Annotated in this window: 45 protein-coding genes (1 of these 45 running past the window's edge); 28 read left to right on the forward strand and 17 right to left on the reverse strand. The window is 38.3% G+C overall.

What is annotated here, in order from left to right; translation table 11 throughout:
* The first annotated feature begins 268 nt into the window (after positions 1 to 268).
* Positions 269 to 2,578, forward strand: coding sequence for a GH92 family glycosyl hydrolase (locus tag JIV24_RS10315; RefSeq protein ID WP_200464954.1), 2,310 nt, complete (start codon positions 269 to 271; stop codon positions 2,576 to 2,578).
* Between the two features lie 43 nt (positions 2,579 to 2,621).
* Here JIV24_RS10315 and JIV24_RS10320 read toward each other — a convergent pair whose 3' ends face one another.
* Complete coding sequence (locus JIV24_RS10320; RefSeq protein ID WP_200464955.1) at positions 2,622 to 3,251, reverse strand: NAD(P)H-dependent oxidoreductase; 630 nt, start codon at positions 3,249 to 3,251, stop codon at positions 2,622 to 2,624.
* 142 nt (positions 3,252 to 3,393) lie between these two features.
* Here JIV24_RS10320 and JIV24_RS10325 point away from each other — a divergent pair, with 142 nt between their 5' ends.
* Positions 3,394 to 6,735, forward strand: coding sequence for a ligand-binding sensor domain-containing protein (locus tag JIV24_RS10325; protein ID WP_200464956.1), 3,342 nt, complete (start codon positions 3,394 to 3,396; stop codon positions 6,733 to 6,735).
* Here JIV24_RS10325 and JIV24_RS10330 read toward each other — a convergent pair.
* On the reverse strand, positions 6,732 to 7,220 hold the full coding sequence (locus JIV24_RS10330; RefSeq protein WP_200464957.1) for an Lrp/AsnC family transcriptional regulator: 489 nt from the start codon (positions 7,218 to 7,220) through the stop codon (positions 6,732 to 6,734). The two genes, JIV24_RS10325 and JIV24_RS10330, sit on opposite strands and share 4 nt — an antisense overlap.
* Before the next feature lie 124 nt (positions 7,221 to 7,344).
* Here JIV24_RS10330 and JIV24_RS10335 point away from each other — a divergent pair, with 124 nt between their 5' ends.
* From JIV24_RS10335 to JIV24_RS10385, 11 genes are all read left to right on the forward strand, one after another.
* Complete coding sequence (locus tag JIV24_RS10335; RefSeq protein ID WP_200464958.1) at positions 7,345 to 8,622, forward strand: cystathionine gamma-synthase family protein; 1,278 nt, start codon at positions 7,345 to 7,347, stop codon at positions 8,620 to 8,622.
* Between the two features lie 486 nt (positions 8,623 to 9,108).
* Complete coding sequence (locus JIV24_RS10340) at positions 9,109 to 10,884, forward strand: V-type ATP synthase subunit A (RefSeq protein WP_200464959.1); 1,776 nt, start codon at positions 9,109 to 9,111, stop codon at positions 10,882 to 10,884.
* Positions 10,881 to 12,191, forward strand: coding sequence for a V-type ATP synthase subunit B (locus tag JIV24_RS10345; RefSeq protein WP_200464960.1), 1,311 nt, complete (start codon positions 10,881 to 10,883; stop codon positions 12,189 to 12,191). The genes JIV24_RS10340 and JIV24_RS10345 overlap by 4 nt, the downstream gene beginning before the upstream one ends.
* A gap of 12 nt (positions 12,192 to 12,203) precedes the next feature.
* On the forward strand, positions 12,204 to 12,809 hold the full coding sequence (locus JIV24_RS10350) for a hypothetical protein (protein ID WP_200464961.1): 606 nt from the start codon (positions 12,204 to 12,206) through the stop codon (positions 12,807 to 12,809).
* Positions 12,809 to 13,315, forward strand: a complete 507-nt coding sequence (locus JIV24_RS10355; RefSeq protein WP_200464962.1) for a DUF2764 family protein — start codon at positions 12,809 to 12,811, stop codon at positions 13,313 to 13,315. Before JIV24_RS10350 ends, JIV24_RS10355 begins: the two co-directional genes overlap by 1 nt.
* The gene (locus JIV24_RS10360) at positions 13,315 to 13,923 is read left to right on the forward strand and encodes a V-type ATP synthase subunit D (RefSeq protein ID WP_200464963.1); all 609 of its coding nucleotides are present in this window, start codon (positions 13,315 to 13,317) and stop codon (positions 13,921 to 13,923) included. The genes JIV24_RS10355 and JIV24_RS10360 overlap by 1 nt, the downstream gene beginning before the upstream one ends.
* Before the next feature lie 8 nt (positions 13,924 to 13,931).
* Positions 13,932 to 15,740: a V-type ATP synthase subunit I gene (locus JIV24_RS10365; RefSeq protein WP_234445785.1), complete on the forward strand. Its 1,809-nt coding sequence runs from the start codon at positions 13,932 to 13,934 to the stop codon at positions 15,738 to 15,740.
* Positions 15,741 to 15,762: 22 nt separating this feature from the next.
* Positions 15,763 to 16,221, forward strand: a complete 459-nt coding sequence (locus JIV24_RS10370) for a hypothetical protein (RefSeq protein WP_200464965.1) — start codon at positions 15,763 to 15,765, stop codon at positions 16,219 to 16,221.
* Positions 16,222 to 16,350: 129 nt separating this feature from the next.
* The gene (locus JIV24_RS10375; RefSeq protein WP_200464966.1) at positions 16,351 to 16,710 is read left to right on the forward strand and encodes a hypothetical protein; all 360 of its coding nucleotides are present in this window, start codon (positions 16,351 to 16,353) and stop codon (positions 16,708 to 16,710) included.
* Between the two features lie 283 nt (positions 16,711 to 16,993).
* Positions 16,994 to 17,806, forward strand: coding sequence for a universal stress protein (locus JIV24_RS10380; protein ID WP_200464967.1), 813 nt, complete (start codon positions 16,994 to 16,996; stop codon positions 17,804 to 17,806).
* A 113-nt stretch (positions 17,807 to 17,919) separates the two neighbouring features.
* A complete protein-coding gene (locus tag JIV24_RS10385; protein ID WP_200464968.1) occupies positions 17,920 to 18,123 on the forward strand; it encodes a hypothetical protein in 204 nt (67 codons plus the stop codon).
* A 174-nt stretch (positions 18,124 to 18,297) separates the two neighbouring features.
* Here the strand turns inward: JIV24_RS10385 and JIV24_RS10390 are convergent, their stop codons facing one another.
* Positions 18,298 to 19,818: a peptide MFS transporter gene (locus tag JIV24_RS10390; protein ID WP_200464969.1), complete on the reverse strand. Its 1,521-nt coding sequence runs from the start codon at positions 19,816 to 19,818 to the stop codon at positions 18,298 to 18,300.
* Between the two features lie 254 nt (positions 19,819 to 20,072).
* On the opposite strand from JIV24_RS10390, the gene JIV24_RS10395 reads away from it, so the two are divergent.
* The 4 genes from JIV24_RS10395 (at position 20,073) to JIV24_RS10410 (ending at position 26,042) form a co-directional block, all read left to right on the forward strand.
* The gene (locus JIV24_RS10395) at positions 20,073 to 21,581 is read left to right on the forward strand and encodes an NAD(P)H-hydrate dehydratase (RefSeq protein WP_200464970.1); all 1,509 of its coding nucleotides are present in this window, start codon (positions 20,073 to 20,075) and stop codon (positions 21,579 to 21,581) included.
* A gap of 152 nt (positions 21,582 to 21,733) precedes the next feature.
* On the forward strand, positions 21,734 to 22,837 hold the full coding sequence (locus tag JIV24_RS10400; RefSeq protein ID WP_200464971.1) for a DUF4831 family protein: 1,104 nt from the start codon (positions 21,734 to 21,736) through the stop codon (positions 22,835 to 22,837).
* A 33-nt stretch (positions 22,838 to 22,870) separates the two neighbouring features.
* Positions 22,871 to 24,334 (forward strand): aminoacyl-histidine dipeptidase, encoded by a 1,464-nt coding sequence (locus tag JIV24_RS10405; protein ID WP_200464972.1) that lies wholly within the window; start codon positions 22,871 to 22,873, stop codon positions 24,332 to 24,334.
* A 76-nt stretch (positions 24,335 to 24,410) separates the two neighbouring features.
* Entirely contained in the window at positions 24,411 to 26,042 is a 1,632-nt protein-coding gene (locus JIV24_RS10410; protein ID WP_200464973.1) for an MFS transporter, read from the forward strand.
* A 474-nt stretch (positions 26,043 to 26,516) separates the two neighbouring features.
* Here the strand turns inward: JIV24_RS10410 and JIV24_RS10415 are convergent, their stop codons facing one another.
* The 8 genes from JIV24_RS10415 to JIV24_RS10450 all read right to left on the reverse strand — a co-directional run bounded on the left by JIV24_RS10415 (position 26,517) and on the right by JIV24_RS10450 (position 37,153).
* Positions 26,517 to 27,782: an adenylosuccinate synthase gene (locus JIV24_RS10415; RefSeq protein WP_200464974.1), complete on the reverse strand. Its 1,266-nt coding sequence runs from the start codon at positions 27,780 to 27,782 to the stop codon at positions 26,517 to 26,519.
* Positions 27,783 to 27,992: 210 nt separating this feature from the next.
* A complete protein-coding gene (locus tag JIV24_RS10420) occupies positions 27,993 to 28,454 on the reverse strand; it encodes a Fur family transcriptional regulator (protein WP_200464975.1) in 462 nt (153 codons plus the stop codon).
* Between the two features lie 72 nt (positions 28,455 to 28,526).
* Positions 28,527 to 30,755, reverse strand: a complete 2,229-nt coding sequence (locus JIV24_RS10425; RefSeq protein ID WP_200464976.1) for a RelA/SpoT family protein — start codon at positions 30,753 to 30,755, stop codon at positions 28,527 to 28,529.
* Between the two features lie 143 nt (positions 30,756 to 30,898).
* Complete coding sequence (locus JIV24_RS10430) at positions 30,899 to 32,176, reverse strand: M16 family metallopeptidase (protein WP_200464977.1); 1,278 nt, start codon at positions 32,174 to 32,176, stop codon at positions 30,899 to 30,901.
* Between the two features lie 3 nt (positions 32,177 to 32,179).
* Positions 32,180 to 33,418 (reverse strand): M16 family metallopeptidase, encoded by a 1,239-nt coding sequence (locus JIV24_RS10435; RefSeq protein WP_200464978.1) that lies wholly within the window; start codon positions 33,416 to 33,418, stop codon positions 32,180 to 32,182.
* Positions 33,418 to 34,374 (reverse strand): NAD(P)H-dependent flavin oxidoreductase, encoded by a 957-nt coding sequence (locus JIV24_RS10440; RefSeq protein ID WP_200464979.1) that lies wholly within the window; start codon positions 34,372 to 34,374, stop codon positions 33,418 to 33,420. The genes JIV24_RS10435 and JIV24_RS10440 overlap by 1 nt, the downstream gene beginning before the upstream one ends.
* A gap of 175 nt (positions 34,375 to 34,549) precedes the next feature.
* A complete protein-coding gene (locus JIV24_RS10445; RefSeq protein WP_200464980.1) occupies positions 34,550 to 35,725 on the reverse strand; it encodes a THUMP domain-containing class I SAM-dependent RNA methyltransferase in 1,176 nt (391 codons plus the stop codon).
* 189 nt (positions 35,726 to 35,914) lie between these two features.
* Positions 35,915 to 37,153 carry a threonine/serine exporter family protein gene (locus JIV24_RS10450; protein WP_200464981.1) on the reverse strand — a complete coding sequence of 413 codons (1,239 nt, stop codon included), beginning with the start codon at positions 37,151 to 37,153 and terminating at the stop codon, positions 35,915 to 35,917.
* A gap of 139 nt (positions 37,154 to 37,292) precedes the next feature.
* On the opposite strand from JIV24_RS10450, the gene JIV24_RS10455 reads away from it, so the two are divergent.
* The 8 genes from JIV24_RS10455 to JIV24_RS10490 all read left to right on the forward strand — a co-directional run bounded on the left by JIV24_RS10455 (position 37,293) and on the right by JIV24_RS10490 (position 47,208).
* The gene (locus tag JIV24_RS10455; RefSeq protein ID WP_200464982.1) at positions 37,293 to 37,970 is read left to right on the forward strand and encodes a hypothetical protein; all 678 of its coding nucleotides are present in this window, start codon (positions 37,293 to 37,295) and stop codon (positions 37,968 to 37,970) included.
* A 97-nt stretch (positions 37,971 to 38,067) separates the two neighbouring features.
* On the forward strand, positions 38,068 to 38,967 hold the full coding sequence (locus JIV24_RS10460; RefSeq protein ID WP_200464983.1) for an SdiA-regulated domain-containing protein: 900 nt from the start codon (positions 38,068 to 38,070) through the stop codon (positions 38,965 to 38,967).
* On the forward strand, positions 38,968 to 42,672 hold the full coding sequence (locus JIV24_RS10465) for a metallophosphoesterase (RefSeq protein WP_200464984.1): 3,705 nt from the start codon (positions 38,968 to 38,970) through the stop codon (positions 42,670 to 42,672).
* A gap of 71 nt (positions 42,673 to 42,743) precedes the next feature.
* Positions 42,744 to 43,886, forward strand: coding sequence for a DEAD/DEAH box helicase (locus tag JIV24_RS10470; protein ID WP_200464985.1), 1,143 nt, complete (start codon positions 42,744 to 42,746; stop codon positions 43,884 to 43,886).
* A 71-nt stretch (positions 43,887 to 43,957) separates the two neighbouring features.
* Positions 43,958 to 44,590 (forward strand): Crp/Fnr family transcriptional regulator, encoded by a 633-nt coding sequence (locus JIV24_RS10475; RefSeq protein ID WP_200464986.1) that lies wholly within the window; start codon positions 43,958 to 43,960, stop codon positions 44,588 to 44,590.
* 277 nt (positions 44,591 to 44,867) lie between these two features.
* Positions 44,868 to 45,131 (forward strand): rhodanese-like domain-containing protein, encoded by a 264-nt coding sequence (locus tag JIV24_RS10480; protein ID WP_200464987.1) that lies wholly within the window; start codon positions 44,868 to 44,870, stop codon positions 45,129 to 45,131.
* 41 nt (positions 45,132 to 45,172) lie between these two features.
* Positions 45,173 to 45,490 carry a rhodanese-like domain-containing protein gene (locus JIV24_RS10485; protein ID WP_200464988.1) on the forward strand — a complete coding sequence of 106 codons (318 nt, stop codon included), beginning with the start codon at positions 45,173 to 45,175 and terminating at the stop codon, positions 45,488 to 45,490.
* Positions 45,491 to 45,558: 68 nt separating this feature from the next.
* Entirely contained in the window at positions 45,559 to 47,208 is a 1,650-nt protein-coding gene (locus JIV24_RS10490; protein ID WP_200464989.1) for an FAD-dependent oxidoreductase, read from the forward strand.
* A gap of 80 nt (positions 47,209 to 47,288) precedes the next feature.
* Here the strand turns inward: JIV24_RS10490 and JIV24_RS10495 are convergent, their stop codons facing one another.
* From JIV24_RS10495 to JIV24_RS10505, 3 genes are all read right to left on the reverse strand, one after another.
* Complete coding sequence (locus JIV24_RS10495; RefSeq protein WP_200464990.1) at positions 47,289 to 48,920, reverse strand: dipeptidyl-peptidase 3 family protein; 1,632 nt, start codon at positions 48,918 to 48,920, stop codon at positions 47,289 to 47,291.
* Between the two features lie 328 nt (positions 48,921 to 49,248).
* Positions 49,249 to 49,914: a tRNA (5-methylaminomethyl-2-thiouridine)(34)-methyltransferase MnmD gene (gene mnmD, locus JIV24_RS10500; protein WP_200464991.1), complete on the reverse strand. Its 666-nt coding sequence runs from the start codon at positions 49,912 to 49,914 to the stop codon at positions 49,249 to 49,251.
* Between the two features lie 74 nt (positions 49,915 to 49,988).
* Complete coding sequence (locus JIV24_RS10505; RefSeq protein WP_200464992.1) at positions 49,989 to 51,419, reverse strand: MATE family efflux transporter; 1,431 nt, start codon at positions 51,417 to 51,419, stop codon at positions 49,989 to 49,991.
* Positions 51,420 to 51,864: 445 nt separating this feature from the next.
* On the opposite strand from JIV24_RS10505, the gene dinB reads away from it, so the two are divergent.
* Positions 51,865 to 52,947: a DNA polymerase IV gene (gene dinB / locus JIV24_RS10510; RefSeq protein ID WP_200464993.1), complete on the forward strand. Its 1,083-nt coding sequence runs from the start codon at positions 51,865 to 51,867 to the stop codon at positions 52,945 to 52,947.
* Here the strand turns inward: dinB and JIV24_RS10515 are convergent.
* The 3 genes from JIV24_RS10515 to JIV24_RS10525 form a co-directional block, all read right to left on the reverse strand.
* Positions 52,929 to 53,495: an FMN-binding protein gene (locus tag JIV24_RS10515; RefSeq protein ID WP_200464994.1), complete on the reverse strand. Its 567-nt coding sequence runs from the start codon at positions 53,493 to 53,495 to the stop codon at positions 52,929 to 52,931. The two genes, dinB and JIV24_RS10515, sit on opposite strands and share 19 nt — an antisense overlap.
* A gap of 17 nt (positions 53,496 to 53,512) precedes the next feature.
* Positions 53,513 to 54,700 carry a porin family protein gene (locus tag JIV24_RS10520; protein WP_200464995.1) on the reverse strand — a complete coding sequence of 396 codons (1,188 nt, stop codon included), beginning with the start codon at positions 54,698 to 54,700 and terminating at the stop codon, positions 53,513 to 53,515.
* A gap of 299 nt (positions 54,701 to 54,999) precedes the next feature.
* Positions 55,000 to 55,278, reverse strand: coding sequence for a hypothetical protein (locus JIV24_RS10525; RefSeq protein WP_200464996.1), 279 nt, complete (start codon positions 55,276 to 55,278; stop codon positions 55,000 to 55,002).
* Between the two features lie 172 nt (positions 55,279 to 55,450).
* On the opposite strand from JIV24_RS10525, the gene JIV24_RS10530 reads away from it, so the two are divergent.
* Together JIV24_RS10530 and JIV24_RS10535 are read left to right on the forward strand one after the other, a co-directional pair.
* Complete coding sequence (locus tag JIV24_RS10530) at positions 55,451 to 57,496, forward strand: PP2C family protein-serine/threonine phosphatase (protein ID WP_200464997.1); 2,046 nt, start codon at positions 55,451 to 55,453, stop codon at positions 57,494 to 57,496.
* Positions 57,497 to 57,565: 69 nt separating this feature from the next.
* Positions 57,566 to 57,671 carry the 5' end (the start) of an HAD family hydrolase gene (locus tag JIV24_RS10535; RefSeq protein ID WP_200464998.1) on the forward strand. 866 nt of this gene lie beyond the right edge of the window, so only the first 106 of its 972 coding nucleotides appear in the window; its start codon is at positions 57,566 to 57,568; its stop codon lies beyond the right edge, outside the window.

Genomic DNA, 57,671 nt, shown 5'->3' on the forward strand with positions numbered 1-57,671 from the left:
ACTGCGTAGAAGTGGGAGAGTAGGTCGCCGCCTTTTTTTAGAGAAATCCGATATTCATTATGAGTATCGGATTTTTTGCGTTTATATGATTTAGTGTATAGGGAGGACTAATATGGTTGATGTATTAGTCTTAGCATAAAGTAAGCCACGGTGGTTAAATGTTTTTACTCCGGTCACATTTGTTCTTTTGCTTAATATTGTGGTTGTTATACTTGTTAGTGACAAAAAAAGCTCGGTATTTTGCAATAAAATTGTGAATAAGATTCGTATGAAGAGACTATTAAAACACACAACATTTTTGTTTATTAGCTTACTGCTATTCGTTGCATGTTCAGAACCAAAAACAAATTGTTTAGTTGTAGAAGAGCCTGTAGAGTATGTTAATACTTTAATGGGTACAGATTCAGAGTTTGCCTTATCAAATGGAAATACTTATCCGGCTATTGCTACTCCCTGGGGTATGAATTTTTGGACTCCTCAGACGAATAAGATGGGAGATGGATGGGGCTACCAATATGATGCTCATAAAATTCGTGGTATCAAACAAACTCACCAACCTAGCCCTTGGATAAATGACTATGCTGCATTTAGCTTGATGGCAGTTACTGGCGAGCTTAAGTTTAAGGAGGAAGAACGAGCCAGTTGGTTTTCGCATAAGGCTGAAACTGCTGCACCACATTACTATCAGGTTTATTTAGCCGATTATGATGTAAACGTAGAGGTAAGCCCTACTGAAAGGGCGGCCCATTTTCGATTTACTTTTCCAGAGAGCGAATCAAGTTATGTATTGGTTGATGGTTTTCACCAAGGCTCATATGTAAAAGTTATTCCTGAGGAAAGAAAAGTTATTGGATATTGTCGAAATAATTCTGGCGGTGTTCCCGAAAACTTTCATAACTATTTCGTCATTGAATTCGACAAAGATATTAGTGGAATTAAAACCTGGAATAAAGATGTTCTTAGTGATGGAATAGAAGAAGAGGGTTATCATGTTGGAGCTGTGCTGCAATTTAATACGGACAAAGGTGAGAAAGTGCACGCACGTGTAGCGTCTTCGTTTATTAGTTATGAACAGGCTCAATTGAATCTAGATCGAGAAATTGGTAATGACTCTTTTGAGGTAACTAAGGAAAAGGCTTATTCTGACTGGCATAGTGAGTTAAGTAAAATAAAAGTGGAAGGCGGAACAATTGACCAGCAACTTATTTTCTACTCGACCTTGTATCGCGTGTTGCTATTTCCACGTAAGTTCTTTGAATATGATGTTAATAATGAAGTAGTGCACTATAGCCCATATAATGGCGAAGTTTTACCTGGTTATATGTTTACCGATAACGGCTTTTGGGATACATTTAGAGCCGTATTTCCGTTTTTCACTGTTATGTATCCCGAATTGAATAACCAGATGATGGAAGGTCTTGTAAATACTTACAAAGAAAGTGGTTGGTTACCAGAGTGGGCAAGCCCTGGTCATAGAGGTTGTATGATTGGTTCCAATTCGGCTGTTAACATTGCTGATGCCTATTTAAAGGGTATGCATGATTATGATATTGAAACGCTTTATGAGGCTATTATTAAAAATACTAATGGGTATTTGGAAGATATAACTTCTGTAGGTCGATATGGAGCTTCTTATTATAACGAATTGGGCTATGTGCCATATGACGTTGGTATTCATGAAAATGCGGCACGTACCTTGGAATATGCTTACGCCGATTATAATATTTATAAGCTGGCAAAAGCATTAGGTAAGCCGCAGGAAGAAATAGATTTGTTTGCTAAGCGTGCACAAAATTATAGAAATCTATTTTGCCCTGATAATAATCTGATGCGCGGGAAGAATGAAGACGGAAGTTTCCAGGAGCCTTTTAGTGAATTCAAATGGGGCGGGGCATTTACAGAGGGTAATAGCTGGCATTATACGTGGTCAGTTTTTCATGATATCGAAGGATTGAAGCAATTGATGGGTGGTAACAAATCTTTTGTTACGCAGTTAGATAAAGTTTTCGAATTGCCTCCGGTATTTGACGATTCATACTATGGTTTCCCAATTCATGAAATACGTGAAATGCAAATTATGAATATGGGACAATATGCCCATGGTAATCAGCCAATACAGCATATGACTTATTTATACAATTATGCCGGTGAACCTTGGAAGACGCAGTATTGGGTGCGTAAAGTGATGGATAAACTATATACGCCAAATCCTGATGGTTATTGTGGTGATGAAGATAACGGGCAAACTTCGGTATGGTACGTTTTTAGTGCCATGGGATTCTATCCTGTTTGCCCAGGGCAAGATATGTATGTTTTTGGCAGCCCGATTTTTGATAAGGTGACAGTAAGTTTACCAAATGGAAACACGCTGACTGTTTCAAGTGAAAATAATGGCAAGGAGAATGTTTATGTGGATGAGCTGAAAGTAAATGGTAAAGTATGGGATAAGACCTATGTTGACCATGATGAACTTCTTAAAGGTGGAACTTTTAGTTTTAAAATGAGTTCTGAACCAAATAAGAAGCGAGCGATTACTCCAGATAGTTATCCTCCATCGATGAGTACAGAAGGTGAATAAATATAAAAAAAAACGGCTTGCAATAATTGCAAGCCGTTTTCATTTAGAGCTTAATGACCATTTCATTCAGTGATTTTCGCACTTTAGGTAAGTGTTGATATTTGTCCGAAGCCGATCGAAAACCGATGGCTGCCATCACAACAGATGTCAGATTCTTTTCTTTCAATTGGAGAATCTTATCGAATTCATTCTTGTCAAAGCCTTCCATCGGACATGTGTCAATTCCTTCTACTGCGGCAGCCACCATTAATTGTCCTATTGCTATGTATGCTTGTTTTGCTTGCCAGTTAAGCAACTCCTCTTTCGGCATTTGATTCACAAAGCCTTTCATCTTTTTTTCATATTCCGCTAATGCGTCCAGAGGAATATTTCTAACTTCCGAAATATTTTTCAGAAATGCATCAACATCTTTATCCGTTAAATCTGTTTTGATTACAAACAATATCAAGTGCGATGCATCTGTGGTTTGCGGTTGATTCCAGGCAGCTGCTTTTAATTGCTGTTTGATATCATCATTTTCGATTACTAACATCTGAAATGGTTGGAGTCCAAATGATGAAGGAGCCAGGTTAGTTGCTTCGAGTAATAGGTCTAATTGTTCTTCAGTTAACTTTTTCGAAGCATCGAATTCTTTTGTGGCGTAACGCCAATTTAGTTGTTCTATAATATTCATGCTAATTTCTTAAATTATTGCTTTTGAGAAGTAACAATAGACTTTAAGTTTTGTTTGTTTGAGAATTCGATTTGCTTAACTGCCAATATTCATTACTTTTATTATAGCTTTTTAGAAGTATTAATAACTGAAATCGTCAACATTGATATATCGCATTGCTTTAATCGCCTCATTATTAATTGGTGTAGTATCCTTGAGCGCACAAGTGAAGCGTTATACCAGTTATTCTTTTACAATTGATGATGGCTTGTCGCAAAACTCTGTCGGTTGTTTTTTGGAAGATAAGCGTGGATTTATCTGGTTTGGCACCGAAGATGGTTTAAATCGTTTTGATGGTGTTGAAGTGACAGTATTCTCAACTAATGACGGGAATGATGTCGGTTTGGTTAATAACTCAATTAGCTGCTTGATTGAAGATCAAGAAAGTGATTTGATATACATTGGTACCAATGGAGGAGGGTTAAGTGTATTTGATCCTAAAACAGAATATTTTATACATTATCAATACAATGATGCTCCAAATAGCATTGTCTCCAGTTTTGTTTATGACATGTGCCAGGATGAGGAAGGCAATGTGATTTTAGCTACCAGCCATGGGGTGAGTGTTTTTAATCCTACACTTAAAATATTTAATAATTATGAGTCAGGAAAGAGCCATAAAGACGCATTTCCTTTCATTTCTGCCACATCTGTTGTTGTAGGAGATGAAGAACATATTTGGGTAGGAACTTATGGTGAAGGGCTTATCTTGCTTAATACAAAGGAAAGATCGTATAAGCAATTTAAGATTCCTATGGAGGCGACTTTACAGAATAACTGTAATATTATAAATACCATCAAGTGGTCTTCCAATAATCAAGAGCTGTACTTAGCTACCGATGGTGGTTTTTACGCTTTCAATCCCTCCACTAATGAGCTTAGATTGTTATGTCTTAATGATGTCACAATTAGTGATTTTGAGTTTGATGCTAAAGGCGGAATATGGATAAGTAGTGGGCTTGAAGGTTTAACGCATCTACACCCTGATGGAAAGGTGGAGCAATTTAAAAATGATCCGTTTGATATTCATTCTCTAAAGGAAAACTATCTCCGCGATTTGTATATAGACAGCCGTGGGCATTTATGGGTAGGTACCAAAAGTAGTGGCTGTATACATATCGATATTTCCGATAATCAATTTGTACATTACTATCAAACCAAAGATGGGAGAGGGCTAAATGGCTCTTCTGTTTATGCGATTGAGTCTGATGAGGATAATAATGTGTGGATTGGTACGATGAAAGGATTATCCTTATGGCATTCAATTGATGAAGAAATTCTACAATATCATCCATTTAATACTAATGAAGAAATATCTGTATGGTCCCTTTTATATCAGGCTAATGTTTTATGGATTGGGACATCGAAAGGATTAATTAAACACAATGTAAAAACAAAGGACAATATAATTTACAAAAGCAATGCCGATGATGTAAGATCATTGCCAGATAATGAAGTCTTTGCCATTGAAGAAGGGATGAATGGAGCATTATGGATTGGTACTGCCTATGGATTAGCTAAATTTGATAGAGAGAAAGGGACTTTTAAAAGATATGCGTTTGTCCACAAAAATGAATCCACTACAAATGAAATGATTTGGGATATTCATCTGGATAGAAAAAATAGATTATGGGTAACATCTCAGTATGGCATTAATATTTATAAGCCAGACACAGATGAATTTGTGTATCTGATTGGAGAGGATTTTGAAAGTTCAGGGTTGGCGAATGCGAGCGTACATTCTGTATACGAGGATAGTAGTAACAATGTATGGCTTGCAACAGATGTCGGTATCTATCAATTGGATGAAGATTTAAATGTTGTGAGGCATTATGGCATAAAAGAGGGCTTGAAAAATCAATTTGTATACCGTGTGCTTGAACACAAAAAGAAAATATGGATCAGTACCAATAAGGGACTCTCAAAAATTGATTTGGAAAACGATAAATTTGTTAGTTACGATGTAACTGATGGCTTGCAGAGTAATGAGTTTAATGCAGCTTGCGAATGTTTACCCGATGGTCGTTTCTTGTATGGCGGCATCAATGGGGTAAATATTTTTCATCCAGACAGTATTGTACAGTCAAGCTATAATCCGCCTATCTACTATACCTCATTAGAACTTTACGGTCACCCAATAACGGTAAGAGATTCTGTAAGCCTGGAAAATGTAGTAATGAAAAATTCGGTTATCTATGCTAATAACTTATATTTTGATTCTGATGAGCGATTTTTTACTATTATCTTTGCGGCTTTAGATTATGAAGAACCATCTGGAGTAGAGTATTATTACCGGATGTTACCAAATTCTACTGATTGGATTCCTCTGAATAAGAAAAGAAATCTCACATTTATTGATTTAAATGACGGAGAGTATGAGCTTCAAGTCAAGTCGACTAATGCCGCAGGGTATTTATGTGATAATGCAAAAAGCATTAATATTATTGTAAAACCACCGTTCTGGAAAGAGCCATGGGTTATAATTACCTCAATTTTAATCATCATAGTGTTGGTATACCTCGCAGGTCGCTTGTACTATTTAAGAGTCAGAAGAGATAAAGAGGTTCTTGAAAAGCGTGTTGAGATAAGAACGAAAGAAATTCAATTACAACGTAATATAGCCCATCGTCAGCGTGATGAAATTGCACGACAGAAAGAAGAAATCGAAAGTTTCGCCAAAAATCTGGAAGTTCTGGTTGGGAAACGCACAGAAGAATTAAAGCAAGCAAAAGAAGCAGCCGAGGAATCTGATAGGTTAAAGTCAGCATTTTTATCTAATATGAGTCATGAGATCAGGACTCCTATGAATGCTATCATGGGATTCTCAGAGTTATTGCTCGATAGTGCTTTTAGTAATGAAGAGAAAAATGATTTTGCTCATTTGATTCGTACAAACGGGGATAACCTGCTTCACCTTTTGAATGATATTATTGATATTTCAATGATTGAATCAGGGCAAATGAAGATCGCACAAAGTAATGTGGATATATCAGAACTGCTGACCGAGGTTTTTAAATCGTTTAAAACATCAACTGCCTTGGAGAATAAACAGGATTTTGTGTATGAGTTAATCTGTTCAGAAGAGCATTTACATATAGATACTGATGCTTTTCGCTTAAGGCAGGTGTTGAATAACTTAATAAGTAATGCACTCAAATTTACACCCAAAGGTTATGTGCGTGTATCATTGTCAAAAGAAGGTAATTTTGCGCGCTTTAGTGTTGAAGACAGTGGGATAGGCATTAACCTGGAGAATCAAAAGCGCATCTTTGATCGTTTTTTGAAAATTGAAAATCAAAATGCCGATTTGTATGCCGGTAATGGATTAGGGCTCACCATTACAAAAAATATCGTAGAGCTACTGAATGGTAAAATTGGAGTTGAATCAGAATTAGGCCTTGGTACAAATTTCTATTTCTACCTTCCACTCAAACCTTTGAGTTAATCTAAGTACAATTCAGTACCAGACTTAATCTCTTTCATTACAAACGAGCTTTGTACATTCCCCACATGATCAACTGAGGCAAGTTTATTGTATATAAAGTTGTGATAGGTGTCCATGTTTTGCGTAATGACTTTCAATGTGTAGTCAAACATGCCTGCAATGTGATGGCATTCAATCACCTCTGGGAGTTTGGCAATCTCCGATTCAAATTCTTTAATCACATCATGCGAATGATGTTTGAGCGAAACATTACAAAAAGCCACCAGCTCTTTCCCCACCTTCTCTTTATTAATGATAGCTACATACTTTTCTATTATGCCGGTTCGCTCGAGGCGTTTTATTCGCTCAAATACTGGTGTAGTCGATAAGTTAAGGTGATGGGCCAGTTGCTTTGTTGTCATTTTAGCATTTTGCTGCAGGAGTTTTAACAATTGTTTATCGGTGCTATCGAGGGTGTTTGAAGAATATTTTTCTGAAACAGGCATATTTGTATATTTTATAAGTTATATATTCTGCAGTAATTTCATTTAAGAAGAATAAAATACTAATATAATCAATAAGAGTGGTAAAATAAACTACATATATCTAAATTTGTTGAAAAATATTTCGATGATGAATAAGAAGATGAAGCCAGAAAGCTTAATGATGTCACATGCTTACGATGCGCATGAACACCAAGGTGCTGTTAAATGTCCTATTTATCAGACTTCTACCTTTGCTTTCAATAACTGTGAAGAAGGAAAAGCTTATTTTGAGTTAGCCTATGGTTTGCGTGAAGCAAATGAAGGCGAAGAAATGGGAATGATTTATTCTCGTTTGAATCATCCAAATATGGATATTCTAGAAAAGCGTTTGGCTTTGTGGGATGAGGCAGAAGCCGGAGCATTTTTTTCCAGTGGAATGGCGGCTATTTCAACAACCATTCTATCGTTTGTGAAGCCAGGTGATGTTTTATTATTTTCACATCCGGTTTATGGCGGAACAGATCATTTTATTCATCACGTGTTGCCACAGTTTAATATCGGTGCAGTAGGGTTTGTAAAAGGGGAGAATGAAGATGTAATTATTGAACGTGTAGAAAAGGCTTATCCGGGCCGCAAGCCTTCAATGGTTTATGTTGAAACTCCTGGTAATCCGACCAACTCAATAATTGATATCGAGATGGTTTCGCGTGTTGCAAAATATTTCAGTACCGCCGATAAAAAGTGTGTTTTAGCAGTTGATAATACATTTTTAGGGCCTGTATTTCAGCATCCAATGGAATTTGGAGCTGACTTAGTTGTTTATTCGGCTACCAAATTTATTGGTGGGCACAGCGATGTTATTGCAGGTGCAGTTACTGGTTCAGCTGATTTGGTAATGCAGGTTAAAGTGATGCGTACCTTCTTTGGTAGTCAGCTTGACCCTAATTCGAGTTGGTTATTGCAGCGTAGTCTTGAAACAATTAAAGTGCGCATGGAAGCTCAGGCTAAAAGTGCAAAAGTAATAGCTGAATATTTGAAAGACCATCCTATGGTGGATCAAATTCATTATTTAGGTATGTTGGAAGAAGGAAGTGAGATGAAGCAGATATTTGATAAGCAGTGTTTATCAGCTGGTTCTATGATTGCTTTTGATATTGCTGGAGGCGAAAAAGAAGCATTTATGTTTCTTGATAATTTGAAATTATTTAAATTAGCAGTAAGCCTTGGGTCAACCGAAAGTTTGGCTGAGCATCCGGCTACGATGACACACGTTGATGTGAAACCTGAAGATCGATTGAAATTAGGTATTTCGCCATCTTTAGTGCGATTAAGTATAGGACTTGAAGATCCACACGATCTGATAGAACAAATAGCAAACGCCTTCGAAGTGGTTAAGAAGGCGAACAGTTCGGCCATTTGTTAGCATTTGGCTTGAATTTGGTTTTTATGGTTAATGTTTTGCTAAGCCGTCCTGTGGTGGGACGGCTTTTTTGCATTAGACAATAAGATAAAAAGCTCCTAATATGCTAAAAATCAGCTTTTGTAATTCGTAATTAAATGATGTTATTTAATTCAAAATTTATAACTGTTCATTCATTATAACTTCCAATTTTTAGATTAATTATCTACATTCGTTATAGCTAATTACTATCTCCAAATCGCTTCTTTTTAATCTGTCTAAATAATTGTCGGAGGAGAAGTAAAAAAAACTATATTTGATTTCTAAAATAATGTTAATTTATCTTTTAATAGGGTTAGTACTCAGTAGTACAGGAGTTTAGCTCTTTAGGGAAGATATATGTATAGTGTTTTAAGCATAATGCGTATTTAATTGTTAATGTAGTGTTCTTTGGTAAAAGTGTAATGGGAAGTAGCTTAGATAAAATCAACTGCTTTTAAAATATATAATATGAACGATATCAATAAAAAGAGGACAGGAAACCTTATTTCCATCCAGGATTCGTTGGTGAAGGCCCGATTCTTTGATGACGTGATAATGGGGGAGACTGCTGAAATTTCCGTTGATGGGAAATTTCTTCAGGCGGAGGTGCTGCAGATACAGCCTGATCCTAAAAATGCCGATGCCGGTATTGTAGAAATGCAGGTATTTGAAGATTTAACCGGAGCCAAAATTGGTGACGAAGTTGTTTTTAAAGGTACACCTTTGTCGGTCTTATTGGGGCCTGGACTTCTAACTAGTGTGTGGGATGGATTACAGAACCCCTTGTATAAGTTAAGCGAAGAAGATGCTTATCTAAAACCAGGCATGAATGCACCTGCTTTGGATGAAACTGTTTTATGGGATTTTACGCCTATAGTAAAAGTTGGTGATTCCGTATCCGGTGGTGATGTTATTGGAACAGTACCTGAAGGTAAAGTAGATCATAAAATTTTGGTGCCTTTTAAATATGGTGCGTGTAAGATTGAAAGTATTATCGAGAAGAGATCTGTTAATATCACACAGAAAGTAGCTGTTATTGTTGATGAGCTTAATAACAAGCATGAATTACAGCTGGCATTTCGTCAGCCTGTGAAATCTCCTATTCCTTTTAGAGAGCGTGCCATTCCAACTAAACCTATTTCAACAGGTGTGCGTGTAATTGATTTACTTGCTCCTGTAGGATATGGTGGGACTGTAGGAAATCCTGGGCCTTTTGGTGCCGGAAAAACTGTATTACAGCACTCATTGTGTAAATATGCTGTGGCTGATATTATTATTATGGCGGCCTGTGGCGAGCGTGCCGGTGAGGCCGTAGAGGTATTTAAAGAATTTGCAGAGTTAGAAGATCCTACAACAGGCGAATCATTGATGAAGCGTATGTGTATTTTTGGAAATACCAGTTCGATGCCGGTTGCAGCTCGTGAAGCGTCGGTATTTATCGCATTAACAGTTGGCGAATATTACCGTTATCAAGGTAAGAAAGTTGTGCTGTTGGCAGACTCCACTTCGCGTTGGGCACAGGCTTTACGTGAGCGTAGCGGACGTCAGGGTGATATTCCAGGACCTGAGGCTTTCCCAATGGATATTCCAGATCAGATTAAAGGAATGTATCAGCGTGCAGGTGAAGATTTAGGTACAGGTGGTTCGTTAACATTTATTGGAACCGTATCGCCGGCAGGTGGTAACTTTCAGGAGCCAGTTACGCAGGCTACAATGGATGCTACAGGTGGTTTCTGGGGATTATCGCAGGACCGTGCCGATGCTAAAAAGTATCCGGCAATCGATCCATTGGTATACACTACTTCAGTTTATGATGGATTTGTTTCGTGGAAAGATCGTAATAAAATGTTGGGTACGTTAAATGATGCCAATGATATTGATCAAACAATCAGTACTATTGGATTAAAGAAGGTACCAGTATCAAACTACATACAATATCAAAAAGGATTAACCATCGATTTCTGCGTGATGCAGCAAGATGCGTTTGAGAAAAACGATGCTTGTACACGTCCTGAACGTTTGGAAATCATTAATGAAGCCGTTCAGAACCTTATCGAACGCGAAATTAATTTCGAAGTTGGCGATATGGATGATGAGCAGCTAAAAGAGCAGATTAAACACAAGTTTGATGAACTGCGTCAGTGGTGGAGAGAATGGAACTACTCAGCTATAAACGAAGAGCAAATTAGACATCTGCCAAAAGCAGTGGAGGAATTTATTTTACAGGAGGAATACGCCGTATGATAAGGAAAGAAATAAACAAAATTAGTGAGATTGGTAAAGCACTTATCTCGGTAGAAGGAAATCCTGGCGTGGCGCTAAACCACGTGGTTGAACTTTTGGAAGCTGACAGTAATCAAAGCCTTTCTTTTGCAAAAGCGATTAATATTACAGAAGATACAACGCGCTTTCAGGTATTTAATGGTACGACTGGTTTAAGTACAAAAACCAAAATTCGTATGCACGAGATTCCGCTAACAGCTGGTTTCTCTAGTAAAATGCTTGGTCGTAGCTTCGATGGAGCTGGTGAAGTATCTGATGGTGGCCCTGAAGTTATCTTTGAAAAGCAGGTGTCAACCCGATTAGATACCTTAAATCCTACTGTTCGTAATGTGCCTAAGCAGGCTTTATGGACTGGTATTCCAATGATTGATGTATTTAATACATTGGTTAAATCACAAAAGATTCCAATTTTTGCAGGCCCAACCGAGCCGTATAATCGCTTGTTGTCACAGATTGCTAAAGGAGCTCAGGCCGATGTTATCATCTTTGCTGGTATCGGATTAAAATTTGATGAGTATCAGTATTTTAAGGAGCAGTTATCGCAGTCGGGTAACATTGATAAGACTATAATGTTTACGCACTTGGCTGGTGATTCACAGATTAAAGGTTTGATGTTGCCTGATGTAGCTTTAAGTGTGGCACGCGAATTTGGTGATCAGGGAAAAGATGTACTGGTGCTGTTAACGGATATGACCAACTGGTCCAATATTCTTCGTAATGTGGCCAACTATCAGGATATGATTCCATCACTTCAAGGTTATCCAGGTTCATTATACTCTGAGTTAGCTAAGCGATACGAGGTGGCAGCGGATATCGAAGGAGCAGGTTCTATCACGATTATTGGTGCTACAACTCTTGAATCTCTCGAAGATCCAGTGCCTGATAACACCGGTTACATTACTGAAGGGCAGTTCTTCCTTGAAAATGGAAAACTGAAATTAGCCCGTTCTTTATCACGATTGAAACAGGGTGTTAATGGTAAAACACGAAGTGACCATCGTGCAATCATGACGGCCATGGCCTCCTTATTGGCAGATGCTGAGAAAGCTTATGAAGCTTCGGAGGTAGGTGCAGCTAATGATGCTTATTCTCAAAAATTGTTACGTTATCGTACCGACTTTATCGAAAATGTGGAAGAACCATTTGGTGAACCAATGGAACTGGAAGCAGCTCTGAATAAGTGTTGGGCTATTCTTAAGCGCCATTTCGACTCTACGGAAACTGGACTCAGTAAAAAGCTGATTGAAGAATATTGGGATAAGAATTAAAAAATGAAAGAAATGCACGATAATAAAGAAAACCTGGAAACGATTGTTTCGAAGCTTAAGGAACAAGGCATTGATGCCGGTGAAGCAGAGAAACAACGCATTATAGAAGAGGCTAAAAAGCAGGCTGAAACAATTATTTCAGAAGCCGAAGCTCAAAAGCAAACCATTATTGATGAAGCTAATGCAAAAGCCGAACAAGCAGAGAATAATTCTCAAATGGCTTTAAAGCAGGCTTCGCGTGATATGATTGAGGCTACTAAAGTGGCTGTTTTAAAATACATGGAGTCAATCTTTGGTGATTTGAGTAAAAGCTTGTTCACTCAAGAGCAATACTTACAGGAGTTAACTAAAGTGGTTGTAGCATCTGTTGAAGGCAATAAAGCTGTTTCTGTACCAGCCGAAACATTAAAGGCTATGGAAGCTTATATTACTAATGCCGGTCTGAAAGAAGTAGTTGAATTACAACCTTTGGCCAATAGTGAAGCTAAAATAGTAGTGCAGTCAAAAGAAAATAGTGGCGTGCAGTTTGTATTGAGTGCTAATGATATACAAGAAGCCATGTTTGCCTTATTAAATAAAGATTTAGTTGAACGCATAACTCAAAACCAGGAGGGCTAATGATGTCAAACTTGGTTTATTTAATGTGTAGTTTGCCATCATTGAAATTTGGCCAGGCACCGCCCATTACGATGGCGGAGTTTACTGAAGATGCCAAAAGTCAATTATCGGCAAAGCACTTTAAAAAACTGGAACCGGTTGATATTTATAAAGCAACCGATTCGAAAGGGAAAGTGAGTTTGAAGAGTATTGCCGTGATGCTAAGTGATATGAAACAAGACATGTCGGAGCTTAGAGAGGCCAAGTCTCAAAAACGCACACCCAGTTTAGTACGACTGCCGTTAACGGTGGTTAATGCCAATCCATTGGAGCGTGAAAAGCTAATAATGCGCTGGCAATGGGAAGAACTAGACACCATACAGGCGGGCGAAACGTTTACCTTAACTGAAGTGATGGTTTATAAGCTGCGTTTGCAGATTCTAGACCGTTTGAACTCGTTTGATAAAGAACGAGGCTCGCAGGTATTGGCGTCAGTGGTAAATCCACCTAAAAAGAAGGAGGAATAATGGCAGGAGTAAAAATAAAATACACTAAAACTGAGCGAGCCCGTCAGAAAAAAATTCTGAAGGTGTCTTTGCGCATGCTGCCGTTGTTTGAAGCCATGGAGAAGTCCTTAATGTCAACAATTAATACAATTGCTGAGCGCATTGAGGAAATTCGTCAGGTAATAGAGCATAACAACCGTAAGGCAGAGCCTTGGGTAGCAGTAATGAGTGATTCACACGTAGATATTAAATCGTTTGTTTCTGTCAATAAAGTTATCACCAAGCATATCGATGTGGCTGGGGTTCGGGTTAATCAGTACGAAGGTGTTGATTTCAATGTTGAGCCTATTCAAGTTGATACACCCTTATGGGTTGATGATGCCATTGAGATGATGAAAGAGCAACTACAGCTATTGGCAGAAATTGACTGTCTGGAAGAACAGATTCGATTACTCGAAGAAGAACTTCTGGATGTAAGAGCTCGAATCAAACTGTTTGAGAATCGTCGTATTCCTAATGCGAAAACAGCGATTAGAAAAATTGGTCAGAAATTGCAGGATGATGAGCGTTTGACGATTGCAACGGCTAAAGTTGTTAAAACCAGTCAAAAGGAAGGAGTGATGGTATGATTACAAAAATGAAAAAGCTATTGCTCTTTATGGCACATCCTACCAATGATATGGATGAGGATTTAACAGTGTTAGGGCAATTGGGCTTAATGCATATTTCGCCTTTTCAACCAGCTAAAGATGAGTCGATAGAACGTATTTTAAAACGTATTGAGGAACTTGAAAAAGGCATCTCAATACTAGAGGAGTACGAAGGAATTGAATCGTCTGTGGCATTAGAAGTGACTAATTATTCGACAGAAAAGCGAGGTGAGATTGCTTTATTGGAAGATGTTTTAAATACTCATAATGCTAATGTTGAGCTGAATAAGCAGATATCAGAATTATCAAAAGCACAACAGTGGTATAATTCATGGGGAAGCATCTCTCTGAATGATATTAAGTCAATTACTGATAAAGGTGTTTACCTTAAGTTGTACGAAGTTCCTGCCAAGGATGTTAAAAGTATCGCTGAGCAACATACTGTAAAAGTTGTAGGTCAATCAGCTGGAGCGGTTCAGGTCGTTCTTATTTCAGAAGATAAGGAAGTATCATTAAACTATCACCAGATAGAGTTGCCTGTTATCTCACAACAAGAGGTTGAGGAGGCTCTAAGTGATAAAAATGCAGCATTGGCTAAAGGGAAACAACGATTGTGTCAATTATCTGAGCAAAAAGCTTTATTAGTTGAAGCATTAGATGAGCGTAACCGTCGTTTAGAAATTCGTACCGTGCAATATGGCGGTATCGCCTTTCATGACAAGGTACGCTGCTGGGAAGGCTACGTGCCAGAAGATAAGGTGAGCAATATTACCGAAGCTGCTGATGAGAATGCCTGGGGTTATGTTGTTCGTGAACCAAGACCAGATGAATATGATTTAGTACCAACGCTACTAAAGAATCCAGGTTGGACACATAAGATTAAGCCGGTTATGGGCTTTATGGGTTTAGTGCCAGGTTATGATGAAATCGATGTGTCGAAAATATTCCTGATTTTCTTTACATTCTTTACCGGTATTTTGGTAGGGGATGCGGGTTATGGACTCATCTTTTTGGTACTTACACTTTTAGCTCACTGGAAAACTGGATTTGTTAAGAAGATTGAATTCGGATTGTTTTATACACTTTCGGTTTCAGTGATGATTTGGGGTGTGTTAACCGGTACTTATTTTGGCGCCGAAACCATTGCAAATATTCCATTCTTAAAACAATTGCAGGTACAGCAACTCGCCAGTTTTGGTGGCGATAATCTCCGAATTCAACAGTTTATGTTTATAATCGGAGCAGTGCATTTAACCATTGGTCACCTTCAAAAAGGGTTGAAATACATTAATACTGTTATACCAATCGCTCAATTAGGATGGGTATCCATTGTATGGGGACTTTACTTCTTGGTCAATGACATGGTATTAGGTATTGATGGACCTTCGTATATGCAATGGTTATTTATTGGTGGAGCGGTCTTGGTTACATTCTTTTCAAGTCCGGGACAGCCTTTGTTTAAAGGAATGCTATCATCTTTAGGGAATCTGCCTTTGAATGTTATTAATGGTTTCTCCGATGTTATATCATACATTCGCTTATATGCAGTTGGTTTGTCAACAGTGTTAATGGCAAGTAGTTTTAACGACATGGCCATTGGCGAAGGAATTACAACAGTTGCTTCAGGAGTAGGTGCCGTATTGGTACTTGTTCTGGGTCATGCCTTAAACATGACACTGGCTGCAATGGCTGTGTTGGTGCACGGGGTTCGATTAAATATGCTTGAATATGCTGGCCATGCCAGTGTTGAATTTTCGGGGAGTGATTACAACCCATTTAAATTAAAAAATAAGTAAAATCTAATAAAATTATAATACAATGACTTTATTAACAGTAGTAAACGGATTTGGTGGTCACGCTATCGCTTTAGGAATTGCAGGAGTAGGTTCAGCAGTAGGTACAGGAATTGCAGCTATGGGTGCAATGGGCCTTTGGAAACAATCTATTAAGGATAAAAAGAAATTACCAGCATTAGCACTTGCAATGGTAGGTATGCCTTTAAGTCAGGTGATTTATGGTATGATTTTCATGAATTCATTAATTGGAGCAGACCTTAATCCTGATAGCTATATGAATCAGATGATTTTCGCTTTGTTCGTAGGTATCGCTATTGCTGCTTCAGCGATTATGCAAGGGCGTGCAGGTGCTGCTGCTTGTTCTAACTTAGCCGTTGATGATAAGCAAGGTGCTGGTATGTACATTGCTGCAATGGGTGTTATTGAAACTGTTGCACTTTTAGCAATGGTATTTGGTATGGGCGGAATCCCTGCCGCATAAGGAATAGAATCATATTTATTAAATATCGAAAGAGTTGGCTATCTTTGCCAGCTCTTTTTTTATTGAGGGGTCGGTATGGTGAAATGTAAATCACTACAAACTACACCTTCTGACTTATGAACGAATGATATGGATTTAACAGGGCAGTGGCAATTTTTTGAACAGTTTGAAGCAGGCTTTGACATGGGGCACGCCATTTTAAAGCAGGTTGGTGACAAACTAAGCGGCACGCTGGTTTATCGCGAGTATATTGATGATGAAGGCTCATTTCTTATTGCCATTAATGTGGAAGGAGATGTGTTTGACGATCGCTTAATGATGCGTGGGAAAAGCTATGAAATTCTAGAATCGCCATTCCCTATTGAGTATTGTTTAGATGACCGTATTGCTGAATTATCTGATCCGAATCGTATCGAGGGACACAGTGTGGATGACCAAAATCTGGAAGGGCAGTTCGTGCTAAGACGCATACATCTGATGGAATCCTGACTAGATAATTACCTTCAGTCAACAATAAGGTTTCTTTTTATTGACTAATCAATAGTATTTGTTGACTAACGACGGCATTGTGTGGATTAAAATCATAACATTCTTTTCTTAATTTCCGTATACTATTATAGATGTGGTTTCTATTTGGGTTGGACTGATGTGAATTCAACTTACTAATTAGCCAGCACAAATTTCTTTTCCGAAAATGTTCGGTAATGAGTATTCCTACGGTAATTGTAGCCGGTGCCAAATGTAGCTAAAGCAATTTCCTAAATCATGTACTATGAAACGGATACTATTGTTAACCGATTTCTCTGACACTGCCAGGAATGCCGCTATGTACGCACTCAAGATGTTTGAAAACGAAAAGGTGTATTTCGACCTGGTTAATGCTTACGATCTGGAGTTTAGTGGCAGCCCCTATATTATGCAAGTGAAAGAGGAATTGGCCGAAGAGAGCCTTAAAGGCCTGAAGAATGAATTGTCCCTCCTGCATAGGCGTTTTCCTAATGCACGCGTTGAGTTAGCTTCTCGTTTTGGTAGTTTACTGGATGTCGTTCAAAATGAGATTGTAGATTTTAAACCAGAATTAATTGTTTTGGGCTGTCGTGGTGAAACAGCACTTGAGAATTTTCTATTGGGCAGTAACGCCTACGAAATAGTGAAGAATATTAATGCAGCTATTTTAGTAGTTCCAAAGCATGCCAAGTTTAAAAAACCTGATAAAATTGTGTTTGCCACCGATTTAAAAGATGTTAAGGTTGATGAAGTGGTTGAGCCATTACGCGACTTGTCGCATCATTTTCATGCCGATTTAATGTTTGTCAATGTTATGGAAGATGACTATGTCAACCGTTTGGAAGCAGAGGATAAAATAGCATCCCATTTTGAAGGCTTAAATCTATCATTCAACTTTATTGAGGGTGAAGATGTATGCAATGGCATTCTTAAATTTATGGATGATAACGATGCTGATATTGTGACTCTGGTTCGTCATCATGAGTCGTTCTTTGAGCGCTTATTCCACCCTAGTGTTACAAAAAAGATGATATTGCATCCTGAGCATCCGATGCTGATACTTCACGATGAGGGATAGAAATTAATATTAATTAATGTAGATAATTGCCCCAGTCTCAAAAAATGAGACTGGGGCTTTTTAATATTGCAATGTAAGCTTACAATTATATTAACGTTTTAATAATTAATAAGATGAAAAATTTAAAAGAAATAGGATTGAAGGAACTTGACAATGTTCAGTTAAAAAAAATGAATGGAGGTGGTTTTTGGGAAGATGCTCGTGATGGATATTGTGATTGTCTAGTTGGCAAGACTCCTGATTTTGAAGATAGGAGCATTACGTATTGGGTTTTTCATGGATTGGCAAATGGGCTAAAAGGTGCCGTTGAGAATTAGTAAGTACTACCTGTTGGTAGGAATAACGAATCGTTCTTTGAGTGCATGTGTCATCCGTGTATAACCCAAAAAATGATTTTTCATCCCGATCATACAATGTTAATACTCAACGATTGAGTCATTAAAAAAAAAGAGGCCATTTGGCCTCTTTTTTTTTAATGTGATAAGTTCAAATTACTTCGAAACTCTTTCTAACCACTTCAACATAAATAGCATGGTGAACATTGAAAGTAAGCAGACAACCACAAAAACAGTCCAAGTTATCCATAAAGGAACACCGGCATATAAAAGACCGCCAATTAATAATAATTGGTTTCCAAGACCTGTTGCTCCAAGCCACAACCCTTGCATCAAACCCTGGTATTGAGGAGGTGCTACTTTTGATACAAATGAAATACCAAGTGGACTAATAAATAACTCGGCAATAGTAAGTATCAAATATGTTATAACTAATAACCATGGAGTTACTTTCATTGATTCTGAAAGTCCACCCATTTCTTTAACTTCTTTTAGAAGTGGTAAGTCTAGTGAGCCAAGTGCCATTAAAACAAATGCCAGAGCAGTAATAAACATACCGATAGCAATCTTTTTAGGTGTTGATGGTTCTACACCTTTTTTTCTAAGCCATGCAAAGATACCAACAACAACAGGTGTTAAGAATACCACAAAGAATGGGTTCATCGCCTGGAAATATTCTACAGCTAACTCAAATCCCCATAAATTAAGAAGTGTGTAGTCACGTCCAAAATAGGTTAATGTCAAGCCGTTTTGGTGGAATGAAAACCAGAAAAAGATAACTACACCAAATACTGCAAGAAGGGCGTAAATACGCTGCTTAACTTCCTTAGCATCCATTTCTGTTATCTTAGAATCAGAACTTCCATCCGTGGATTTTGCACTAAGTGCCGGATTCGGGAAGTTGTTTTTATTCTTAAGATATATTACTAGTGAAATAAGCATTGCAAAAATTGCGACACCAAATGCATAGTGGAAACCTTCGTTAAATACGTTAAGGTATTGGTTACTAAATGCCGTGTAATCTGTAACAGGGGCAGAGCTTACTGAGTTGGCAACTTCATGAAATCGTTGAGCTGCTGATTCACTGATTGTTCCGTTTAGATGTTGGTGACATAATTCAGGAAGAGTTGCGTTATAAGTAAATCCTGAACGACCAAGCCACCAGCTTCTTACGGCAGGTGCGATCATAGGAGCAAAGATAGCACCGATGTTAATAAATGCGTAGAAAATAGAAAAACCAGAGTCTCTCATTTTTCCATACTCTTCATTATCATACATCTGCCCTACAAGAGCCTGAAGGTTCCCCTTAAATAAACCGTTACCGAAAGCGATAACAAATAATGCTAAACATGTTAATGTAAGTGAAAACGGAACGCTGGCAACTGGTGTATTCGATGGAATTGCCATAAGAAAATAACCAATAGCCATCATTAATAAACCAGCAAGAATTGTTCGCTTGTAATTTTTGGTTTTATCAGCAATTATACCACCTACAATTGCTAGGAAGTAAATTGAAGAGTAGAAAGTGGCATAAATAGTACCTGAAACTTGTTCGTTCAAACCAAACTTAGCTTGAATAAAAAGCACCAAAATCGCCATCATGGTATAAAAACCAAAGCGTTCTCCCATGTTTGCTAAGGCAGCAGGGATTAGTCCTTTAGGATGTCCTTTAAACATATCTATTTAATTTATAATTAGTTGTTAATTCAAAGTGTGGCAAATATATATTTTTTTGAGCCACTTACAAATCGTAACCGTCATGCTTTGCAACAGGTAAACCGTAAGCATATGAGGGTTAGAATGCTATGGTCTTAATTATTACGTAATTATTATTTAAACTGATACGATTGGGTTTGGACTTAAAGTTTTTAAAACGTGTTATCCTTTTAAAAACTTTGTAAATTTGATAGGTGACGTTTAAAATTACAACTATGAAAATATTACCTATATCTCAAATAGCTGAAATCGATAATTACACAATTGAAAATGAGCCGATTACTTCAATCGATTTAATGGAGCGCGCTTCTCTTGCTTTTTACAAGCGATTTACCAACTTGTACCCGCATGGCGATGTGAGTGTGTTGGTAGGGCCTGGTAATAATGGAGGCGATGCTTTAGCTATAGCCCGAATGTTGATTCAAGATGGTCGTGAGGTACAGGTATATTTAATAGCCGAAGAGCATAATTTAAGTGAAGATGCAAAGATAAATCTATCACGTCTATATCAGTTGAAAGACGGAGTGAATTTTTTAAAGTTATCAGAGCAATTTAGTTTAATTGAAAGTCAAGATATCATTATAGACGGTTTATTTGGTTCTGGTTTAAACCGTCCGTTAAAAGGTTTTGTGAAGGAATTAGTACAATACATTAATGCTTTAGATGCAAAGGTTGTGAGTATTGACATGCCATCCGGTTTATTTGGGGAAGATAATTCTGCGAACGACCATGACGCAATAATGATGGTCGATCAAACCATTAGTTTTCAGTTTCCTAAACTAGCTTTTCTCTTACCCGAAAATGAAATATATGTGGGAGATTGGTATAGTGAACCTATTGGTTTACATTCTACAAAGATTAAAGAAACCCATTCGGATTATTGCTATACCGAAGAAGGGCATATAAAACGACTGCTTAAAAATCAAAGTCGTTTTGCACATAAAGGGCATTTTGGTCATGCCTTATTGTTGGCCGGTAATTATGGTAAAATGGGTGCGGCTATATTAGCTTCCAGAGCTTGCCTTAAAACAGGTGTTGGTTTATTAACCACGCACATTCCTCGCTTAGGTTATCTAATTATTCAAACGGCAGTGCCAGAGGCGATGGCAAATATTGATCGCTCTGATATCTTAATTTCAGAGTTCCCTGACCTGGATAACTATTCGGCTATTGGCATTGGTCCTGGTATTGGCATTAAGCCAAATACACAATCCGCTTTGCGCGAATTGTTGGAATCTTTGAATGGCAAACCAATTGTGTTGGATGCCGATGCGCTGAATATTCTGGCGATTGATGAAGAACTTTGGGAACTGGTGCCAAACAATGCCATCTTAACGCCTCATCCGGGTGAGTTTGACCGCTTAGTTGGAGAAAGCTACTCATCGTTCGAGCGCTTACAAAAGGCCCTTAAATTTGCTAAGGACATGGAAGTAATTCTTGTATTAAAAGGAGCTTATACTTCTGTGATATCATCCGATGGTCATTGTTATTTTAATTCAACAGGTAACTATGGTATGGCAACGGCTGGCAGTGGCGATGTACTAACCGGCATGTTACTATCATTGTTGGCGCAAGGGTATCATCCGCTTGATGCAGCTCGATTAGGTGTTTATCTGCATGGTTTATCTGCTGATTTATTGTTGAATGAGTCGGCAGAAGCATCAATCATTGCCAGTGATATTATTTCTCAAATAGGTGCTGCATTTCAGCAATTAACACGATAATTATCATCTTGGCTTTTAATTTTTTTCGTTTACCTTTGATGTCCGTCGTAATTTATTGATAAAAACGACGTTTTATTGAAATAAATGCATCAAAAGAACTGGCTTGATAATTGCTTGGTTCGAGGCTTTGTTAATCATTAATAATTAAGGTGATGAAGAAATTCTTTCTTTCAATAAGTGCTGTGGCAATCATATCTTCATGTGCAGTTCAACAACCAATCGTTCCAAGTAAAGTAAATGTGCAGGATGTAGCTCAAATGAGTAACGCTACCTCTAACGCCTTGCTTTATCATTTGCCAACAACTGTTATTCGAGTGAATGTAGAGGTAGAAAAGACCATCAGTAGGGTTGGGCCTTTTTATCGTTACTCACAAAAAATGTTGAATGTTAGCGATGTCATTACTAAGGATAACGAAGAGTGGCGAATTAAAACGGTTACTGTTGAAACATTTGGGAAGCCAGATGCCAATAAGCAATACGCGATTTCATACAGTGGAGCCAGTTCTGCTCCTTTTGTTAATTTAACTGCTTCTGGAGTGTTAGCAGGTGTCAATAGCGAAAATGTGATAGTCGATGACCACCTAAAGGAATTTGCAGCTGATGAAGTGCCAACAATTCAGGATGTGAATTTTAATAATGTGGCCATGATTGAAAAGCAATTAGCTAAAACGTCGACTGCTGCTATGGCTGAAGAAACAGCTAATTATATTTATAAAATAAGGAAACGCCGTTTTAAAATTCTGGCCAGTGATTATGAACAACTACCACCTGATGGCGAGTCGTACGAAGTAATGGTGCGCGAACTGAATAAGCTGGAGCAGGACCATATGGAGTTATTTATCGGTAAGAAAACGACTTACACTACTGTGAAAACATTTGATATTATTCCTGATAAAATGAGTACGAATAATGACGTATTGTTTCGCTTCTCAACGGTCTCTGGTATAGTTGATAAAATGGATGTAAGTGGTGCGCCTGTTTATTTTGAATTGGAAGCCGAAGAAATGAATCAGCTGCCGGATGAAGCTATAATTGTTGAAAAAGATCAGGAAGTACGAAACGGTTTGTACTACTGTAAGCCTGGTAAAGCAACGGTGAAAATCATCGATAAAAATAAACTTTTAAAAGAACAAGAAGTTTATTTGGGGCAATACGGCCAAGTTGTTTCGATGCCATCAAATGTTCTGGAAGAGGAAAACATCAGTATTCGTATTAATCCTGCAACAGGTGCTTTACAAAGTATCAATAGAAAATAAATAATTAAATAATCCCTTTTTAAACAAAAAGTTATGAATGACGAAATAGCTAAGTTATCTCCCCAGGGACTTTGGGAAAACTTTTATAAATTAACACAGATTCCTCGCCCTTCAAAGAAAGAAGGCAAAGCCATTGATTTTATGGAGGAGTTTGGTAAATCACTGGGTTTGGAAACGATACGCGATGAGGTAGGCAACATCATCATTCGTAAGCCAGCCACTCCTGGATATGAAGATCGCATGGGGGTTATTCTGCAAAGCCATATCGACATGGTGCCACAGAAGAATAGCGATAAAGAGCACAATTTCGAGACAGATCCGATTGAAACATATATTGAAGATGGTTGGGTAACAGCCAGTGGTACAACACTTGGTGCAGATAATGGTATCGGTGTGGCTGCGGCTATGGCTGTGCTTCAAGCCAATGATATGGAGCACGGTCCGGTTGAGGCTTTGATCACTATGGATGAAGAGGCAGGAATGACAGGTGCAAACGCTTTAAAGCCGGGGATTCTTCAGGGGGATATTTTATTGAACATGGACTCAGAAGATGAAGGTGAATTATATGTTGGGTGTGCAGGTGGTTGCGATGCCAACGTGAAGTTCACTTATACCGATGCTGAAGTGCCAGCTGATTCAGTAGCTTTTAAATTATCAATGACTGGCTTAAAAGGTGGTCACTCAGGTATGGATATTATTTTAGGACGTGGAAACGCCAATAAATTAATGTTCCGCTTTTTAAAGTTTGCCGTGGCAAATGATGAGGTACGTTTGGCATCTATCGATGGTGGTAGCTTACGTAATGCTATCCCTCGCGAAGCTTTTGCTGTAGTTACTGTACCTGCTGCCAATGCTGATGAGTTTATCGAAAGCCTTGAAGAGTACGAAGAAATCTATAAGTCAGAATTAGGAAGTGTTGAGCCATTCTTATCATTCACAGCCGAGAAAACTGATTTGCCTTCTTCTTTAATTGATGAAGTAACGCAAGATGATTTGATCAATGGTGTGATTGCAGCGCCTAATGGTGTTATGCGCATGAGTACCGATATGGAAGGGTTGACAGAAACGTCAACTAACCTTGCGATTGTTAAATCAGGTAACGGAGAAGTTATTGTTCAGGCGCTAATGCGTAGTTCGGTAAACACTGCTATTGAAGCATTAGCATCAAAAATGGAAAGTGTATTCCGCTTAGCTGGTGCTGAAGTATCATTCGGAGGTCAGTATCCGGGATGGAAACCAAATATGGATTCTCCAATCTTGAAAACCATGCAGGATGTGTATCAGAAAAAATGGGGTAAAGTACCTGAAATTAAGGCGATTCATGCTGGTCTGGAATGTGGTATATTAGGAAGTGCTTATCCTCATTGGGATATGATTTCTTTTGGACCAACCATTCGTTTCCCACACTCACCTGATGAAAAAGTAAACATCGAAACAGTAGGTTTATTCTGGGAATACCTGGCTGAGACACTAAAAAGTGTACCTGTTAAGAAATAAATAAAATGAAATATGAATAGCTGCAATTTCGATTGTGGCTATTCTTTTATGTTCGTATAACTAACTACAATTTGTAATGACAGAGAAAATACAAAAAACATTACGTGACTCAGCCGCTATGAGGTGGGGAGCGTTGATCTTATTAAGTGCCTTAACCTTTTCTACTTATTGGTTTCAGGATTTCTTTGGTGGGGTTAAAGATTTATTATTAGATGAATACGGTTTTACAAGTGAAAACTTCGGACGTATCATCAGTTTAACAACTTTTGCCAACCTGTTTGGTATGATCATGCTAGGTGGTATCCTTATGGATAAATGGGGTGTGCGTATTGCTGGTTTGCTTTTTGGTGGTCTGTCAGCCGCCGGAGGTTTAGTTGTTTATTTAGCTTCTATTGGTACGTTTGGCGATGAGCCTAATACTGTTTTGTGGTCAATGATTGTCGGCCGTATGATGTTTGGTTCAGGACTTGAAGTGGTTTGTGTGGTGGCTACCCGTACCATTGTTAAGTGGTTTAAAGGTTACGAGTTGGCACTGGCTATGGCTATTAACATGGGCTTTGGTCGTTTAGGTTCGGCTATGGGTATTGCGGTTTCGCCAGATATCGCAAGTGGACATTTCTCAACAGCCGTTGGTTTTGCTGCATCTCTTCTGGGTATCGCTTTGATTATGTTTGTCGTTTATATCTTCTTTGATGTTAAGCTAGATAAACAAAATAAAGAAGCTGCAGAAGAAGGATCAGAAGATGAGGAATTTAAAATTGCCGACTTGTTGAAATTGCTAAAAAATTCAACATTTATTTATATTACACTATTATGTGTGGCCTTCTATGCAGCGGTATTTCCATTTATTCAGTATGCAGCTGACTTGTTAGTTAACAAGTTTGGATTTACATCAGCATTGCCTGAAGGAGCAAATATTGTTGTTAACGGGAGTCCGGCTTTAGGTAATTCATTGGTATTTGTAGGCTTATTCCTGTTTGCTATTGCCTTTTCAACTATTCCGCCTCGATTAAAAACAAATTCTCAGGCTTTTATAGCGCGTATTGCCATTGCCGGATTATTTGCCTTGTACATCGGAAGCATGTGGGATGTGTTCTCGCAATGGTTAGATAATGGGCCAAAAACGGCTTCGTTAATTCCGCTTGGTTCTATCATCTTTACTCCAATTTTTGGTAGTTATGTTGATAAAAATGGTAAAGCTGCCTCTTTAATGATTCTGGGCTCTTTATTGTTAATCTTTGCTCATTTATCGTTGTCGGTATTTAATAACGTGTATTTAGGATACATGGGACTGTTAAGTTTAGGTATCGCCTTTTCACTAGTGCCGGCGGCTATGTGGCCTTCAGTGGCTAAGATTGTTCCTGAAAGTCGCTTGGGATCTGCTTATTCATTTATGTTTACAATTCAGAACTATGGTCTGGCTGCTTTCTTCTGGGGAATTGGAGCTGTTCTTGATTTAGTTAATCCTAATGTAATTAAAATTACAGAAGGATTCAGAGAGAAGTTTGAGGGCATGGGCTTAGCGAAAGAAGAAGTTGTTGCGAAGATTGATGCGTTAAAGCTTTCAGGTGAGATTCCACCATTTGATTATACGATTCCGATTTTAATTTTAGTGGCTTGTGGTGTTATTTCTATCTTCTTGTCATTTAAGTTAAAGCAAGCCGATAAAAAATATGGTTACGGATTAGAAAAAGCTTCTAACAACTAATAAGAAGTTACCTTTTAGATATTAGAAACGGCCATCTATTTTTAGGTGGCTGTTTTTTTTGCTCAAATTTATACTGCTGGATATCTTGAAATTTTATTGCAGCGTATTGTAGGTATTAGCTTTGATGGCGTATATAATTATTAAGATGCTGAGCACTTCATTTGGCTTCCGTGCGCTTGTATTAGTTCAATATAAACCTACGGAAGCCAGTTTTAAGTCTACGGAACTTCATTTTTAAGCTACGGAACTAATAATTAACCCTACGGAACACTAAAAAATAGCTACGGAAGCCTCATATGAACCTACGGAAGAGCAGATGAAGGCTACGGAAGAGCAGATGAAGGCTACGGAACAGGAAAAAATGTTTACGGAAGTGGAAGAAAGAGCTACGGAAGCCAGGTTTAGGTCTACGGAAAGTGCAAAAAAAAGCCTGCAACAATGTGCAGGCTTTCAAATATTTTGGAATAATCCTTTTTATTTACGAACGATAGTCTGTTCACGGTCAGGACCAACAGAAACGATGGTGATTGGTACCTCAAGCTCTTTTTCAAGGTAAGCAATGTAATCACTTAATTCCTGTGGGAATTCATCTTCTGACTTAACACCTGTTAAATCCTCTTTCCATCCTTTGATTTCTTTATAGATTGGCTCTACATCATCAGTTAATTCAAATGGGAATTCTTCGGTAATCGTTCCATCAGGTAATTTATAGGCTGTTGCAGCTTTAATGGTCTCAAAACCACTTAATACATCACCTTTGGTCATGATTAATTGTGTAACACCATTAATCATTACTGAGTATTTTAAAGCAACTAAGTCGACCCAACCGCAACGACGAGGACGACCTGTAGTAGCACCAAATTCATGGCCAGCTTTACGCAGTTCTTCACCTGTTTCGTCGAATAACTCAGTAGGGAATGGGCCACTACCAACACGCGTACAATAGGCTTTGAAGATACCGTATACTTCACCAATTTTGTTTGGCGCTACACCCATACCTGTACATGCACCGGCACAAATAGTGTTAGATGATGTAACAAATGGATATGAACCAAAATCAATGTCTAACAAAGTACCCTGAGCACCTTCTGCCAAGATGGTTTTTCCAGCCTTAAGGTGTTTGTTGATCTCGTGCTCACTATCAATAATGATACAGCCTTTAAGGGTTTCAATACCTTCAGTAAGTCCCTTTTCAAACTCTTCAATGTTATATTCAAAATCGTACATTTCAAGCATTTTAACATGCTTCTCTTTTAATGCAGCGTATTTTTCTTCGAAGTTATGAAGGATATCACCCACACGAAGACCATTACGGCCTGTTTTATCCATATAGGTTGGACCAATACCTTTTAGTGTAGAGCCAATCTTGGTTTTACCTTTAGACGCTTCAGATGCTGCATCTAAAATGCGGTGAGTTGGTAATATTAAATGGGCTTTCTTAGAGATATAAAGGTTTTTAGTAATATCAAACCCTTTTTCTTTAAGCGAGTCTATTTCGTGTTTGAAAGTGATTGGGTCAAGCACCACTCCGTTACCAACAATATTAGCTTTGTCGTTATGGAAAATACCCGATGGGATATTGTGCAACACGTGTTTGAAATTATCAAACTCTAATGTGTGACCTGCATTTGGTCCTCCCTGAAAACGGGTGATGACATCATATTGAGGAGTTAGAACATCAACAACTTTTCCTTTGCCTTCGTCCCCCCATTGGAGTCCTAGTAAAACATCAACCTTCATTCTCTTTTGTTTTAGTATTATGCTCGCTGAGCCTATTGTTTGTTAATTAAACGAAACCATTTGGCTTGTTTAATGACATGTTAAACATGAATTTATCAATGTCTTAACATGAAAAATCGGACTTCCGATTGCCTCAGAATTCCGATTTGTAAAAGTACACAATATACCGTTAAAAGCTATTGTAAAGCTCTGTTTTTTTATTCAATTATATTACTCCTTATCTACTGACGATATACAGTCTTTGCATGTGCCGTAAACATACAAAGAATGATGCGATACCTTGAACTCGTTAAAGTCTGCAGCATTGTTTAATACCGTTTGAATACCCGGATCACAAAATTCGATAACAGAACCGCAATTGGTGCAGATAAGATGATCGTGCTGTTTGGATTCAAAAGCTTTTTCAAATTGGGCAATGTTTTTCCCAAATTGATGCTTAATAACCAACTTACAGTCCAATAATAAGTCAATGGTATTGTATAAGGTAGCTCGGCTTACACGATAATTTTTGTTTTTCATGAATATATACAACGATTCAATGTCGAAGTGACCTTCGCGGCTGTATATTTCATCTAAAATGGCATAACGTTCAGGCGTTTTGCGATGCCCATTGCGCTGAAGGTATTCAGTGAACAGTTGTTTTACCACATCTTTGGCTTCTACCTTATTCATACGTAGTCTCAATTAAAATAGAGCCTAAAAATAATTAAAATCGTGTGATTAAAAAATACTTGTTTAGAATAATTATAAATCAGCCTTAATACGCTCCTGGCGAGTCACGTTATGAACCCCTTTTATCTTCATAATATTTAAGATGAGGTTATTTAAGTCTTCAGTGTTATGAATGTAGAGGTAAATATTCCCTTCAAAAATACCATCGTGGCTTTCAATATTTATCGAGCGCATATTTACATTCTGATCTTCTGAAATGACCTTGGTAATCTTACTAACGATGCCCATCTGGTCAATGCCCGAAAGGTTGATCATGGCCAGATACGATAGTATTTTATGTGATTCCCATTGTGCTGAGATGATGCGGTTGCCCTGACTTGACATGAGCTTTAGTGCGATTGGACACTTGCGGCTATGTAAAACAATTTCATCATTGTCATCCTGATAGGCTAAAATATCATCGCCGGGTATAGGGTTACAACATTCCGAAATAGTGAAATTTCCTTGCTCATCATTATCCGATAAAACAACTTGTTTTTTCTTCGGAGCCTCTTCAGGTTTGCTCGCTTCTTCTTTATTTGTGGACATGCCAAAATTCAGTTTCCAATAGCGTATCCACTTGTTGTTCGACTTGGTGCTGAGTATCTTATGAAGGTTGTCGAGGTTGAGGGTTCCTTTACCTATTTTGAAGTATAATTCATCGCGCTTAGGGATTTTATGGAAATCAAGAATTTTTTTAAGTATGCGCGAGTTGATGGTGAGCTTCTTCTTGTGTAATTCGTTTTCTAATATCTTTTCGCCTTTAATGATAATACTCTTGCGTTCTTCTTTAAAGGCATTTTTAATACGTGTTTTGGCCTTGGCAGTAGTTACAAAATTGAGCCAATCGTATTTTGGTTGTTGTTTCTCAGATGTAATAATTTCAACCTGATCACCACTTTTAAGTCCATGACTCAGCGGTACGAGTTTGAAGTTAACTTTGGCACCAATGCATTTATAGCCAATGTCGGTGTGTATGTCGAACGCAAAGTCTAAAGCTGTAGCGCCTTTAGGTAGAACTCTAACTTCTCCTTTAGGAGTAAAAATCATTATTTCTGACGCGAAAAGGTTGAGTTTGAAATCATCCAGAAACTCGAGCGAGTCAGCATCCGGATTATCCAATAACTCCTTAATCATCTCAAGCCATTTGTCCAGCTCCGATTCTTTTTCTTTTTGTCCTTTGTACTTCCAATGAGCAGCAAAGCCGCGTTCGGCAATCTCATCCATTCGTTTGGTACGAATTTGTATCTCTACCCATTTGCCATCGGGCCCCATCACTGTGCTGTGCAAGGCTTCATAGCCGTTGGCTTTGGGTGTTGATACCCAATCGCGTAAGCGGTCAGGTTTGGGCTTGTATATATCCGTTATCATCGAATAAATGGCCCAGCACTGTGTCTTTTCAGGTAAATGGCTCTTGGGTGTAAAAACGACTCGGATAGCCAGTACATCATAAACCTCTTCGAAAGGCAAGTCCTTTTTTTGCATTTTACTCCAAATGGAATACACTGACTTATGACGTCCAACTACATCGAATTCATAACCTTCGGCATTGAGTCTTTTCTCAATAGGTGCTTTAAAGTGGCTGATGAATTCGACATGCTGCTCTTCGCTTTCCTTAACTTTCTGACTTAAATCGGTAAATACTTGTGGTAACTCGTATTTGAGACTCAGATCTTCCAGCTCCGTTTTAATGGCATACAAACCTAAACGGTGAGCAAGAGGTGCATAAAAATAGAGTGTTTCACCAGCAATTTTCAAGCGCTTATGCTCAGGCATCGACTTAAGCGTGCGCATATTGTGCAAGCGATCGGCCAGTTTGATAAGAATCACACGCACATCTTCTACCATGGTAAGTAAAAGCTTTCGAAAGTTTTCTGCCTGAATAGAGGTGCTTTGGTCAAAAACGCCTTCCAGCTTGGTTAGTCCTGCTACAATGGAGGCAATTTTTTCACCAAAGATATTTTGTAAATCTTCAACTGTATAATCGGTATCTTCAACAACATCATGTAAAATAGCTGCCACAACACCTTTGGTGCCCAATCCAATTTCTTCGGCGGCAATGCGTGCTACTTCAATGGGGTGCAAGATGTATGGTTCGCCCGATTTTCGTCGCATGCCATGATGCGCTTCATGAGCTAACTCAAACGCCTTTGTTACCAACTTCATGTTTTCTGGAGTTTGGCAGCGTGGGCAGGCTTCAATGAGCACATTAAATTGCTCACGAATCATTTTATCTTCTTCTTCCCATTCCGTTTTTGTCATGCACGTAGTCGTTAAAGCGAACTAAAATACTTAATTCCTTTGATTGTAACAAAGGATTGTGAGCACTTGTTTTCCTAGTTCTAAAGTCTTGAATATTAGCAATGGCAAGCGATTTTTGTCGAATGTAATGCTATATTTTTCACTTACTTGCCGGCAATAACAGTAATAAAATCGGTTTCCTGGAAATATTTTTGAGCTAAATTCTGCAATTCTTCGGCCGTAATACTTGTTAGTACATCAAAGAATTCGTTGAAATATGCTGGTGACAAGCTCTCGTCGATTAATCCGCGATAGTTATCTGATGTGGCAAATGGGCCATCGAAATTACGAATCATATCACCCAATAAAAAGTTACGTACTAACGCCAGTTCTTCATTGCCTATTCGTTCGTCTCTCAGCTTTTTTATTTCATTAAAAATTTCCTTAACAGCAAGTTCACGATTCTCAGCCTTAACATCAGAGCCGATAACCAAAAAGCCACCGAATTTATAAGTCATGATAAAGGAAGAGATGCCATAGGTTAGTCCTTTTTCTTCTCGGATTTTAGTCATCAAACGTGAACCAAAAAATCCGCCTAACACTGCATTTAATATCTGCATGCCATGAAAGTCCGGGTGTTCTTTGCTAAACAGTGGAATGCCTATTTTAATAGATGATTGAAGAGCATCATTTTTTTCAACAAATATATTACGAAGAACATCTTCTTTATTTTGCGGTTGAGGATCTTTTAATGGTTGTTCATCAGACCAATGTTGACCAAAGTGTGTATTTAATAATTCTTTGATGTTGCTACCGGGTTGGCCGGATATTATAATGTGTGTGCCACTCGGAATATAAGCTTGTTTATGAAAGTTGATAACATCTTCGCGCGTCAATTTCTCAAAATCATCCATCGTGAGGTAATTACCATATGGATGCTCTTTTCCGTATAGGTTCTGTGTAAAAGCACGCGTTGCCAAGGTTTTAACCTTATCGCTTTCAATAAGGTATTCTTGTTTGCGTTTGTTAAGAAGGGTGTCAATTTCTTTTTGTTCAAACACTGGATTTTTAATGATGTCCTCTAATATCTTCAGTGTCTCTGGTAAGAAATGAGTTAGCGCAACTAATGTTACCACCGAATGGTGAAATGAAGCTTGCTGACCAATAAAAGCACCATAAAAGTCAATTTTTTCTGATATCTCAGCACCGCTCATCGAAACAGTGCCTTCAGACAAGGCTTTATTGGTGATAGATGCCAGTAGTGGCTGAGATGCCTGTACTGAACCTGCCGGAAACAAGAAGTCTAACTTGGCTACTTCTTGCGAACCTGCTTGCATCAGGTGTACTTTAATGCCATTATTTAGCTCATAGGTTTCAATAGGTAAAAGCTCAAAGCTATCAATGTTTTTAAATTCAGGAGCAGTTGTTCTGTTGATATTCATACCTTATTTGCTTGAGCGATAATAGAGTGTTGAGCTGTTATTTGCTGTAAAAGTTTTTTGAGCACTATTTAAGATATCTTGTGCGCTCACGGCTTGATACTTATCTACTTCTGAATTGATGTTTTCGGCTTTACCCAAAAGCTCAAAAGAAGCAAGGTTCATGGCCTTATTCAAAAAGCTGATTTCAGAAAATACCAAAGAAGATTCAATCTTGTTTTTGACCTTCTGTAGTTCATAATCATTAACGACTTTAGAGGTCATTCTATCTAATTCAACCTGAATGGCCTTTTCTGCTTTTTCCATACCGACACCTGGGAGTATGCGCCCGGTAACAGTGAATAATCCTGGGTGATGATCGCCAGAGATGTAGGCATTCACCTCGCTAAACAGTTGTTGCTCTTTTACCAACGATTGATTCATACGTGCCGAAGGACCGTTTGATAAGATGTCAGATAAAAGGTCTACAGCGTAAAAATCATCATCCATACGTGCGCCAATGTGAAATACTTTATGAATCATATCAGCTGGCACATTTCGTTCGACTTCCAATTGACGTTTTTCAGTTTGCTTTGGCTCCGCTTGTATCTGATGCTCTTCAAGCTGACGGTGCGGAATTGGACCAAACCATTTCTCTGCTAGTTGAAAAACTTTAGCTGGGTCAACATTTCCTGAAACAGAAAGAACCGCATTGTTTGGTGCATAATGGCTGTAGAAAAACGATTTGACATCATCCAATGTCGCATTTTCGATATGTGCAATGTCCTTACCAATAGTTGGCCACATGTATGGATGTACTTTGTAGGCTAGGGGACTTAGCAATAGTGGGATGTCGCCATAGGGTTGATTCAGGTAACGTTGTTTAAATTCCTCAATCACTACTTTACGCTGCACTTCCAGGCTTTGCTCAGAAAAGTCGAGCTCAAGCATGCGATCAGATTCCAACCAAAATCCTGTTTCAAGGTTGGTAGCTGGCAAAGTCAGATAGTAGTTGGTAATGTCACAGCTGGTCCAGGCATTGTTGTCGCCACCCACCATTTGTAATGGGGCATCATATGAAGGAATGTTTTTGCTGCCGCCAAACATCAGGTGTTCAAACAAGTGAGCAAAGCCTGTTTTGTTTGGGTTTTCATTTTTTGAACCAACATTGTAAAGAACATTAACAGCCGCAAGAGGTGTGCTCTTATCAACATGTACTACTACGCGTAATCCGTTTGAGAGCGTTCGCTTTTCTATATTTATCATTAGAAATTAAATCGATGGTGAGAGCTTATTTCTTCCTTTGTGGCCAGGTATTCGCTTAATAATTCAGTAAATACTTCGCTTACAGGTTTTATGTTGTTAATTAATGAGGCAACCTGACCTATTTCCAATTCACCTTCCACCAAATCACCTTCGAAAATACCCTTTTTTGCACGCCCTTTACCCAATAACTTTTGCAGGTCAAGGGTTGAAGCACCTGATTTTTCAGCTTCATGCACTTTTTCGAAGAATTCATTTTTCATTAAACGGACTGGGGCCAGTTTCTTAAGTGATAATAAGGTGCCTCCTTCGCCGGTTTTGACGACGAGTTGTTTAAATGCATCATGAGCCGATGATTCTTCTGTAATGGCAAAGCGTGAACCTATCTGTATGCCATCGGCACCAAGTGATAAGGCTGCAAACATTCCTTTACCTGTACCGATACCTCCTGCAGCAATGAGTGGTAATTTGGTTTGTTGTCGAATGGAAGGGATCAATGTTAGCGTGGTCGTTTCTTCACGACCATTGTGCCCGCCCGCTTCAAAGCCTTCAGCTACAATAGCATCAACACCTGCATCTTCACATTTTTTGGCAAATCGACCATTGGCAATCACATGTACGACTGTTATGCCTTTTTCTTTTAAAAAACTTGTCCATTTGGCCGGATTACCTGCAGAAGTAAATACAATTTGAACTTGTTCTTCAACAATGATTTGCATGAGCGCATCAATGTTAGGATATAATAATGGCACATTGACACCCCAAGGTTTAGTAGTGGCTTTCTTCATTTTAAGGATGTGCTCACGAAAAACATCGGGATACATCGAACCGGCACCTATTAAGCCCAGTCCACCATTGTTGCTCACTGCCGACGCCAGGCGCCATCCACTACACCAAACCATTCCGCCCTGAATGATAGGATATTGAATATTGAAAAGTTCAGTAATTCTATTCTGCATGGTAAGAGAATTATAAATCGTATCAAATTTAAAAGATACTCGTCGAGCGAGTCGAGTTGATGATCTTTCGACTGCGCTTAGTGAACGTTACTCGATACTAATAACCTGAGTTGGATTTAATTAATATTAAACTCAGGTTAATAACTCATATTTGATCAACAAAGCATCAAATAGATTAACTATCCAATCGCTTTCTTGTTCGATTTACCTTCTTTTTAAACTCTTTCATTTCGCCTTCAAACATGTCGTATGCTACAAACTTACATTCGAGAGAACCATTGTAAAGTTTGTGTTTAGCATCCGGACGTAAACCTACATGTTTTAGTGCATCCATGTTAGAAGTAATGATCCAGGCTTGCCAGTCGGTATAATTCTTTTTCAAATGAGTACCAATTTTCTTGTAGAACTCATCGATATTATCCTTGGTTAAACGTTCGCCATATGGAGGGTTGGTAATCATCATACCACGGGGAGCCGGAGGCATATGATCTTCCATGTTAGAACGTATAATGCGTATCTGACGGTTTAAGCGGAAATCCAATGAGGCCGTTTTGGCCATGTCAATGGCTTGTGGGTTATTATCACCACCAACAATATTCACTTTTGGATAACGGATTTTATTTTCTGCTTCAGTATAGATTTTTTCCCACAATGCTTTGTCGTAGTCGGCCCATGTCATAAAACCGAAATGCTTTCGCTTAAAGTTAGCCGGCATATCACAGGCTATCATAGCTGCTTCCATTAATATGGTACCAGTTCCGCACATCGGGTCAATCAAAGGAATGTCTTTGTGCCACTTGGCAATCTTAAGCATGCCGGCTGCCAATGCTTCATTAAGCGGCGCTTTGTGGAGCGGACTACGATAACCACGGCGGTGTAACGATTCTACTGAACTATCTAGCGAAATAGTGAATTGATCATGCGATACATGAACATTGAATTGTAAATCAGGCTTTTCGATACTAACTGATGGGCGCTGACCATTCTTATCTCTAAATTGGTCAACAATGGCATCTTTCGTTTTTAAAGCTAGGTATTTGGTGTGTTTGAAAAAATCGGAAAAAGCTACTGCATCAATGGCAAAGGTGTTTTTCTCAGTCATGAAGGCCGACCAATCAAAATCATAGATGTTCTTGTATAGCTCATCTTCGTTCTTGGCTTTAAAGCTTAAAACCGGAACCAAAACGCGAAGCGCTGTTCGTAAATGCAGGTTGGCTTTGTACAAGACCTCTTTATCACCGGTACATGTTACTGCCCTTTTAACAGGTGTTACATCTTTGGCCCCTAATTCCCTTAATTCTTCAGCCAATACTTCCTCTAAACCATGAAAGGTTTTTACTAATAACTTCATGCGAACGCGTTTTTCAATAAAATCTTAAATTCTGTTATCCATTTAATAACAGATTATTATAATCTCACAAGTCGTTGATCTCTTTATCTGATTAGAAAAGAGGGCGCAAATGTACGAAACTTAAAACTAAGAATCTATTTTAGGGTTCGTATTCATATGAGCTTTTACAATTCTTAACTATAAATTCTTTTAGCGCTTGAAAACGCCTGATTCATTGCCGGTATTCTGGGATAAGCGTTTATCCATAAATGTGCCGGAAAATATTAATCCACCGATTATTCCCATAAATATGTATAGCACCTGTTCGCCCATGTAACTGTTGCTTATTTGGGTGTTTAAGAATAAAGTACTCAGTCCAATAAACGCTTTACTTCCTGGTACCAACATGATGATGCCTGGTATAAGATACACCAAACGAGGTGCTTTAGTCAAGTGTGCAAATAATTTGCTAACAGCCACGGCCACTATTGTTCCAATGAAAATACTAACAAGTATGCCAGTGAAATCGAGTAGCATAGTGGTATAAAAGCAGATGAAGCCGGTTACTACACCAAGTGGTATGTCTTTTAATCGGACCTTAAATACAGGCATTAAGCTGAGTGATAAAAGAGGGATTGCAATAAAATCGACCCAGGCAGGTATATCATCTACCACTTCGTGTGCTTTAACTTCTACAAATAATGGAAGTAGGGCAAGACCCAATACCACACCAAAGAATTGTTTGAACAGAGACACAAGCGCATCAAAAAGCTTGGCTGTGCCTGAAACTAAACTTCTGGACGTGATCTCCTCTAGAGCTGTTGTTAATGATAGACCGGGAACAAATATAATGATTGAGGCCAATATGGTCATTGATACATTAATGTCGGGTCGGACAGTGGATATTAATCCGGTAATTATTGTTGCTAAAAAAGCGACTAAAGATTCCAATGTGCTTCGTATGTAGCTCGAGTGCTTAGCCATGGCTGTAACTCCGTAAACCAAGGCCCCCAGCAGTGTAGCTACAATAACAGAAAACCAGTTGGTGTTAAGGATAATGCAAAATGAACCAGCTGAAATCATAAATGATAATAGTTCAATAAGGCTGTTATAGCCTATTTTAGCCTTGTTCAGTTCCTTAATTTTATTCTTCGCATCAGCAAAAGGGAGATCATTTGAAATAACATTGTTAGTAATTTCAACAACCCTTGACAACGCACCTAAGTTTAATTCACCAGGAGGCACGCACTCTACGTGATTGTATGTGTGCTCATCTTCTTCATAAAATACATAATTTATCCAGGTAGGTGTATCCATGAAACTCCCCTTAATGCCTTTTTTTTCGGCAATCTCAGTAAGGTACAGTTGCGATTTGTATGATGGAACACCATAAGTATGAAGCGCTTTTCCGAGCTGAACAATGAACTTATATTGCTGAGGAATTTGCATTGGTTTATTCTGTTGAGCTTTAAATAAATTGGCTGCAAAGTTAGCTAAGTTTTGAAGAATAAAGATGGGTGGTTTTATGATATTTGTTGGCTTTAAAATTTAATTTATATATTTGCATCTAAATATATAGATATATAAAATGAATATAGACTCTACTTCACAACCCAATCTTCCAAAAGAAGAAGAAAATAGTTTGTTGCAAAATCTCGACAATGATGCCTTTCAGGCTAATGAACAGATTGAAAAGAAAAAAAAGAAACGCAAGCCATTTGATACCAAGCAAGAGCCCCGAAAAGCTTTAAGTACGTTTTTTCGTAATCATTTTAAAATGTTGATTAATCGTATGGTTCAGGCCGACAGAAAAGCGATGATAATGGTAAGGATTAATACGACAATTATTTCGCTGTTAATTGTTTTCAATCAAAAGATGGATGTATACATCGAAAATGGCAATCAAATTGGATTGGTGTTACTGGTTGGAAGTGGCATATCCTTGGTTCTTTCATTGTTAACTGCCAGTCCCATTGGAGCATACGTGCATCGTTTGTTTAAATATCATCGCGAAATGAAAGAGAAATACCCAGACTTTAAGCACAATAGTTTTATGATGATGAAGCGGGTTGATTTAAACGAATATGAAAAAGCCATGGATGCTGTAGTTCGTAATCAGGATTTGCAAATAGGTAATCAAGTGCGCTCTAGTTTTATGCTCAGTCATTATACCTTATGTAAATACCAGCTTTTGCAATGGTCGTACAATGCATTTTTGATCGCTTTTTTTATTAGCATTGGCATATTCATACATGGTATCATGTAATCAATTCAGTTGTGTCAATGACTTAATTGTTTTAAACGCTTTTTTTACCGTTTCACTCCCATTGTCATCTTACTAAATGATTTCTTATCTTTCTTTGATGAATTTTGAAGAAACAATTAAGATGGTTAAAATAGGAAGTAAGCTTTTACCATTGCTGATTTTACTATGCTCTTGCAATGGTTTAGATAGTCAGGTTGTTGAGTTTACTAAGGGTGGTTCATCGTTGTATGATTACGATAAACCGGCAGCTGTTATAGTGCTGAACAGCGAATTACAAGAAATTTCGGGCTTAGATTATGATAGTGCCAATGATGCTTTGATAGCTATCAATGATGAAAAAGGAAATATTTATCAGATTGATAAGGATTCTGGTGAAAGTAAAAAAATATATGAGTTTCATAAAAACGGTGACTATGAAGGCATAGCTAAAGTCGGCAAGCATATTTTTGTGCTGAAAAGTAATGGTACACTCTATCGTTTTAATACAAAAAAGGATAAAACCAAGGAATTTGAAACAAAGCTTTCGCGTAAAAATGATGCTGAAGGATTGTTCTATTCCCAAGATGACAATAGTTTACTAATTGCCTGTAAAGGATTGCCTTTGAATGAGAAGAAAAGTAAAAAGGCAGTTTATCGTTTTTTACTTGATGAAGAGAAGCTCCAGAAAGATCCATTGATCGAAATCAATGTGGATAAGCTTCAAGAGTGGGCTGAGGAGAAAGAGCTCCAAAATAGTTTGCAATGGCGTATTAAACGTTTTTCACCTTCAGGTATTGCACAACATCCTACTACTAACAACTATTATATTTTATCCGCTCGCGGAAGCATGTTGCTAGTCATCAGTGAAAACCAAAAGCTTGTGCGGCTTGTTTTTTTTAATGCAATGATGCTTCCTCAGCCCGAAGGTATTTGTTTTGATAGAGATAATAAGCTCTTTATCGCCTCTGAGGGTAAGGCAGGTAATGGAAAGTTAATTGTGATTAAACCAAAGCGATAAATGAAGAAGAATCTGGTATATCTATTTGTTGTTTTAATAATGGGGTGCTCAACAGTTAAAGCACCATATTATAGCGCTGAGGAAAAAGACTGGCTTAAGAAAGAGCGATTAAAAAAAACGGTACCAATTCGTACTTTATTTGTTGTGGGAGACGCTGGTCAACTGGATAATGAGGCACGCAATCAAAACTATGTGTTAACTGCTCTTGAAAGGCAATTGAAGGATGCAAACTCACCTGTTGACCTTGTGTTTTTAGGTGATAACATTTATCCCCAGGGCTTACCATCTAAGAATCATGATACACGTACACAAAGTGAATCTATACTTAATGCTCAACTAAAATTAGCTGAGTTCATCAATGGGAATACCTATTTTATAGCAGGTAATCACGATTGGAAAAGAGGAAAGAAAGGTGGATTAAAACGCGTTAAGCGGCAGGAGAAGTTCGTTGAAGAATTTGGCGATAGCATCCTCAATAAAAAGGTAAAATTCTACCCGGGTGATGGTTGTGGCGAGCCTAAAGTCATTAAAGTTGATAAAGATTTAGTGTATGTTTTTGTTGACTCGCAATGGTGGTTGCAAAACTGGGATGTTGAGAAGAAGATGAATCGAGGCTGTGATATCCGAACCCGTGGTGATTTTTTGGTGCGCATGGAAGAGGTGTTTATGAGTTATAAAAATGATGAGGTCGTTGTTTTTATGCATCATCCGCTGAAAAGCAATGGTACACATGGAGGGTATTTTGCAGCCAAACACCATATCTTTCCATTACACGAATTAAACAGTAAGTTGTGGATTCCTCTGCCCGGGCTTGGTTCGGTTTATCCTATCTTCAGGCAAACGACGGGTTCGGTGCAAGATTTAAGTCATCATCTATATCAGGATATGGTTAATGGTTTAAGCGATGCGGCTAAAAGGTGGGATGTTGATGTCACTTTTGTGTCGGGGCATGAGCATAACCTGCAATATTTTGATGACGAAGAGATAAAACAGATTATTAGTGGTTCAGGAAGTAAAATTAGTTATGTAGCAGCCGGAGGAGAAGCCGAATTTACACTTGAGGCAAGAGGGTATGTGAAAATTGATTTTTATAAAAATGCCGAGGCCTGGATTGAATATTACACAGTGGCAGATAAAGATGCCAGTCCTGTTTTAGAATTTCGCCAGCAAATGCGAGAGCTAAAGGCTGGATCCGAAAAAACAGAAATTACCTACCTACCTGTCACTAAAAAAGATACAGTTGTTGCTGCCAATAAAGTTTTTGAAGGAAGCAAAACCATGAAGCGTTTTCTTGGTGAGCAATATCGTAGCATGTGGGCTACAGAGGTGAAGGCCCCATTTATCAATCTAGAGACTAAACATGGAGGGTTAGAACCCATTAAAAAAGGAGGGGGAATGTCGTCCAACTCTTTACGTATGGAAAAAGCCGATGGGCAGCAGTATATTTTGCGCTCCATTAATAAAGATTACACAAAGCTTGTGGAGCCAAAGTTTGCTAACCTGAAAGCTTTAAATATCATGAAGGATCAGAATTCCGCCAGTCATCCTTATGGAGCATTAATGATTCCTTCTTTGTCGGAGGCCGCCGGGGTTTATTCAACACAACCTGAGTTGGTCTATCTAAAACATCAAAGAGGATTAGGGAATTACAATGCTTTTTTTCCTGAAGAAGTGTATTTGCTGGAACAACGCCCTTCGGGTAACTGGGGCAACGCTGATTACTTTGGTAATTCTAATGAAATAATTGGTTATACCGATTTGCTCGAAAATTTACGTGAAAAGAAAACCCACTTTGTTGATCAGGAATGGGTGCTAAAATCACGTTTGTTCGATTTGTTTATTCACGATTGGGACCGACACGATGATCAGTGGCGGTGGGCTTCGTTTACAGAGGACGGAAGGACTCTTTATCGACCAATTCCACGCGATCGAGATCAGGTATTTTATAAGTTCGAAGGTTTTATTCCCTGGTATGTGTCAACGTTTTTGATGAAGAAATTTAAAACCATGAAAGGTGATGTGCGCGATGTAAAGCACTTGTCATTCAATGCCCGATATTTCGATCGTTACTTTTTAAATGAACTGGAATGGAGTGAGTGGGAGAAGATTGCCAAAAAATTGCAGGCTGCCATGACTGATGAGGTGATTGATGCTTCCTTGCAGGGATTACCCCCCGAAGTGCGAGTTCAGAATAAAGAAGTGATTGACTTGCTAAAAGAGCGACGTGAGAATATGCTGAAAATTAGCCGTAAGCTCTACGATTTCATTAATGCTGAGGTGGAAATAACTGGTACAGATAATGATGATCGTTTTGAGATAATTCGTTTGGATGATGGCCGAGTTGAAATCAGTTATTTTGTTGAAAGGAAGTCAAAAGGCGACTTGTTAAAATATAAAAGAACCTTTGATCCGGATGAAACTAAGGAAGTCCGATTATATGGTCTACGCGGTAAAGATGAGTTTATCATATCAGGTGCTGATAATTCTGCCATCCGCATCCGAATTATTGGCGGTGAGGATAAAGACAAAATTATCAACCAAAGTAACAGTAAAGCCATTTTTGCCTATGATAACTCAAAAGGCATAAAAATAGATGGTGATAACATTAAAGAGCGTACATCAAATGACGTAGATATAAATGAATACGATCGTTATGGTTTTAAGTATAATACCAACTTGCCATTTTTACGAGGTGGTTACACATTGGATGATGGTGTTTGGCTGGGTTTAACACATACCTGGACTCGACATGCCTGGCGCCAGGAGCCCTACAAATCAAAGCAAATGGCGGCAGCTCTGATTGCCCCGGGAAGTCAGGATGCCTTTATAGTGATGTATGAAGGTCACTTTCCAAATTTGTTTAAGAATGTAGATTTTTATCCGTCACTTTCTGTCGATTATCCAAGTATTGAAAACTTTTTTGGATATGGAAATGAATCGATTAATCATGATTTAGAGAAACAATACAATTGGGTGCGTAAAAGAGCCATCAAAGCTGAGCCATTAATTAGTTTTAGAAGTCGTAATTCATTTATATCTCTGAAATTTGGCCCCTCCTTTGAATCTGTCAAAATTGAAGATACAGATGGCCGGGTTTGGCAAGATCCCGATATTGGTTTTTCAGATGAAGAATTATCGCGCCATAGTTTTGTGGGAGGAAAGGCTGTATATTCAGTTAACTTCGTCGATAGGGAATCAAAACCAACCAATGGCATACGATACAACGCGTCGCTGGCATATCAGGATGATGTGACCAACACAAATAGTTTGTGGATATTCGATACTAATCTTCAGACCTACCTGACGCTGACTAATCACCCGCAATTGGTGCTGGCCAATAATGTAGGTTATCAGACTATAAGCGGCGAGGCGCAATTTTATCAATACCCTAACCTGGGCAATAGAACCAACTTAAGGGGGTTTCGAAATAATCGCTTTCGTGGAGATAAAGTGTTTTATGAGAATTTAGATTTACGTTTACAGCTCATCGATTGGGATAATCGTTATGTGCCAATGGACATTGGAGTGCTCGGAGGGTTTGATGTCGGTCGTGTTTGGCTCGATGACGAAACATCAGATAGATGGCACCATAGCCAAACAATCGGTATGTGGATGGATGTACTGGAGCTGGTAGTCATGCAACCGTATTATTCATATACCAAGGAAGGCCATTATTTTAGTTTCAGGATGTCGTATAATTTTTAGTGTTTTTGTAGGATATAAGCGGATGTATTTAAATAGCCTATCTTTGTGATCTTATAAATAAAAGATACAACATGTCATTCTCATCATTGGGATTATCCCCTTCTTTACTCAAAACTTTAGCAGCTCAAAAGTATGAATATCCATATCCTATTCAGCTAAAGGCTATTCCGCTTATCTTAAAGAAGGCTGATGTACTGGGCATTGCCAAAACAGGTTCAGGTAAAACGGCCAGTTATGTGTTGCCTATTCTACGTAATCTACAACGCAGTCGCGATACAAAAAATCGTCATGTCAACGTATTGGTATTAGTGCCCACACGCGAATTAGCTGAGCAGGTGAAGAATGTTTTTCAAAAGTTTGGATCAGTAATTCCCGAGCGGATTAAAACATTGGCAGTTTATGGTGGCGTGTCAATTAATCCACAAATGAAGGCCTTGCAAGGTGTTAACATTGTGGTTGCTACGCCAGGACGATTATTGGAGTTGGTAGAGTCCAATGCGGTGCATTTAAGTGAGATTTCCACTTTGGTTCTTGATGAAGCTGATCGTATGTTGGCAATGGGTTTTAAAGAGGAGATGGATCGTATTTATGCATTACTCCCGGCTCGTCGTCAGAACTTATTGTTTTCAGCAACCCTTAACGAGGCAGTAAGTCAGGAAAAGGAATTATTGCTGAATAATCCTGAAGTAATAAAAATTGAGGACGATGACGATAAAGTTGACTTGATTGAGCAAGTGGCCTATTACGCTAGTGATGAGAAAAAAGGACCACTTTTGCGATATATAATCAAAAGTAAAGAGCTGAAACAGGTACTCGTGTTTGTTTCGTCAGCCTTTAAAGCCGATAGTGTTGTTAGTAAATTATCCAACAATGGAATTAGGGCAACTGCTATTCATGGTAAAAAATCGCAAGGTGCCCGTACTAAAGCTTTGGAAAGATTTAAATCAGGGCAAATTGAAGTGTTGGTAACAACCGACCTGCTGGCTCGTGGTGTTGATATAGATGTGCTGCCATGTGTTATCAATTATGAACTACCACGTTCGCCAAAGGATTATATCCATCGGATTGGCCGAACAGGTAGAGCAGAATCTGAAGGAATCGCTATTTCATTGGTAAGCCCTGACGAAGCCCATCATTTCAAAGTCATCCAAAAGAAAATGGGAAAATGGGTTGACCGAATAGATGGCGATAGTATTAATTTGCATGGGTATTAATTAGTGCTTATTTGAACAAGTATAGATGAATGCTTAAATGAAAAGTTTTTAACCCTAACGATTGACTTTTTATGATTGATATAATTAAGAAAAAGTTCCCTATTCTAATAGAACCATCCTTATTGGTTGAAATAGAACGTTACTGCACCACAAAAAAACTAAAGGCCGGTAATAATTTTATCGAGATAGGAGATGAGGTAATTGCCATGCCTTTACTTATTGAAGGCGTTATAAAGGTAGTGCGCGAAGACAATGCCGGCAATGAGATATTACTCTACTATTTAAATGGAGGTGATACATGCGCATCTACTTTATCCTGCTGTATGGAACGTGCTACCAGTGAAGTAAGAGCAACAGTTATTGAGAACACCACAGCTATAATGGTGCCCATCCGCTGCATGGAAGATTGGATGAAAAAGTATTCAGGTTGGCGGAGTTTTATAATGCAATCGTACCGTTTACGTTTTGAAGAATTGCTGCATACCATTGATAGCATTGCCTTTAAGAAGATGGATGAGCGCCTGGTGGAATACCTTATTCAATTATCGGAAGAACGCAATACACATATCTTATTAGGTACTCATCAGGAAATTGCCGATGACCTGCATACCTCTCGTGAAGTGGTCTCGAGGCTCCTTAAGCAGCTAGAAAAGCTTGGGAAAATACGCTTGTCGCGTAATAAGATTGAAGTGGTTGAACTTTAATTAGCGAGAGTTCGATGTAATAGTCGAGCTGAAAGTGCAGTTTATGAAAGTCTAATACAATGCAATTGGAGGAAAGCTTGGTAATTTCATAAAATATCTTTCCTCCTCAGATTATAAGGGTATTAAGTACAAATAGAACCTCAAACCGGCAACGCCCAACCAGAAAATCAATGCTCAAATACTCGTTATGTGACCAAAAGCACAAAACAGCATTTTTTGTGGCATTAGTTTTGCCACCGCATTGCACGAAAAACAAAAACAATAAAAAATATAAATCATGGATTTAAAAAATGCTGTAGTAATTGATGTGAGAACAGTGGAGGAGTATCAAATGGGAAATGTTCCTGGTTCAATTAATATCCCTTTGGATTCAATACCTGAGCGATTGGCTGAGATTAAAGAGTTGAACGGCCCATTAATTATCTGTTGCGCATCAGGTGCCCGAAGCAATGCAGCTTGTGGATATTTGTATAAGAATGGGATAACCGATTTATTTGATGGTGGACCTTGGACTGTAGTGAATTCAAGACTAAATAATTAATAATTATTCATCAAACGTTAGATTAAACTTATTACATCAATATGGGATTATTAGATTTATTATTTGGGAAACGAAAGCAGGAAGTATTAGAAGCCATTGAGCGAGGTGCGAAAATTGTTGACGTACGCACGGCACAAGAGTTTAAGTATGGTAATGTTGATGGTTCGCTAAATATACCGGTTGATAGTTTAAATGCTTCAAATATTAAAAAGCTGAAAAAGCTTAATGCGCCTCTAATTGTTTGTTGTGCATCTGGAATGAGAAGTGCATCTGCCAAGGGTATTTTACTACAAAATGGTTTAGAAGAAGTTCATAATGCTGGTGCTTGGCATAAGTTAAATCGCTGGGTCAATAGTTAGTGTTATTCTGTGTAGCACATATTTAAACAAAGACATCGTATCTTGATTCTTAACTTATATCAAATTAAATGAAACGAATTATTATAATCGGTGGACTGTCTGCTGGTCCATCAGCTGCGGCTAAAGCACGCCGCGAAAATGAGGATGCAGAAATTCTGTTATTCGAAAAGTCAAGCAATATAAGTTATGCTACTTGTGGTATTCCTTATGCTTTATCCGGAAAAATCAATAGTCGTAAAAAGCTGATTGTTGTTGAGGCTGAGTTGCTAAAGAATCGCTTCAATGTAGATATGCATTTGGAAGAAGAGGTAGTGGAAATTCTACCGGATGTAAACAAGATTGTGACTTCAAAAGGCGAATATGAATACGACAAATTGGTATATGCGGCAGGTGCACATACTTTTATTCCGCCTGTTAAAAATATAGAAATCGCTTCTAACTGGTCGCCATGTCGTAGTTTGGAAGATTACGATAAGGTAATGAAGGAAGCTATTCCGGAATCGGCCAAACATATTACGGTTATGGGAGCTGGCCTAATTGGTGTTGAGGTGGTTGAGAATTTACGTGAACTAGGAAAGGAAGTTACTTTGATCGAAGGTAGCTCGCAGGTGTTGCCAATGTGGGAGCCTAAATTTAGCCATTTTGCTCGTAGAACGATGCAAGAGCATGGTGTGGAGGTGATAACGGATTCTTTTGTAAAAGAATTAAAAGTGGAGCAGGGGAATATTACAGAAGTAAAGATTTCTGACACCCAATCAGTAAAAACCGATTATGTATTGATGAGCGTTGGTATTCGTCCGAATACCGAGATGCTGACATCGAAAGGAGCCGAACACATTGGTAATGGAGCTTTGAAAGTAAACGAGCGCATGGAAACATCATTGCCTAATGTTTATGCAGCTGGTGATTGTGCAAGTATCAAAAACCTGCAAACTGGCGAGTATGATTACTTGCCATTGGGAACGCACTCAAATAAAGGTGGGCGCACAGCAGGCCAAAATGCAGCTGGTGGTTCAGACACTTTTGAAGGAGGCTACAAAACTGCCATCATTAAAGTGTTTGAAAAAACATTGGCGCGTACAGGTATGAATCCATCGTTTATGGATAAACAAGGGATTGAGTATAAAACAAACCTTATTTTGGCAGGTGCTACACCAGGTTATTATCCCGATCAAAAGGAGATGATTGTTGAAACGTATTATAAGCCAGAGGATGGAACAATTTTAGGATGTGAACTATTTGGTGAGCATGGCGTTGACAAGCGTGTGGATGTGATGAGTACTGCTATTTATGCCAAATTGAAGATTTCTGATTTGCCTAAATTAGATTTGGCTTATGCACCACCATTTTCGCCGGCAAAAGATCCTGTTGTGGTATCGGGTTATGTATCGTCCAATGCGCTTAATGCTAACTATAGCGAAGTGAGCGTCGAGGAGCTGCAGAATATAATTGCGAAAGAAGACAAGGGTAGTTATCAGATAGTTGATGTAAGAACGAAAGGTGAAATTGCTAAACTAGGCAAGATAAACGATGCTATTGAAATCCCGGTTGATGAATTACGTAATAATCTGGAAAAACTGGATAAGAGTAAGACGACTTATGTGTATTGCGCCAAAGGATTACGTGGTTATTTATCCTTCTTAATACTTCAACAGAATGAATTTGAAAAACTACATAATTTATCAGGTGGCTATACCATCTGGAATTATATGAATTAAAGTCAGGAGAGCACTGGGATAATTTAAAAAGGCGATTGCTTGGGGAAGCAATCGCCTTTTATGTTTTAAGGTTTTATAGCTTATAAACCACAAACTTCTTTACCTTGCTCAAAAACAATATCGCGAGGAATGCCCGCTTTTGCAATGCGATCAAGGTCAGCTTGTAATGCCGGACGAATGGTGCCCATTTCAGCTAACATCTTTTGTGCTTTTTCGTAGTTGCCATCCCCTTGCATTATCAATATGTCGGCAGATAGCTGATTCATTGCAGCCGTCATCTTATCAAAATCAACGGTGTAATAGCCCGTTTCAGCATCATAAGTAAAAGCTTCTGTTTCCTGGAAATAATTAAAACGCATCATATTGGCTTTGCCGTGTGCACTTGCAGCGCCAAAGCGAACTGAGCGGAAGATGCCAGCCATAAACGTCACATAGTTATCCATTAAATCTTTGTTAGGTAGTTCACCCATTTCAGCTAGTTTGCCTACCATGTAAAGTCCAAGGATATCAGCCTTTGCCTCTTCAATAGACGATGCTGTTTCTTTCAAGGCTTCACGAACGCTTTGGTTACCATCTAATGTCATCTTAATTCCTAAGCCGTGAGCTACTTCGTGGAACATTGTATTCTCAAAGAATGCATCAAACTTCACATGCTTTTGCTGCTCAGGTGTAATAACCACCTTACTAATCGGGATTAAGATGTTATCAAACTTGGCTCGCATTGAATTTTTCAACTGTAGCTTACGGCTACCTTTTTCAATGTGTACCTGTGGATCGTTTGGCAGATTGATAGCAATGGTTTTACTACCGGCATTGCAATCACCAGCGTAATACAAGGCATCGTAAGCCCCAAGGTCACTATCCGTTCCCGGTACTTCGGCTTTGTACTCCGCAGGAACTGGTAACGATTCTTGTAACTGAGGCAAAAGAGCTGCAAAGTGAGTTAATTTATCCGACCAGGCTTTGTCTTTAATTAATATAAAAGATTCAAAAGCCGCTTTGCTACCATATAAAGCATCTTCATAGGTTTCAATAGGCCCAACTACAAAGTCTATGGTGTTGGTTTTCATACCCATCCAGGCTATATCACTTGCCAGGTAGTCGTTGCTTAATAAAGCTTCGGCACGCAATGAAAGATAGTTTTTCAGACCTTCATCTTCGGCCAATTCAGCTGCCTTTTTAAGTAAGTTACTGGCTTTGGTTAATTCTGTTTTATAAGCAACGCTATATGGGATAGCTTCTAAAGAATTATCTTTCTTACGACGAACAAGCGTATAAAGGTCTGATTTTTTATCATCAGTAAATGCTTCAAACTCATCTTTAGTCATATCGCTAGGATAGAATTGAGCTCCTGCTGGTTTTGTGCCAATGCCAGAAACAAATGATTGGTTATCATTTAATCGCTCCCAGGGACCATAGTTAATTTTAATAAATTTTTTAAGGTATTCGTCCTCTGTATTGTTTAATAATTCATCACGATCGCCCCAGGCTTGTCTCCAATACAGGTCTTCCATTATTTGTGCAGTCTCAAATAATATTGGAAGCATCTGTTTTTCCTTTTCACTTAACACAGATAGGTCAGTCGATAATTTAACAGGGATAAACTCTTCAACTTTCTGTTGGATGTTGTCGACAGAACTTGTGTATGTCACTTTTTCCTGACAACTAACAAAAAGTAATAAAGCCAATAAAGGCATAAATAACTTAGTCATAGTTTGTTGTTTAAATAATTGCATTTGGTGGATGAAAGTACAAATTATAATAGATGCTGACAATGATAAAAGACAAGGATAAGGGTGGTTATGAATGAAGTTACCTATGCTCTTAATGTTTTGTCAGTACCTTTAAGATAATAGATACTAATATTTTTCATGTTTTACTCGGGTAAAAAGCCGCTTATTACCTGGGTTAAAAATATCTTTTACCTGGTTTAAATTGTAAAAACATAAGGTGGAAAACCCAAGAACATGCTGTCAGGAATTCAAACAAGTACTTACGATATACCATAATGATGCTGGTATTTGTTTACCAGCTCACTTGTTATTTTTTAATCGCTCTCAGCATTTCTCGCTTGCCTTTGGGGCCAGGCAGGCGTTCAACCGTAAAGCCAACAGCTTGCATGGTGCGACGAACAATGCCTTTAGCACAGTAAGTTGTTAAGATTCCATCAATATTCATAGCATCGTATATTTTCTGAAAGATGGCCTCGCTCCACATCTCAGGCTGCACTTCCGGTGCAAAGGCATCAAAATATACAACATCGTATTGTTGGGTAAATTGCACAGATGTTAAATCGTTTTCATCCTTTAGTATGCTCATTTGCGGCGTTAATCGTTCAGTTGAGTTCCAGGGAAGCTGGTGTAGTTTTTCAAAAATAGCTTGTTCACTATTGTTTCTGGCAAAGTTAAGTTGCTGGGCGGCCTCGGTTTCCAAAGGAAATTTCTCTAAAGAATGATAGAGTATGTTTTTGTGTCGGGTATTAGTAGCGGTTAATAATGCATTAAGTCCTGTGCCTAAGCCTATTTCCAGTATGTTGATGTTTGTCTTATTACAATACAGTAATGCTGGTTCAATAAACACATGCATCGACTCGTTGTATGCTCCGTTAACTGAATGATAATGTTCATCCAATTCCGGAACAAATAAAGTGTGCGACCCATCAGCCGAAACCTTTAATTCAACTTTTCTACTTTTATCCTTTAACACAATACTTACTTTTTGGTCAATGAATTATTCAATAGGCTTTGAGCTTCTATACATTAAAAATTAAAGCATGAATTCTATTCATCAACTTGTTCAATCTTTATTTGCTGACGTTGACGCGTTGGTAAAAACGATAAACGTGTTTTCTTTTTTGGAACATTGGGCTTTCCTGAGCGATGAAGTACACTTATGTACCAACTCATTAATCCAATGCCTTTAACTACACTGGATAAGCTAATGGCCCACCAGATGCCCAACATGCCCAGGTACTTTTCTAGTGACAAAACCATGGCAGCCGGCACACGTGCCCCCGTAAATACAACACCAATAATTGAAGGCGGAACTGTTCGCCCGATGCCGTTGAAGGCTCCACGGGTAATAATTTCTATAATCATAAATACCTGAGAAACTGCCAGGATTTTAAGATAAACGATGCCCATTTGTAAAGGCTCAGGTTCGCGCAAGAATAAAGAGAATATTTGCTTGCCGAACACTATAAAACAAACAGTAACAATGGTACCTAAAAAAATGCCAATGCCCAAAGTGGTGAAATATCCTTTTTTGATACGGCTCCAGTTGTTGGCTCCAAAGTTTTGCCCGGTAAAACTGCCCAATGCTGTTGCAAAGCCCGATGATGTCATCCAGGAAATAGCTTCTATTTGAGCTCCCACACTTTGCACCGCAATGGGGATGTCGCCCCATTTGGTTATCATTCGTGCTAAGATAAGGGCAAAGCAAGCAAATAAAGAGCTTTCAGCTGCCACTGGCATACCCAGTTTAAATATCTTGAGGGATATATCTTTACTCAGTTTAAAACGTTTAAAGTCAGGGTCGATGATTTCCTTTTTCCAAACAAAACGGGTACAGAAAATACCAAAAACAACCACTTGTGCAATGACGGTTGCCCATGCGGCTCCATTGATGCCCAGTGCGGGAAAGAAACCTAAACCAAATATCATTAATGGATCGAGCAGCATGTTCAAGCCAAGCCCTACCAGCAAATAGTAAAAAGGCAAGCGACTGTTACCTACTCCGTTGTATATTCCCTGGAAGGTGGGATTTACAAAAGTAAATACAAAACCAAGTGAGACGATGCGTAGATAATTGATGGCTCCGTCTTCAACAATACCAGTTGACAGACGAAAAACACTAATCAGTTGCGGTGTGAAAATAAGTGCAATGCCAGCAATGATGGTCGATAATATCACAGCCCAAAATAAGGAGTGGCGTGCAAAGCGAGCTGCCGTATCTTGCTCTTTTCGTCCTAGTGCTTGCGAAACGCCTACTTCGGCACCAATGCGCGTCACTAATAATAGTGACATACCCAGCCAAATATAGAAGCCTGCACTGCCAACAGATGCGACCGCATCGCTACCTAGTTGTCCCAGCCAAATCATATCGGTTAGGTTGTAGGCCATCTGCATTAATGAGGTGCCAATAATTGGTAAAGCTAATTTGACCAATTGTCGAAAGATTGGTCCTTGCGTTAAATCAACTGATTTCTTCATTTCGTCTGCGAAGATAGCTGATATAGAATTACGACAGTTGATTTATGCTGTATGATTTTTATTAACCCGAGTTCGGCATAAAATTAATAGCTCAGACCGCTTGTAAATAATTGGTTTCAAGAAATGTTTGCGAAAGCATAGCTGGCTATGGTAAGTAAATATGACGAAGAAAACAGTTGTTTACAAGTGGGAAAGCAAACTTTTCATTAAATAACTAATCTACCTCTCTAAATTTTATCACAATAGCTCGCTATGCTTCAAAAATTTATATTGTATATCAGTCATTTAATAAAATATGAGCTGTTTAATTTTAATCGAACTCGGGTTATTAGTGTTTGATTTTCAAACGTTGTGTTTTTGTTGATTGAATAAAATAGGAAACATTAAACTTTTAAACCAATCAACTCATGACTATTTTTATACCTTGCAGCCCAATTAAACACCATTGCAGCGTAAAATTATCCATATCGATATGGATGCTTTTTTTGCATCTGTTGAGCAACGCGATTTTCCTGAGTTAAGAGGAAAACCAGTGGTTGTTGGTGGCAATAGTGAACGAGGGGTGATTGCAGCTGCCAGCTATGAGGCTCGTAAGTTTGGTGTACGCTCTGCCATGTCGTCGAAAGTAGCTTTACGCCGTTGTCCACATCTGATATTTCAAAAACACCGCTTCGATGTGTATAAAGAGGTATCGCAACAGATTAGGGAAATCTTTTATGAGTATACTGACTTGGTAGAGCCTTTATCGCTCGATGAAGCTTTTTTGGATGTGACGGATAACAAAAAAGGTATTGAATCGGCGACTGTGGCAGCACGAGAAATAAAACAAAAAATATTTGAGAAGACGCACCTGACTGCATCTGCAGGTGTTAGCGCCAATAAATTCCTGGCTAAAGTGGCCAGCGACCAGCGAAAACCCAATGGCATTTATATTATTAAACCAAAAGATGTGCAGGCTTTTGTTGAGCAGTTACCCATTGAGAAGTTTTTTGGTGTGGGGAAAAAAACTGCTGAAAAAATGCATCAACTGGATATTCATAAAGGCAAAGATTTGCTGCGTTTTGATTTGCCACGCTTGGTTCATTATTTTGGTAAGGCAGGGCAATATTTTTTTGATATTGCAAGAGGTGTTGATGAACGCCCTGTTCGTCCGCATCGCGAACGAAAGTCGGTAGGCATTGAAAATACCTTTAGCAAAGATTTAGTAGATAAGCAGCAAATTCAATTGGAGATAAGTCGCTTGAAGGAAGGATTGCTAAAGCGTTTGTCAAAAAGTGGTAAGCTAGGTAAAACGCTGACTTTAAAAGTGAAGTTCGATAATTTCGAACAGATTACACGCTCCAAAACAGCAGAGCAAACAATCACAGATAAATTGCTGGATGAACTCTGCAAAGAGTTATTGGAAGAAGCCCCGCTTAATCGCCCCATTCGCCTGCTGGGGTTAACAGTTTCGAATTTTAATTTTGAAACGGAAACAGATGCTTTACAGCTGAAGATTCGCTTTAAGGATTATGATTTGGAAAGATAGCTTTCAAATAGCTTTGTTTTATGGCTAACATCTTCTGTAATGCCATTTACTGAGATGGTTGCACCTGATATGGAGTCGATGTTTCTACCGACTTCCAACTTGGCTTCATGAGTATCGTAACCAATAAATTGCTTGAGCCAGCCTTTTGCGGTTACCTCATGGCCATGTGTAGCCTGATAATTGAATATCTTAACGAGTACAACTTCAGCTTTTTTATTAAACAGCATCATGTAATCAAAATACTCAGAATCGCCCATTGGTGTTGCACCTGGAAGTGAACAGCCACCTGCCCGGCAGCTATTCACACGTCCAATGTACATATGTGTTATGTCTGAGTCAGTATTATCACTATTAATAGTGAAAAACTTGCCTTGAACCCCTGCATTTAGTTCCTCATGAAGTTTAACCTCCTTCAACTGAACGTTTGTTAATTTGCAGTTCTTTACCAGGGTCTTTTGAATGGCTTTGTGTTCGTAGTTAATGTCGCCACGACCAAATGCCAGGCAAGTCCCTAAAATAAAAATGAGTGTAAATACTGACTTCTTCATAATCTTATAAATTGGTATTAGAACATGATACCAAATCCGGCGTTAAATGTTTTGGCATAACTATCATCGGCAGCCGATTTCACAAACTGCATATCAGCTTTTAAAACCGCATTTTGTGTCATCTTCCAGGTTAAACCAGTGGTGATAGCATTTTTGTCGTACGCATCATTCTTTGCAAGGTTACCAGCTACGTTATTATGGGTATCAAATGCCTCATAACGAATAAATGGAATCAAGTCAGTTTTAACATTATCAAGATGCTTGAACAAGTTGTACCCTGCCTCTAAATAAAAACCATTTAATGAGCTTCCAAGATCGCTTCCGGTAAACTCATTGTATTGCTCCGTATTTGATAACGAAGTGTAGTAGTACTGACCACGTAACTGCAAACCTCCGTAAGTGTAACGAGCATCAAGTCCAATCATTGACATACCAATAGTTGATGAGTCGGCTGCAGCAACAGCTTCCTTATCACTCTTTTCGATACCGTCATAAAGTGTGCTTTGCGAATTACCAAAGTATCCTGAAAGACCTACATTTAATCCTCTGATGCCGAAATATTCAACTTTACCCGTAAAGTTTGGAGAGCTTACATATGCTTCCGCACCCTTTTGACGACCTTTGCGCAGGCCGTTTTTGCCGCTGAATTTTGCCGAGCCGTCATAACCATTAAAACCGCCTACTACATATGCTTGATAACGAATAGATGCAGGCAAAATATTACCAGTAAAACCGGCACCAATTTCACGCCATGTTGTAGGGGCTATGTATTTGTCAACTAATGGACGTTCCACACCATTAAAAGTGTTTGGCTCGTGATATTCGTTAACGATACCCATTGGTATAAGCATTAAACCTCCACGAAACTGGAATGCATTCGATATTTTATGCTGAATGAAAGCCTGCTCTACATATACTTCTTTTACATGTTCAAACTCTAATTCTGTTACGAATTGTGTCTTTTCATTGAAGTTGTAACCAAATAGCATAACAACACGATGAACATCTAGTTGTCCATTGTTGTATGTGTCGCCATCAAGAGCTTGATTGTAGTGAACCTCGCCATAACCACCAATGGTTAATCCCTGATTAGAGTTTAGCAGACGTTGAGCTGAGTTGACTTGTTGCTGACTAGCATTGTCTGTTTGTGCAAATCCGTTAGTAAATATTGCCGCAATGGCAACAAGTATTAAAATCTTCTTCATTGTTAAAAATGTTTCCCGTTGTTTTAAAATCCCCAACTTCGATTAGTGGAATTGATTATTTGATGGCAAAATTAAGGGATAACTCTTTGGTGTAAAATCCCTAAAAGTTGGGAAAAAGAGGTAGGGTTTAGTGAGGTGTAGTAGTGTTTGGGTATATTGTAATGTGCAGTTAGTTAGGTTCTAGGAGGAGTGTGAGAGATGTTTTTTGTTTTTTGATAAATAGACTTATCCCTACAAATAGGGATAAAAAAAACTTCCACCATAACTGATGGAAGTTTCAATTTTTCAATAGATAATCCTTAAAGAGCGTTAGTGTCTTTAGAAATGGATAAGAATTTTTCCATCATATCTTTTCTAAGATTTTGATAGTAAGATTTTACCATTTTAGGATTGTCTTTAGCATCTGGATGATTGGCTCTTGCAACTAAATCATTTCTAAATTCAATTGCCTTTACCATTACTTCAGCAATTTTATCATTATCAACATCTTCCTTAACTAACTGCTTCACATACGCTTCAGTTACAAGTTCAGAAGCAAGGAAGTTGATGTCTTTTTTTAATTCTCTAACACTAGCCATATTATTATGTTTTAATGTATTAAGTACAAATGCAAATGTAAGTAATTATTAATTAACCAAAAATGATAGGCAGGGATTAAGCTTGGTAATGCCTGTAAACTAATTGAATAGTGTTTGGTGAATAAACATTAAATATAATTACTTGTTGTAAACCATAAGCAAACCTTAGATAATGAGACCAGTAAAAGGCTATATAATTTCATCTCCCATTACTATTTACGTTTTATTAATAATACTGTTGACATCTTGCGATGGTCTTGAAAAGAAATCAACTTTTATAGATTCTGCAGATGCGGTTCAAATACAAGATGAATTTATAACATACTCTGAAGCCATAGTAGGTGAAGAAGGTGAGTTACTTAAACTCGCCAATAATGATACTATTACCTGGAAAAGCCTATCAGAGTTCGCAATTACTGAAGAATCTGTAAATCTGTTCTTAAAAGTAGAGTTGACATATCATTCCTCATGTATCGTTAATCTCAAAGGTGCGCAGATTATAGAGCTTGTTGAACTTCAGGATTCAATTATTATTAAAAGAAAGAATGCGGGTGTTCTTGCCGAAAACCAGCGACTGTACAGATATAAAGACAAGCCATGGGTGATTTTAGATGCAGCAACTGGTGATAAAAGTACGATATATGCCTCGGTAGAATATGGAAGAGGAATTAAGAAACCTATTGTTTATCTGTATGATGAGCAAGTAGTGTTTGATAAATTACTAGTTAAAAAATTTATAGAAGGTGTTCTGATTGGTGCTTTGGTCATTTTGTTGATTATCAACTTGATATTTTTGATTTCAACACGTGATAAGGTTTATTTTCCATACTTATTATACGTTGCGTCATTTACTTTATTGTTTTTATTACGCGAATCCATCATATATGAAATCATCTCTTCAATATGGCTTCCGAGGTTTATTGATGCTTTGCTATTCATTACAACAGGAATGTTGATTATTTCTTATCTATGGTTCGCGAGTCGGTATTTACATCTCAAAACAAAACAATCATATTGGTATAAAATTGTGCGACTGAGTATGGTCGGAACCATCGTCATCGTGGCGTTAATTTATGTGTTGCGACTTGTGGCTCATAGCTCTTCTACAATTCCTGTTACAATATGGTCGGTAGGTATTTTTCTTTTAATAAATATTCCGGCCTGGAAACGATTACGTTTTTATAAACCAGCATTTTTATTGCTTTTGAGTAATATCATTCTATCTCTGGGAGGAATTGTAAATTTATTGATTGGTATTCAAACCAATTCGATGCTGGTTAATCATGCATTGGAGATTGCTGTGGTGTTGCAGATGGTTATTTTCTCTAAAGGAATTGGAGATAGGGTGAAGCTTGAAATGCAAGAAAAACATCGGGCTCAAAAAGATGCTATGCGAATGCTGGAAGCAAAAGTAGTAGAGCGAACGGCTGAAGTAACCATGCAAAAGGGGATTGTTGAAAAGAAAAATAGGTCTATAATTGATTCTTTGAATTATGCACATCATATTCAGGCTGCTATTCTTCCACCGGCCAAACTGTTAAAAGATACATTAGGTGAGTGTTTTGTTTTGTATAAGCCAAAAACGATTGTAGCTGGTGATTTCTATTGGATGGAAAAAGTTAATGGACGAGTATTTTTTGCTGTGGCCGACTGTACAGGTCATGGTGTGCCCGGAGCTTTGCTTAGTGTTATGTGTAGTAATATTCTTAGTCGTGCAGTTAAAGAAATGCAATTATACCAACCGTCAACTATTCTTGATGCGGCTGTTAATTTATTAGAGGGCTATTTCGAAAAAAGCACCAAAGAAGTTAAGGATGGTATGGATTTGGCACTGTGTTGCTTGCATAGTGATTCGAGGCTATTGGAATATGCCGGAGCAAATAATCCACTTTACCTAGTACGAAATGATGAATTAGTAGAGTTTAAGCCTAACCGACAGCCTGTTGGTAAATATCGAAAGCGTCAACTATTCAATAATCATGTAATTGAATTAAGAAAAGGAGATTGTGTGTACTTGTCATCAGATGGTTATGCAGATCAATTTGGCGGTGAGAATGGCACAAAATACAGATATAATCGTTTTAAAGATTCACTAATTAGTATTCACACACTTGAGATGAATAAACAGGAAAATTGGTTGAATGAAACCATTGAAGATTGGAAAGGTGATAACGACCAAATCGATGATATTTGTGTAATGGGATTAAGGATGACGTAGCTGTTGAAATTTAATGATTTACATCTTACCTTTTTCGTATGATTGAAAACTATAATCAAACCTATTTATATGATTAAATACTTCTTGCCTTTGCTGCTAATTTTGGCAGCTTGCTCCCCGCCCCAAAGAGGGACAAATGAAATTCTGCCATCGTGGAACGACGGTATTGCCAAGC

Source organism: Carboxylicivirga marina, from assembly GCF_016612505.1.
Lineage (GTDB): Bacteria > Bacteroidota > Bacteroidia > Bacteroidales > Marinilabiliaceae > Carboxylicivirga > Carboxylicivirga marina.

Bases quoted from the DNA above. Each gene is read 5' to 3' on its own strand.
- JIV24_RS10315 (WP_200464954.1), top strand. From the start codon at position 269: ATGAAGAGACTATTAAAACACACAACATTTTTGTTTATTAGCTTACTG.
- JIV24_RS10320 (WP_200464955.1), bottom strand. From the start codon at position 3,251: ATGAATATTATAGAACAACTAAATTGGCGTTACGCCACAAAAGAATTC.
- JIV24_RS10330 (WP_200464957.1), bottom strand. From the start codon at position 7,220: ATGCCTGTTTCAGAAAAATATTCTTCAAACACCCTCGATAGCACCGAT.
- JIV24_RS10335 (WP_200464958.1), top strand. From the start codon at position 7,345: ATGATGAATAAGAAGATGAAGCCAGAAAGCTTAATGATGTCACATGCT.
- JIV24_RS10340 (WP_200464959.1), top strand. From the start codon at position 9,109: ATGAACGATATCAATAAAAAGAGGACAGGAAACCTTATTTCCATCCAG.
- JIV24_RS10345 (WP_200464960.1), top strand. From the start codon at position 10,881: ATGATAAGGAAAGAAATAAACAAAATTAGTGAGATTGGTAAAGCACTT.
- JIV24_RS10350 (WP_200464961.1), top strand. From the start codon at position 12,204: ATGCACGATAATAAAGAAAACCTGGAAACGATTGTTTCGAAGCTTAAG.
- JIV24_RS10355 (WP_200464962.1), top strand. From the start codon at position 12,809: ATGATGTCAAACTTGGTTTATTTAATGTGTAGTTTGCCATCATTGAAA.
- JIV24_RS10360 (WP_200464963.1), top strand. From the start codon at position 13,315: ATGGCAGGAGTAAAAATAAAATACACTAAAACTGAGCGAGCCCGTCAG.
- JIV24_RS10365 (WP_234445785.1), top strand. From the start codon at position 13,932: ATGAAAAAGCTATTGCTCTTTATGGCACATCCTACCAATGATATGGAT.
- JIV24_RS10370 (WP_200464965.1), top strand. From the start codon at position 15,763: ATGACTTTATTAACAGTAGTAAACGGATTTGGTGGTCACGCTATCGCT.
- JIV24_RS10375 (WP_200464966.1), top strand. From the start codon at position 16,351: ATGGATTTAACAGGGCAGTGGCAATTTTTTGAACAGTTTGAAGCAGGC.
- JIV24_RS10380 (WP_200464967.1), top strand. From the start codon at position 16,994: ATGAAACGGATACTATTGTTAACCGATTTCTCTGACACTGCCAGGAAT.
- JIV24_RS10385 (WP_200464968.1), top strand. From the start codon at position 17,920: ATGAAAAATTTAAAAGAAATAGGATTGAAGGAACTTGACAATGTTCAG.
- JIV24_RS10390 (WP_200464969.1), bottom strand. From the start codon at position 19,818: ATGTTTAAAGGACATCCTAAAGGACTAATCCCTGCTGCCTTAGCAAAC.
- JIV24_RS10395 (WP_200464970.1), top strand. From the start codon at position 20,073: ATGAAAATATTACCTATATCTCAAATAGCTGAAATCGATAATTACACA.
- JIV24_RS10400 (WP_200464971.1), top strand. From the start codon at position 21,734: ATGAAGAAATTCTTTCTTTCAATAAGTGCTGTGGCAATCATATCTTCA.
- JIV24_RS10405 (WP_200464972.1), top strand. From the start codon at position 22,871: ATGAATGACGAAATAGCTAAGTTATCTCCCCAGGGACTTTGGGAAAAC.
- JIV24_RS10410 (WP_200464973.1), top strand. From the start codon at position 24,411: ATGACAGAGAAAATACAAAAAACATTACGTGACTCAGCCGCTATGAGG.
- JIV24_RS10415 (WP_200464974.1), bottom strand. From the start codon at position 27,782: ATGAAGGTTGATGTTTTACTAGGACTCCAATGGGGGGACGAAGGCAAA.
- JIV24_RS10420 (WP_200464975.1), bottom strand. From the start codon at position 28,454: ATGAATAAGGTAGAAGCCAAAGATGTGGTAAAACAACTGTTCACTGAA.
- JIV24_RS10425 (WP_200464976.1), bottom strand. From the start codon at position 30,755: ATGACAAAAACGGAATGGGAAGAAGAAGATAAAATGATTCGTGAGCAA.
- JIV24_RS10430 (WP_200464977.1), bottom strand. From the start codon at position 32,176: ATGAATATCAACAGAACAACTGCTCCTGAATTTAAAAACATTGATAGC.
- JIV24_RS10435 (WP_200464978.1), bottom strand. From the start codon at position 33,418: ATGATAAATATAGAAAAGCGAACGCTCTCAAACGGATTACGCGTAGTA.
- JIV24_RS10440 (WP_200464979.1), bottom strand. From the start codon at position 34,374: ATGCAGAATAGAATTACTGAACTTTTCAATATTCAATATCCTATCATT.
- JIV24_RS10445 (WP_200464980.1), bottom strand. From the start codon at position 35,725: ATGAAGTTATTAGTAAAAACCTTTCATGGTTTAGAGGAAGTATTGGCT.
- JIV24_RS10450 (WP_200464981.1), bottom strand. From the start codon at position 37,153: ATGCAAATTCCTCAGCAATATAAGTTCATTGTTCAGCTCGGAAAAGCG.
- JIV24_RS10455 (WP_200464982.1), top strand. From the start codon at position 37,293: ATGAATATAGACTCTACTTCACAACCCAATCTTCCAAAAGAAGAAGAA.
- JIV24_RS10460 (WP_200464983.1), top strand. From the start codon at position 38,068: ATGAATTTTGAAGAAACAATTAAGATGGTTAAAATAGGAAGTAAGCTT.
- JIV24_RS10465 (WP_200464984.1), top strand. From the start codon at position 38,968: ATGAAGAAGAATCTGGTATATCTATTTGTTGTTTTAATAATGGGGTGC.
- JIV24_RS10470 (WP_200464985.1), top strand. From the start codon at position 42,744: ATGTCATTCTCATCATTGGGATTATCCCCTTCTTTACTCAAAACTTTA.
- JIV24_RS10475 (WP_200464986.1), top strand. From the start codon at position 43,958: ATGATTGATATAATTAAGAAAAAGTTCCCTATTCTAATAGAACCATCC.
- JIV24_RS10480 (WP_200464987.1), top strand. From the start codon at position 44,868: ATGGATTTAAAAAATGCTGTAGTAATTGATGTGAGAACAGTGGAGGAG.
- JIV24_RS10485 (WP_200464988.1), top strand. From the start codon at position 45,173: ATGGGATTATTAGATTTATTATTTGGGAAACGAAAGCAGGAAGTATTA.
- JIV24_RS10490 (WP_200464989.1), top strand. From the start codon at position 45,559: ATGAAACGAATTATTATAATCGGTGGACTGTCTGCTGGTCCATCAGCT.
- JIV24_RS10495 (WP_200464990.1), bottom strand. From the start codon at position 48,920: ATGACTAAGTTATTTATGCCTTTATTGGCTTTATTACTTTTTGTTAGT.
- JIV24_RS10505 (WP_200464992.1), bottom strand. From the start codon at position 51,419: ATGAAGAAATCAGTTGATTTAACGCAAGGACCAATCTTTCGACAATTG.
- JIV24_RS10515 (WP_200464994.1), bottom strand. From the start codon at position 53,495: ATGAAGAAGTCAGTATTTACACTCATTTTTATTTTAGGGACTTGCCTG.
- JIV24_RS10520 (WP_200464995.1), bottom strand. From the start codon at position 54,700: ATGAAGAAGATTTTAATACTTGTTGCCATTGCGGCAATATTTACTAAC.
- JIV24_RS10525 (WP_200464996.1), bottom strand. From the start codon at position 55,278: ATGGCTAGTGTTAGAGAATTAAAAAAAGACATCAACTTCCTTGCTTCT.
- JIV24_RS10530 (WP_200464997.1), top strand. From the start codon at position 55,451: ATGAGACCAGTAAAAGGCTATATAATTTCATCTCCCATTACTATTTAC.